At 40.5% G+C, this 57,671-nt stretch carries 53 protein-coding genes and 2 pseudogenes (1 of these 55 only partly in view); 11 read left to right on the top strand and 44 right to left on the bottom strand.

Annotation, left to right across the window (positions count from 1 at the left end):
• Nucleotides 1–74 precede the first annotated feature (74 nt).
• On the top strand, nucleotides 75–1,055 hold the full coding sequence (locus E2R53_RS04245) for an aldo/keto reductase (RefSeq protein ID WP_133310546.1): 981 nt from the start codon (nucleotides 75–77) through the stop codon (nucleotides 1,053–1,055).
• A 115-nt stretch (nucleotides 1,056–1,170) separates the two neighbouring features.
• Here the strand turns inward: E2R53_RS04245 and E2R53_RS04240 are convergent, their stop codons facing one another.
• The 9 genes and pseudogenes from E2R53_RS04240 to E2R53_RS04195 all read right to left on the bottom strand — a co-directional run bounded on the left by E2R53_RS04240 (nucleotide 1,171) and on the right by E2R53_RS04195 (nucleotide 11,476).
• A complete protein-coding gene (locus tag E2R53_RS04240; RefSeq protein WP_133310545.1) occupies nucleotides 1,171–2,934 on the bottom strand; it encodes a Rieske (2Fe-2S) protein in 1,764 nt (587 codons plus the stop codon).
• A 677-nt stretch (nucleotides 2,935–3,611) separates the two neighbouring features.
• A complete protein-coding gene (locus E2R53_RS04230) occupies nucleotides 3,612–4,946 on the bottom strand; it encodes a sensor histidine kinase (protein WP_133310544.1) in 1,335 nt (444 codons plus the stop codon).
• Entirely contained in the window at nucleotides 4,943–5,623 is a 681-nt protein-coding gene (locus tag E2R53_RS04225; RefSeq protein WP_133310543.1) for a response regulator transcription factor, read from the bottom strand. The genes E2R53_RS04230 and E2R53_RS04225 overlap by 4 nt, the downstream gene beginning before the upstream one ends.
• Nucleotides 5,624–5,661: 38 nt before the next feature.
• The gene (locus tag E2R53_RS04220) at nucleotides 5,662–6,075 is read right to left on the bottom strand and encodes a hypothetical protein (protein WP_133310542.1); all 414 of its coding nucleotides are present in this window, start codon (nucleotides 6,073–6,075) and stop codon (nucleotides 5,662–5,664) included.
• 12 nt (nucleotides 6,076–6,087) lie between these two features.
• Nucleotides 6,088–7,260, bottom strand: coding sequence for an ABC transporter permease (locus E2R53_RS04215; RefSeq protein WP_133310541.1), 1,173 nt, complete (start codon nucleotides 7,258–7,260; stop codon nucleotides 6,088–6,090).
• The gene (locus E2R53_RS04210; RefSeq protein WP_133310540.1) at nucleotides 7,257–7,943 is read right to left on the bottom strand and encodes an ABC transporter ATP-binding protein; all 687 of its coding nucleotides are present in this window, start codon (nucleotides 7,941–7,943) and stop codon (nucleotides 7,257–7,259) included. The genes E2R53_RS04215 and E2R53_RS04210 overlap by 4 nt, the downstream gene beginning before the upstream one ends.
• 1 nt (nucleotide 7,944) lies before the next feature.
• Nucleotides 7,945–8,853, bottom strand: a complete 909-nt coding sequence (locus E2R53_RS04205; protein ID WP_133310539.1) for an efflux RND transporter periplasmic adaptor subunit — start codon at nucleotides 8,851–8,853, stop codon at nucleotides 7,945–7,947.
• A gap of 253 nt (nucleotides 8,854–9,106) precedes the next feature.
• Nucleotides 9,107–10,080: pseudogene (locus E2R53_RS04200) on the bottom strand (bile acid:sodium symporter family protein).
• Between the two features lie 4 nt (nucleotides 10,081–10,084).
• Nucleotides 10,085–11,476 carry an FAD-binding oxidoreductase gene (locus E2R53_RS04195; RefSeq protein WP_133310538.1) on the bottom strand — a complete coding sequence of 464 codons (1,392 nt, stop codon included), beginning with the start codon at nucleotides 11,474–11,476 and terminating at the stop codon, nucleotides 10,085–10,087.
• Between the two features lie 156 nt (nucleotides 11,477–11,632).
• Here E2R53_RS04195 and E2R53_RS04190 point away from each other — a divergent pair, with 156 nt between their 5' ends.
• Nucleotides 11,633–12,352 (top strand): FadR/GntR family transcriptional regulator, encoded by a 720-nt coding sequence (locus E2R53_RS04190; protein WP_133310537.1) that lies wholly within the window; start codon nucleotides 11,633–11,635, stop codon nucleotides 12,350–12,352.
• Between the two features lie 172 nt (nucleotides 12,353–12,524).
• Nucleotides 12,525–12,662, top strand: coding sequence for a hypothetical protein (locus E2R53_RS23105; RefSeq protein ID WP_165970885.1), 138 nt, complete (start codon nucleotides 12,525–12,527; stop codon nucleotides 12,660–12,662).
• A gap of 386 nt (nucleotides 12,663–13,048) precedes the next feature.
• On the opposite strand, the gene E2R53_RS04185 is transcribed toward E2R53_RS23105, so the two are convergent.
• Nucleotides 13,049–13,600, bottom strand: a complete 552-nt coding sequence (locus tag E2R53_RS04185) for a GNAT family N-acetyltransferase (RefSeq protein WP_133310536.1) — start codon at nucleotides 13,598–13,600, stop codon at nucleotides 13,049–13,051.
• A gap of 207 nt (nucleotides 13,601–13,807) precedes the next feature.
• On the opposite strand from E2R53_RS04185, the gene E2R53_RS04180 reads away from it, so the two are divergent.
• Nucleotides 13,808–14,734, top strand: coding sequence for an NAD(P)-dependent alcohol dehydrogenase (locus E2R53_RS04180; protein ID WP_133310535.1), 927 nt, complete (start codon nucleotides 13,808–13,810; stop codon nucleotides 14,732–14,734).
• Nucleotides 14,735–14,859: 125 nt separating this feature from the next.
• On the opposite strand, the gene E2R53_RS04175 is transcribed toward E2R53_RS04180, so the two are convergent.
• From E2R53_RS04175 to E2R53_RS04150, 6 genes and pseudogenes are all read right to left on the bottom strand, one after another.
• Entirely contained in the window at nucleotides 14,860–16,332 is a 1,473-nt protein-coding gene (locus tag E2R53_RS04175) for a protein adenylyltransferase SelO (RefSeq protein ID WP_133310534.1), read from the bottom strand.
• 214 nt (nucleotides 16,333–16,546) lie between these two features.
• Nucleotides 16,547–16,687: pseudogene (locus E2R53_RS23490) on the bottom strand (VOC family protein); the annotation flags it as partial.
• A gap of 210 nt (nucleotides 16,688–16,897) precedes the next feature.
• Nucleotides 16,898–17,167, bottom strand: coding sequence for a hypothetical protein (locus E2R53_RS04165; protein ID WP_133310533.1), 270 nt, complete (start codon nucleotides 17,165–17,167; stop codon nucleotides 16,898–16,900).
• A 3-nt stretch (nucleotides 17,168–17,170) separates the two neighbouring features.
• Nucleotides 17,171–17,554, bottom strand: coding sequence for a hypothetical protein (locus E2R53_RS04160; protein ID WP_133310532.1), 384 nt, complete (start codon nucleotides 17,552–17,554; stop codon nucleotides 17,171–17,173).
• Complete coding sequence (locus E2R53_RS04155; protein WP_133310531.1) at nucleotides 17,551–17,925, bottom strand: DUF2089 domain-containing protein; 375 nt, start codon at nucleotides 17,923–17,925, stop codon at nucleotides 17,551–17,553. Before E2R53_RS04155 ends, E2R53_RS04160 begins: the two co-directional genes overlap by 4 nt.
• A 277-nt stretch (nucleotides 17,926–18,202) precedes the next feature.
• Nucleotides 18,203–18,556 (bottom strand): VOC family protein, encoded by a 354-nt coding sequence (locus tag E2R53_RS04150; protein WP_133310530.1) that lies wholly within the window; start codon nucleotides 18,554–18,556, stop codon nucleotides 18,203–18,205.
• A 257-nt stretch (nucleotides 18,557–18,813) separates the two neighbouring features.
• On the opposite strand from E2R53_RS04150, the gene E2R53_RS04145 reads away from it, so the two are divergent.
• The 3 genes from E2R53_RS04145 to E2R53_RS04135 all read left to right on the top strand — a co-directional run bounded on the left by E2R53_RS04145 (nucleotide 18,814) and on the right by E2R53_RS04135 (nucleotide 22,761).
• Nucleotides 18,814–19,941, top strand: a complete 1,128-nt coding sequence (locus tag E2R53_RS04145; protein WP_133310529.1) for a CdaR family transcriptional regulator — start codon at nucleotides 18,814–18,816, stop codon at nucleotides 19,939–19,941.
• Between the two features lie 88 nt (nucleotides 19,942–20,029).
• Nucleotides 20,030–21,442, top strand: a complete 1,413-nt coding sequence (gene glcD / locus E2R53_RS04140; protein WP_133310528.1) for a glycolate oxidase subunit GlcD — start codon at nucleotides 20,030–20,032, stop codon at nucleotides 21,440–21,442.
• Nucleotides 21,439–22,761, top strand: coding sequence for a (Fe-S)-binding protein (locus tag E2R53_RS04135; protein WP_133310527.1), 1,323 nt, complete (start codon nucleotides 21,439–21,441; stop codon nucleotides 22,759–22,761). The genes glcD and E2R53_RS04135 overlap by 4 nt, the downstream gene beginning before the upstream one ends.
• Nucleotides 22,762–22,996: 235 nt before the next feature.
• On the opposite strand, the gene E2R53_RS04130 is transcribed toward E2R53_RS04135, so the two are convergent.
• From E2R53_RS04130 to E2R53_RS04120, 3 genes are all read right to left on the bottom strand, one after another.
• Entirely contained in the window at nucleotides 22,997–24,916 is a 1,920-nt protein-coding gene (locus E2R53_RS04130) for a glucose PTS transporter subunit IIA (RefSeq protein ID WP_133310526.1), read from the bottom strand.
• Nucleotides 24,917–24,945: 29 nt separating this feature from the next.
• Nucleotides 24,946–25,833 (bottom strand): N-acetylmuramic acid 6-phosphate etherase, encoded by an 888-nt coding sequence (gene murQ / locus E2R53_RS04125; RefSeq protein ID WP_133310525.1) that lies wholly within the window; start codon nucleotides 25,831–25,833, stop codon nucleotides 24,946–24,948.
• A gap of 446 nt (nucleotides 25,834–26,279) precedes the next feature.
• Nucleotides 26,280–26,789 (bottom strand): DinB family protein, encoded by a 510-nt coding sequence (locus E2R53_RS04120; protein ID WP_435796775.1) that lies wholly within the window; start codon nucleotides 26,787–26,789, stop codon nucleotides 26,280–26,282.
• Between the two features lie 912 nt (nucleotides 26,790–27,701).
• On the opposite strand from E2R53_RS04120, the gene E2R53_RS04110 reads away from it, so the two are divergent.
• Nucleotides 27,702–29,441, top strand: a complete 1,740-nt coding sequence (locus tag E2R53_RS04110) for an ABC transporter ATP-binding protein (protein ID WP_133310523.1) — start codon at nucleotides 27,702–27,704, stop codon at nucleotides 29,439–29,441.
• A 58-nt stretch (nucleotides 29,442–29,499) separates the two neighbouring features.
• On the opposite strand, the gene E2R53_RS04105 is transcribed toward E2R53_RS04110, so the two are convergent.
• From E2R53_RS04105 to E2R53_RS04080, 6 genes are all read right to left on the bottom strand, one after another.
• Nucleotides 29,500–30,888 carry an amino acid permease gene (locus tag E2R53_RS04105; protein ID WP_133310522.1) on the bottom strand — a complete coding sequence of 463 codons (1,389 nt, stop codon included), beginning with the start codon at nucleotides 30,886–30,888 and terminating at the stop codon, nucleotides 29,500–29,502.
• Nucleotides 30,889–31,623: 735 nt separating this feature from the next.
• The gene (locus tag E2R53_RS04100) at nucleotides 31,624–32,700 is read right to left on the bottom strand and encodes a glycerophosphodiester phosphodiesterase (RefSeq protein WP_133310521.1); all 1,077 of its coding nucleotides are present in this window, start codon (nucleotides 32,698–32,700) and stop codon (nucleotides 31,624–31,626) included.
• 162 nt (nucleotides 32,701–32,862) lie between these two features.
• Nucleotides 32,863–34,119, bottom strand: a complete 1,257-nt coding sequence (locus E2R53_RS04095; RefSeq protein WP_133310520.1) for an efflux RND transporter periplasmic adaptor subunit — start codon at nucleotides 34,117–34,119, stop codon at nucleotides 32,863–32,865.
• Nucleotides 34,120–34,127: 8 nt separating this feature from the next.
• Complete coding sequence (locus E2R53_RS04090) at nucleotides 34,128–34,796, bottom strand: hypothetical protein (RefSeq protein WP_133310519.1); 669 nt, start codon at nucleotides 34,794–34,796, stop codon at nucleotides 34,128–34,130.
• Nucleotides 34,797–35,008: 212 nt separating this feature from the next.
• On the bottom strand, nucleotides 35,009–36,022 hold the full coding sequence (locus tag E2R53_RS04085) for an STAS domain-containing protein (protein WP_133310518.1): 1,014 nt from the start codon (nucleotides 36,020–36,022) through the stop codon (nucleotides 35,009–35,011).
• Between the two features lie 275 nt (nucleotides 36,023–36,297).
• Entirely contained in the window at nucleotides 36,298–36,729 is a 432-nt protein-coding gene (locus tag E2R53_RS04080) for an NUDIX hydrolase (RefSeq protein WP_133310517.1), read from the bottom strand.
• A 209-nt stretch (nucleotides 36,730–36,938) separates the two neighbouring features.
• Here E2R53_RS04080 and ppc point away from each other — a divergent pair, with 209 nt between their 5' ends.
• Entirely contained in the window at nucleotides 36,939–39,704 is a 2,766-nt protein-coding gene (gene ppc, locus E2R53_RS04075) for a phosphoenolpyruvate carboxylase (protein ID WP_133310516.1), read from the top strand.
• Nucleotides 39,705–40,498: 794 nt separating this feature from the next.
• Nucleotides 40,499–40,894 carry an SET domain-containing protein gene (locus tag E2R53_RS04070; protein ID WP_070875690.1) on the top strand — a complete coding sequence of 132 codons (396 nt, stop codon included), beginning with the start codon at nucleotides 40,499–40,501 and terminating at the stop codon, nucleotides 40,892–40,894.
• A 770-nt stretch (nucleotides 40,895–41,664) separates the two neighbouring features.
• On the opposite strand, the gene E2R53_RS04065 is transcribed toward E2R53_RS04070, so the two are convergent.
• The 3 genes from E2R53_RS04065 to E2R53_RS04055 form a co-directional block, all read right to left on the bottom strand.
• Nucleotides 41,665–42,582, bottom strand: a complete 918-nt coding sequence (locus tag E2R53_RS04065) for a nuclease-related domain-containing protein (protein ID WP_286166060.1) — start codon at nucleotides 42,580–42,582, stop codon at nucleotides 41,665–41,667.
• Nucleotides 42,583–42,757: 175 nt separating this feature from the next.
• Nucleotides 42,758–43,669, bottom strand: a complete 912-nt coding sequence (gene spoIIP / locus E2R53_RS04060; protein ID WP_133310515.1) for a stage II sporulation protein P — start codon at nucleotides 43,667–43,669, stop codon at nucleotides 42,758–42,760.
• Nucleotides 43,659–44,198, bottom strand: a complete 540-nt coding sequence (locus E2R53_RS04055) for an RNA polymerase sigma factor (protein WP_133310514.1) — start codon at nucleotides 44,196–44,198, stop codon at nucleotides 43,659–43,661. The genes spoIIP and E2R53_RS04055 overlap by 11 nt, the downstream gene beginning before the upstream one ends.
• Nucleotides 44,199–44,362: 164 nt before the next feature.
• Here E2R53_RS04055 and E2R53_RS23100 point away from each other — a divergent pair, with 164 nt between their 5' ends.
• Nucleotides 44,363–44,515 (top strand): hypothetical protein, encoded by a 153-nt coding sequence (locus E2R53_RS23100; protein WP_165970884.1) that lies wholly within the window; start codon nucleotides 44,363–44,365, stop codon nucleotides 44,513–44,515.
• A 48-nt stretch (nucleotides 44,516–44,563) separates the two neighbouring features.
• Here E2R53_RS23100 and hxlB read toward each other — a convergent pair whose 3' ends face one another.
• The 16 genes from hxlB to E2R53_RS03975 all read right to left on the bottom strand — a co-directional run.
• The gene (gene hxlB, locus E2R53_RS04050) at nucleotides 44,564–45,112 is read right to left on the bottom strand and encodes a 6-phospho-3-hexuloisomerase (RefSeq protein ID WP_133310513.1); all 549 of its coding nucleotides are present in this window, start codon (nucleotides 45,110–45,112) and stop codon (nucleotides 44,564–44,566) included.
• Entirely contained in the window at nucleotides 45,099–45,740 is a 642-nt protein-coding gene (hxlA, locus tag E2R53_RS04045; protein WP_133310512.1) for a 3-hexulose-6-phosphate synthase, read from the bottom strand. The genes hxlB and hxlA overlap by 14 nt, the downstream gene beginning before the upstream one ends.
• A gap of 174 nt (nucleotides 45,741–45,914) precedes the next feature.
• Nucleotides 45,915–46,925, bottom strand: coding sequence for a LacI family DNA-binding transcriptional regulator (locus tag E2R53_RS04040; RefSeq protein ID WP_286166059.1), 1,011 nt, complete (start codon nucleotides 46,923–46,925; stop codon nucleotides 45,915–45,917).
• A gap of 79 nt (nucleotides 46,926–47,004) precedes the next feature.
• Complete coding sequence (locus E2R53_RS04035; protein WP_133310511.1) at nucleotides 47,005–47,664, bottom strand: bifunctional 4-hydroxy-2-oxoglutarate aldolase/2-dehydro-3-deoxy-phosphogluconate aldolase; 660 nt, start codon at nucleotides 47,662–47,664, stop codon at nucleotides 47,005–47,007.
• A gap of 20 nt (nucleotides 47,665–47,684) precedes the next feature.
• Nucleotides 47,685–48,971, bottom strand: coding sequence for an MFS transporter (locus tag E2R53_RS04030; protein ID WP_133310510.1), 1,287 nt, complete (start codon nucleotides 48,969–48,971; stop codon nucleotides 47,685–47,687).
• 13 nt (nucleotides 48,972–48,984) lie between these two features.
• Nucleotides 48,985–49,932 carry a sugar kinase gene (locus E2R53_RS04025; protein ID WP_133310509.1) on the bottom strand — a complete coding sequence of 316 codons (948 nt, stop codon included), beginning with the start codon at nucleotides 49,930–49,932 and terminating at the stop codon, nucleotides 48,985–48,987.
• Nucleotides 49,920–50,699 (bottom strand): sugar phosphate isomerase/epimerase family protein, encoded by a 780-nt coding sequence (locus E2R53_RS04020; protein WP_133310508.1) that lies wholly within the window; start codon nucleotides 50,697–50,699, stop codon nucleotides 49,920–49,922. The genes E2R53_RS04025 and E2R53_RS04020 overlap by 13 nt, the downstream gene beginning before the upstream one ends.
• Before the next feature lie 257 nt (nucleotides 50,700–50,956).
• Entirely contained in the window at nucleotides 50,957–51,709 is a 753-nt protein-coding gene (locus E2R53_RS04015; protein ID WP_133310507.1) for an ankyrin repeat domain-containing protein, read from the bottom strand.
• A gap of 356 nt (nucleotides 51,710–52,065) precedes the next feature.
• Complete coding sequence (locus E2R53_RS04010) at nucleotides 52,066–52,362, bottom strand: putative quinol monooxygenase (RefSeq protein ID WP_133310506.1); 297 nt, start codon at nucleotides 52,360–52,362, stop codon at nucleotides 52,066–52,068.
• 35 nt (nucleotides 52,363–52,397) lie between these two features.
• A complete protein-coding gene (locus tag E2R53_RS04005; protein ID WP_133310505.1) occupies nucleotides 52,398–53,033 on the bottom strand; it encodes a nitroreductase family protein in 636 nt (211 codons plus the stop codon).
• A 45-nt stretch (nucleotides 53,034–53,078) separates the two neighbouring features.
• Nucleotides 53,079–53,510, bottom strand: coding sequence for a MarR family winged helix-turn-helix transcriptional regulator (locus E2R53_RS04000; RefSeq protein WP_206197348.1), 432 nt, complete (start codon nucleotides 53,508–53,510; stop codon nucleotides 53,079–53,081).
• 171 nt (nucleotides 53,511–53,681) lie between these two features.
• Complete coding sequence (locus E2R53_RS03995; RefSeq protein ID WP_133310503.1) at nucleotides 53,682–54,497, bottom strand: lipid II flippase Amj family protein; 816 nt, start codon at nucleotides 54,495–54,497, stop codon at nucleotides 53,682–53,684.
• 51 nt (nucleotides 54,498–54,548) lie between these two features.
• Nucleotides 54,549–55,259 (bottom strand): metallophosphoesterase family protein, encoded by a 711-nt coding sequence (locus E2R53_RS03990; protein WP_165970883.1) that lies wholly within the window; start codon nucleotides 55,257–55,259, stop codon nucleotides 54,549–54,551.
• 160 nt (nucleotides 55,260–55,419) lie between these two features.
• Nucleotides 55,420–55,734 (bottom strand): hypothetical protein, encoded by a 315-nt coding sequence (locus E2R53_RS03985; RefSeq protein ID WP_133310501.1) that lies wholly within the window; start codon nucleotides 55,732–55,734, stop codon nucleotides 55,420–55,422.
• A 199-nt stretch (nucleotides 55,735–55,933) separates the two neighbouring features.
• Nucleotides 55,934–56,596: a C40 family peptidase gene (locus E2R53_RS03980; RefSeq protein ID WP_133310500.1), complete on the bottom strand. Its 663-nt coding sequence runs from the start codon at nucleotides 56,594–56,596 to the stop codon at nucleotides 55,934–55,936.
• A 215-nt stretch (nucleotides 56,597–56,811) separates the two neighbouring features.
• Nucleotides 56,812–57,671: the 3' portion of a phosphoglycerate dehydrogenase gene (locus E2R53_RS03975; RefSeq protein WP_133310499.1), read on the bottom strand. The gene runs 340 nt beyond the window's last position; only the last 860 of its 1,200 coding nucleotides appear in the window; its start codon lies off the right edge, out of view; its stop codon occupies nucleotides 56,812–56,814.

The raw sequence follows: 57,671 nt of genomic DNA, 5'->3' as shown, positions 1-57,671 counted from the left end.
TTATTTATGTCATAATTAATTGTAAATAGGTCACGAAAAACGTGGCAAATATACAAAAAGAGAGGAACAACGAAATGGAGTATGTGAAACTTGGTAATACTGGATTGGACGTATCTCGACTTTGTCTTGGATGTATGGGTTTTGGGGACGCAAACAAATGGCTTCACCAATGGGTACTTAACGAAGAAGACTCTCGCCACGTCATTAAAAAAGCTCTGGCATTAGGGATTAATTTCTTTGATACAGCAAATGTGTACTCACTTGGTACAAGCGAGGAATATCTTGGACGAGCTTTGAAAGATTATTGTAATCGTGATGAAGTTGTAATTGCAACTAAAGTACACGGCCAAATGCATAAAGGTCCAAATGGTTCTGGTCTTTCTAGAAAAGCAATTATGAGTGAAATCGATAAAAGTCTTAAGAGATTGGAAACTGATTATGTAGATCTTTATATCATCCATCGCTGGGATTACAATACCCCTATCGAAGAAACAATGGAAGCATTGCATGACGTGGTGAAGACTGGAAAAGCCAGATATATTGGTGCTTCTGCCATGTACGCTTGGCAGTTCCAAAAGGCATTACATGTAGCAGAAAAAAACGGCTGGACTAAGTTTGTGTCCATGCAGAATCACTTAAACCTAATTTACCGTGAAGAGGAAAGAGAAATGCTGCCTCTTTGCAAGGAAGAGAAAATTGGTGTAACCCCATACAGCCCTCTTGCATCAGGGAGATTAACGCGTGATTGGTCAGTAACAACGCATCGTTCTAAGACAGATCAAATTCAAAAATCAAAATACGATGCGACTTCGGCTGCTGATCAATTAGTTGTTGAGCGAGTATCATCCATCGCAGAAAAACATGGTATCCCTCGTACACACATCGCACTTGCATGGTTACTGCAGAAGGAAACAGTCACAGCTCCTATAATTGGTGCTACAAAAATATCTCATCTTGAAGATGCTGCAGGTGCTTTATCAGTGAAGCTTACCCCTGAAGAAATTGCGTTTCTTGAAGAACCATATGTACCACATCCAATAGTTGGTCACAACTAAGTGTTTTTCTGATAAATAGAAGTAGATAATATAAGAGGAAAATAAATATTTAAAAGAAAATCTCGCTTGAAATGGACCAAGCGAGATTTTACTTCCCCTTTTACATTATTCAAAATCATGCATCTTCAAATAATTTTTCTCCTCTGTGAAGGCGCATGGCAATCCTTGCTGTATGCGGCATTTCTCTGGCAGTTGGGGCATGGCCTGCCAGATAACGTGTTACTGCTATAATTAACGTTTCCTGTGCATAACCAGCAAGCTTCGACTCCTCCTTTTCCCAATGTGCATGCTCAACTATAGCCGCTTCAAACATTTGAAACGTGTGAAACTCTGCATCCTCTCTTAGTAATGCGTGTCCGAGTGTATTGAAGAGTTCACTTTTATTCCCTCCGTGTGCAAGGTAATTTACTACCCATCGTGCTGATTCTGCAACCTGTTGTTGTTGATTCATTAAATCCAATAAATCATTAGGATTATACTGCTCAGCTTCTGCATCTTTCGGCTCCGGTCTTCGTGCAGATGGTAAATTGAGAAAACGATCTTGATAGACACTCATTGCTCCATGGAATACTGCCCGGGTTAATTCAGGTGTGGTCGAGCGACGTAATGATTCATGTACTGCATGGGCGTGAGTAAAAGTATGAAGTACGGTAATCCAATCTCTAAAATCATTTTGTACGTGGAACCGGGAAATTCGTTCCGCAGCAGCCAATGCTACTAGCTGGGCCAATCGGACAGGGGAAACTCCACTTTTAAGGGCATTCACCATCATATTTACCGTTTTTAAAGCATCATCTGATAAAATTTGTTCAACCAATGCTGCATCATCCACTACAGTTTCCTCTATTAATAATGCATTAGCTAGAATATCAGGTAACTCCTTGAATGCCTCCATTAATGGTTTGACCAAGTTCACGGGTGATTGCCAGCTATGAGATTCTTCGCTTCGGGATACATTGCCGAGACCAGGCAGCAATGATGATAATACAAATGGCCGGTGCTCATAACCAATTTGATCAAGAATCTCGAATGCTTTATTATGAAAATCGAGCGTATGCCCTGTATTTATATAAAAATGATCAGTGATGGCTGTCATCATCATGTCAGCAAGCTGCTCGTTGGAGAAGCCCAATTCAATCGCAGTCAACAGAACTCTTTCTGCGCCCTGCGAATCACGAACCTCTGCACAATGGCGATACCATTCTGATAATTGTTCGAAAGATTGGGCATTCATTTTATCTGTGACAGGAAGGGAACCAAGTAAAAAGCGTGTTCCCCTTCCAGAACTTTCGCGTGCAACATGAACGAGACCTTGGAACAATGCTAAAATCTGACCGGTTTTATCTAATTTTGGCAATACGTTTGTCATTGCAGTTAAAATTGTCAATCCAGAGCCCCAGCCGCTTTGATGATGTATCGTTCCAAAAGCGATGCCAATCTTTACAATCTCAGTCCTTGGAAAACCAGCTTCCAGCAAACCGACAACCGATTTAGCGATGACAAGACTTAAATTTTGCTCAAGACCTTCACGTAATCGCTGCCTTAATTTTTCGATTGTTACTTTATTATAAGGAACAGGGTGTACCCAAACCTCATCTTCCTTTATCTCGACAGGATAAGTAGGGACATCATCTGCCCATGGATCCAAGGTTCCGCCGCTTTTTATATCAAATCGAGCATGGTGCCAGTGACATGTTAAAATCCCATCACATAAACTTCCTGTATGGAGGGGAAAGCCCATATGCGGGCAACGGTTATCCACCGCATAAACTTGTTTTTCGTGAACAAATACTGCAATTGCATGACTGCCACCTTTTATTACCTTCGCACCTTCTTCTTCAAGTTCCGTTAATGAACCTGCATAAATGAATTCTGTCATTAGTATCACTCTCCCGGAAAATAGAGTTCAAAGAACAGCTTAGTAAGGAAAAATACAAAAATTGTTATCTATTATTTTATGTTATTTATGGAATTAAGAAATCCTTCATAAGTTGAGATTTTTTTCATCCAAAAGTCTGAAATTTGTGAAGAAAAAATCGGCGAAAAATCTCTAGTATTCTTTGGTACCCATATAACTAACCCTATAATTTAAAGGTAACTATTTTTGTTATATTTCAATGTTTTAATAAAGCACAAAAAAAAAATGTCCCATAAGCTAAGCTTTTGGGACACCTTTTTAATAGGAAAACATATGATTGACGCAACTCACATTGTACTAGTATCGATCACAAATCGATACTTCACATCTGAAGCTAAAACCCGTTCATGTGCTTCGTCAATCCTGGATTCATAGATGTGTATATGAAATAAAGGGGGCTTTCTATTTGCAGAATTTCTCTTCATAAATCTAATTTAAATGAAAATACCAAGTGCAAACCTTCATGTGGCCTATAACCGAAAACAATAAGGGCATCGTTAACTTTTTTCTCTCAAGCTTATATAGTTTCCATTGTGAGTGACAATAATGTGGTCAAGAAGCTGAATGAAACGGTAAGGTAATCATTAAAGAACGACAAGGAACTCCAAGAAAAGAAAGAGTTCCTTATTTTAATTTAATCACTTTTTTTCGACAGGCAGTTCTACGCAGAAAACACTCCCCTTGCCAGGTTCGCTTACCACCGAAATTTTCCCGCCATGAATTTCGATGATTTTTTTGACAATGGATAATCCAAGGCCTGTGCCCGGCATTGTGCGTGATTTTTCCGCTTTAAAAAATCGTTCAAAGATTCTTTCCTGGTCTCTTTCTGAAATCCCGATTCCGTTGTCGGTTATGGAGAAATAAACCCGGTCATCCCCAGTTTCCAGCATAAGTTTAATCGTCCCTTTTTCAGGAGTGAATTTTAAGGCATTTACCATGAGATTTAGCCAAATTTGCTGCAGGAGTTCTTCATCTCCTGTAAATGATACCTTTTCAAGCTCCACACGCAACTGAATTTTCTTATTTTCCCACAGATCCTGCAGCAGTAAAATGACTCTGCGGATCTGTTCATCAAGCTCAAAAGTGTCCCTTCTATGAGCAACTGCCTGATGATCAAGCTTGGAGAGCCTCAGCAGATTGGAGGACAGGTTTGACAGCCGTTCGCTCTCTTCAATAATGATGTCTGTATACTCTTCCCTCTCTTTTATTGATAAGTCCTTCTTTTTCAGCAATTTCCCGAATCCATGAATAGAGGAAAGCGGGGTTTTGAATTCATGGGAGACAGAGGATACAAACTCTTTGTGAAGATATTCATTTGATTTTAGTTCCTGCACCATAATATTGAAGTTCTTAACAAGGTCGCTGATTTCATCTTTCCCCTTTTGATGGATGTGTATATTAAAATTCCCTTTTGCAACTTCTACTGAAGCTTTAGAAATAGCTTTAATGGGCTTAACCACCATAGAAACCGAGAGCAGTATCAGTAGTGATCCCATAATAATTGCAGTAAGGAGCACCGTTTGTGCTGTTTTTTGAAACCTGACAATCTGATTATTGTGTATGTCAGGAAATATAATGACATACTGTCCTTCGAGAAAAGCAGCAGAAACGGGCAGAGGATGCCGGCTTTTTAATTCTTTTGTTACAATCATCCCCTGCTGCAGCTGCCCAAGCTCACTCTTGAAAGCAGAAAATTGTCCGGCCTTTGACAACTCTTCCCGGTTCTTAAACACCTTAATTGTAAGGTCCTGCCCATTGAAATACTGGATAGCTTCCTGAAGAGGAATTTTCTTTTCACTGACGAGTGAATCAATAGCAGTCAATTTGTCTTCCAGCTGTTCTTTGACCATTCCCTTTAAATCTTCCAGCTGAAAAGCCGTTACGGCGCCCAATGACAGCAGGGCTGATACTATGAGAATGCTGATGAAAATAAGGACAAACCTGACATAAATGGAGGACATCAAACCTTTCACACATTGCCTCTTTTCTCTGCTTTATACCCTAATCCCCACACAGTAACGATTTCAAAGTCTTTTATGGCCGAAAGTTTTTCACGGAGACGTTTAATATGGACATCGACAGTCCGTTCACTGCTTTGAACATCATATCCCCATATTTCATCCATTAGCTGCTGCCGGGTAAATATTTTTCTGGGATTTGACAACAACTTGTGAAGAAGCTGAAATTCTTTGGATGGCAATTCAATAACCATTTCACCAGACGTGATCGTCATCTGTTCCTGGTTCAATACAGTGCTTCCTATTTCAAGAATTTTCGAAGCGGAAATTTTTGCTCTCCGCAAAAGAGCTGCAATCCTTAAAAGCATTTCTTCCATATCGACCGGTTTGACCATATAGTCATCACCGCCTGAGGAGAATCCGTTTTTCTTATCTTCAAATGTTTCAAGTGCAGTAATCATCAAAATGGGAAATTCAAATCCGGATTTCCTCAAATCACTTGTCAGCTCTAAACCGTCCATAGCTGGCATCATGACATCCGTAATTAATAGATCAATATGGTGGCTTTCCATGACTTTCAGTGCATCTTCACCGTCAGATGATTCCAGTACACGATACCCTGTATTAACAAGGTGATCTCTTATGAGCCGCCTTATATTTGCATCGTCCTCAGTAACCAATATGGTTGCCATTCTTCCACCGCCTGTAAAGTACCTGTTTTTTTCCTATTCTATCTGTGCTTTTTCAGTTTATAAAGTCGGAATGAGCTGAATCCAATGACAATAGTACCCATAATCATAGCGCCTGAAAGCACAATGTTCAACCCTTTGGGAGGTGCAGCAGTTCCCGCCATTTCAAGCATTTGATCTGGTATTCCCATTTCTTTTGCCTGTTTTTCAAGCTCTGGAGTTAATCCCCCATTCTTCTGTACTTCTTCCATAAATTGCTGAACCTCGACCCTTTCAGTGGTTTCAGGCACAGGAGGGAGTCCTCCTGCAGGCATCTTAGCCATAGGAGGGATACCAGCAGGGCTTTCAGTTCCCGCTTCACCTGCAGGACTCATTATGACGGGCAAGACAGAGAGAACAATCACTATCCCAGAAAGGACAATTAAACAAATGTAAAACCATTTCGATTTAAACATACCATACCTCCATCAGTTGCTTCTCAGCGCATCTATAGGATGCAGCCTGGAAGCCTTCCTTGCCGGAGCAAATCCGAACAAAATTCCTATCCCCGCTGAGAAACCTACTGCAAGAAGGACCGTAGAAGCGGACAGGGAAAAACTTGTTCCCATTATGCTGCAGACTAAAAAGGCTATCACAACTCCTGCCAAAAGTCCGATAAGGCCTCCGAAAAGAGAAAGAAAAACAGATTCAAATAAGAACTGCTGCTGAATTCTTTTCGGTTCTGCTCCAAGCGCTTTTCTAAGACCAATTTCAGCGGTCCTTTCCGTTACAGAAACAAGCATCATGTTCATAATTCCTATTCCACCAACAACAAGTGAAATAGAAGCAATACCGCCAAGCATAAGAGTCATCATGCTGGTAATTTCATTAATGGAAGAAATCATATCACCCATATTCATGATCGAATATCCTTCATCTTTATAGTTGAAGGCTTGATGCACGACCCTTTCCACACCGCTCGTTACCGCTTCTGAATACTTGGAGTCATCCATATAGATATCTGCATTAGAAATAGATTTAGTTTCAAGAAATCTCATGGCTGTTGTATATGGCATGATCACTGTTTCATTGGTGGATTCATTGGAGTAGCTGTCCGATTCCTGAAGAGTCCCGATAATCTGAAAGTTCACACCGCCAATCTGCATCTTTTCACCGATTGGATCCTTGCCCCAAAAGAGCTCTTTCACAATCCCTGCTCCAATTAAAACAACTTTATTCTTGTTTTCAATATCCAGCTTATTAATCGCTCTGCCTGCTTCAACCAAATCTTCGGTTTTACGGAAATGGACCTGATTTTTCCCCTGGATAGAAATTTCCTCCATTACATTTTTAGAGTAGACGATAGAACTTTTTCCGCTAAGTGTAGGAGAAACGCCTGAAACATGATTTAATCCCTCAAGTTCTTTTATATCACTGTTAAGCAATCCCTGCTTGAAGGCGGTTCCCTGCACCTGCACGGTGACTTTATCGGCACCAAGAGAGGACATCTGTTCGGTCACTTCCCCTGTTGCTCCTTTGACAATGGTAATGAGGGCAATAATGGACGCTACCCCGATTACGATGCCTAATATCGTGAGAAACGAACGCATTTTATGGTGGATAATATTCATCCAGGACATCTTAAGATTCTCAAAAATCATGATGGTTTCACCTCGCTGAGCTCTCCATCTAAAATATGGAGGATTCTGCTGCTATTTTTGGCCACTTCCATATCATGTGTAATCATGATAATCGTTTTACCTTCTTCATGCAGCTCACGAAAGAGCATCATAATTTGCTGGCCGGTCTTTTGATCAAGCGCTCCGGTTGGTTCATCAGCAAGAAGAATGGAGGGTTCTGTCACCAAAGCCCTTGCAATGGCTACCCGCTGCTGTTGACCTCCCGACAACTGATTGGGCAGATTCCTTAATTTCTCTTCCAGTCCTACACGGATCAGCATTTCCTCAGCACGCTTTCTCCGCTCCTTTGCAGCTATTCCAGTATAAATAAGAGGAAGCTCTACATTTTGAAGAGCATTCAGCCTGTGAAGAAGCTGAAATTGCTGGAAAATAAACCCGATTTCTTTATTCCGGATGCCTGCGAGTTCACTTTCATCGAGATGGTCAACCTTTTTGCCGGATAAAAAGTACTGGCCGGCTGTTGGCTCATCAAGCAGTCCAACAATATTCATAAGCGTTGATTTCCCTGAACCAGATGGACCAAGCACAGATATGAATTCACCTTTTTTAATTTCCAGATTAATCGCTTTTAATACAGCCTGTTCGTCTTCCCCAACCTGATAGGATTTTGAAAGATTCTCTAAACTAAGAATGGATTCACTCATCTTATTGCCCTCCCTGAATGCCGCCGGGAGCCATGCCTTCAGGTCTTGGCGGCATAAATCCGCCTGAGGCCGATGCCTGTCCATCTGAAGGGATCGCAACTGTTTCTCCTATATTTAAACCTTCTGTAATTTCAACATGATCACCGTCATTTATCCCAGTTTTGATAGATTTTATCTTAGGAGGACCATCTTTCACTGGAATAAGGACATACGGGTTATCATTTCCGTCAAACTGAACGGCTTCCATCGGCAATGTTGGAACATCAGATGCGCGTTCATTCAGAATTTTGGCTTCTGCACTCATCCCGACACGAATGTCTTCTTTTTCTTCAAGATCAGTTATAGCGGTGAAAAATGCCACTCCGTTTTCATTTGCTGCTTCTTTCGAAATGGAAGAAATAACGCCTTTCACTTCCATATCCAGGGCAGAAATGATGACATTTACTTCTTTGTCCACAGCAACACTTTTTAAATCATACTCATCCACCTTCATACTCATCTGCAAATTGGCATAATCGACAATCTCTATTAACTCCGCTCCAGACATAACCTGGCCGTTCTCCTCTGCAAAAACGGCAGATATTTCTCCATCTATAGGAGCTTTTATCTCCTCGCCGTTTGAAGTTTCAAGAAGGACATCCTCTTTCTTAACAACATCCCCAGTTTCCACTTTCATTTCCCCAATTTGTAAGGCTGTTTTACTTCTGACAGTCTCGCGTTTCTCTGCTGCAACTGTTCCTGAGAAAGTGTAGTATGAAGAAAGATTGCCAGTTTCTACAGCAACCTCTTTGTAAACTTCCTGGCCCCCCCTCATAATGAACGGAGCTGCTGCGATTCCTGCTACAAACAATCCAATGATCGTTCCTATAACTATTTTGGTTCTCTTTTTTTTCTTTTTAATACTCATCATTTATCCCTCCATTATGTGATGAGATAAAATTACATCAGAAATATGAACTGATTATGAATTTTCCAGTAAAAAATTGATAACGTTAATGATAAGATAGCCTGTTTTAACTGTGTTACACACTCAGTTTAAAAGAATGAGCTGTTTCTGGTTGAAAAATTAAGGACACTATTCTAACTAAGAATATATTTATTTATAATTAATTTAAAAAAGCCATCTAATTCATAAACGAATTAGATGGCTCCTTTCCTCTTTTTCACATTTTCACATCTGCCGGCTGCTCAGACCACTCTTTATTGTCCTCTACAACTGGTTTCTTTGACCAAAAGGTCGCAAGAATCGGGCCGGAAATGTTATGCCAAACGGCTCCAAGTACACTGGCAGTGCAGCAAGCGGACCTAGATGTGCAGTGGCGAGCGCAACCCCAAGCCCAGAATTCTGCATGCCGACTTCGATTGAAATCGCTCTTCTTGTTCCTTCATCAAGTCCTAGTAATCTTGCAGTCAGATATCCCAGCAACAACCCAAATGAGTTATGAAGTATGACTGCTGTGAAAATAAGAAGTCCTGATGAAGCAATGCTGTCTACATTCGCAGAAACGACTGCGGAAACAATAATAATAATGGCAAGCACTGAGATCAGCGGAATCACGGTAATGCTTTTATCGACAGCTGCCGGGAAAAATTTACGGATCGTAATCCCTAAAATAATCGGAATGATAATGACTTGAATGATCGACAAGAACATGGATATGGGATTAATCGGCATCCATTGTCCTGCAAGCATCAGTAAGATTAATGGTGTTGCAATAGGTGCAATTAACGTTGATAATGACGTCATCGCAATGGATAATGGAAGATTTCCTTTTGCTAAATATACCATTACGTTAGATGCCGTGCCTCCAGGAACAGATCCTAATAGAACCAATCCAGCTGCTAATTCAGGCGGCAGATTTAACGCATAGGCCAGCAAAAATGCGACTGACGGCATGATCACAAATTGGGCGCAAACCCCGATGATGACCGGAATCGGCTTTGTTGCGACTACTTTAAAATCTACTGCTTTGAGTGTTAATCCCATTCCAAACATGACAATGCCGAGTAAAATTGTAATGTACCCGTTCAGCCAAAGGAATGGATCGGGAATCAAAAAGGCGATAAGCGCGGCGCAAATGACCCAAACGGCAAAATACTTTCCTGCTATGGTGCTGATGGCTTCCAGTACTTTCATGAGATTACCCCTCCCCTTTTATACGGACAATTTTATTTGGGTTCAGGATATTTTGAGGATCTAGCGCCTGCTTGATTTTTTCCATGACACGCAGCGCTTCCCCATGCTCTTTTTCCTGATATTTCATTTTCCCTACGCCAACTCCATGCTCGCCTGTACATGTTCCTCCGCGTTCAAGCGCATAGAGGACGATCGTCTCATTTAATTGATCTGCTTTGCTGACTTCAAGAGGATCAGCAGTGTCTAACATTAAAAGAACATGAAAGTTTCCGTCGCCGACGTGTCCTACGATCCCGCCGTCAAGGCCGAGCTCATCAATGGTTTTCCTAGCCTTGCGTATTGCACCTGCAAGCTCAGAAATAGGCAGGCACACATCTGTCACCATCAGCTTTTTCCCGGGAAATCCATGAACATACGCATAGGCCAGATGGTGTCTTGCTTCCCATAACTTATTTCTTGCTGCATTATCCGTTTCAAATTCAATGAGTTCACAATGCAAATCGGCTACAAGTTCTTTCGTGAACTCAACGTCCTGCCTAAGTCCAGCTTCATTACCATGGAATTCCAGGAAGAGAGTCGGTTTTTCCAGATAGTCTGTTTCACTGTACAGATTAGCCTGCTTCATGGATGGCTCATCAACTAGCTCTACTCTTGCGATCGGGATCCCAGCCTGCAGGATGGAGACCACTGCCTGAACAGCATCATTGACCGTGGGAAAAGAGGCTCGTGCCGCCATAACGTGCTCAGGAATGCCGTAAACCTTCAGTGTAAGCTCCGTAAAGCAGCCAAGCGTTCCCTCTGAACCTACGAAAATTCCATTCAAATGATAGCCGGAAGAAGATTTTTCAGCCAAGTTTCCTGTGTGAATGATTGTTCCGTCTGCAAGAACCGTTTCCAGATCTCTCACTTGATCACGCATGACACCATAGCGGACTGAGGTTGTCCCGCTCGCATTCGTCGCAGCCATCCCTCCAAGAGTTGCATCCGCACCTGGATCAACTGAGAAAAACAGTCCATATTTTTTCAATTCCTTATTTAATTGTGAACGCGTAACCCCAGGCTGGACTCTAACCAGGAAATCCTGCTCTCTTACTTCAAGAATTTTATTCATAAGAGAAAAATCAATCGTAATCCCCAAATCATACGGAATTACATGTCCCTCCAAACTTGAGCCAAGCCCAAACGGCACAACGGGCACTTGATATGCATTCGCTAGTTTAATAATCTCGCTTACCTGCTCAGTCGTTTCAGGAAAAACGACCAGATCAGGGAGACTTGGTGTGTGATACGATTCATCTTTGCTGTGCTGTTCCCTCACTGTCGGATTAATCGAAACCTGACTTTCAGGAAGGATTTGTTTTAAGGCTTCTGCCAGATTCGCCATCTCTACATTCATTTCGCTCTCTCCCTCAAAAAAATAAGTATGTAATCGGTTGCAAAAAATCGTTTATAATGATGAAATAGGTACTACCAATACTATATTGGTCTAACCACTTTCCATTATACTCAATTATCTGAAAAATACAACAACTCTTTAAGGAGTGAAGGTTCATTGAAACCAACTAAACGAACATACGAAATCATCGTGGAGCAGCTCAGAGATTTTTTTCAAAAAGATGATTTAAAACCCGGCGATAAGCTGCCATCTGAGCGTGAACTGGCAAGCAGGTTCAACGTAAGCCGGACATCTATCAGAGAAGCTCTGCGGATGCTTGAGCTCAGGGGAGCAATCGACATTCGCAGAGGCGGCGGAAGCTATATCAAATCAACAGAATTTCCCCTTTCGACAGAAGAATTATCTTCTGTCATCACGAAAGCTGAAAGCCATCTGATCTATGAAATGCTTGAGCTCCGCCGCGCCCTCGAAGCAGAGTCAGCTTATTTGGCTGCGCAAAGAGCCACCTCTCTGGACCTAGAAAAAATCCGTAAAGCGCTCGAACAAATGGCGGCTTCAAAAAATGATGTGGAAGCAGGATTGGAAGCAGACCTTCACTTTCACCTGGCTATTGTAAATGCTACTCATAATTCCTTATTTATTAAACTGATTCACACAATGACCGAGCACATGGAAGATACCATCCGCACTACCCGCCGCCACCGTCTCGCCGATCCAGCCCGAGCTCAAGATACACTAGATGAGCACAAAGAAATCTATTTGGCCATCGCTTCGGGAAATGCGGCTCAGGCCAAAACCCTTGTCGAACAGCATATTACACGGATCAGAAGTGAATTGAGTGAAACATTTTTAGCTGATTTAGGTGAGTCGATTTGAAGGAGATGTGGTATTTATCATAGCAATTGGTGTTGGCTTCCTTCTTTTTTGGAGAGTTGCTTCCGTACTAAAGCGGACAAATAAAAGTTACTTCTTATTAAATGTATTTTCTTCACACGCACGGGAATCTTACATAAAGATTGGTCATTCTAATCGAAAGGAGCAAATCATCTTGAAAAAAGAAGGAAAGCAAGATAAGCACCATACGGAAGAACCGCAAGAGGAACTTGAAACAGTGAAAGACATCACGAAAATCGAAAATGGCCAGCCAGTACCTCAGCCAAAAGATTACGATGAAATCGAATATTAATCACTTTTACTGGGGCTGATTAGAAGTGAAAAACGCACCTGCCAGTTAAAAGGTTTGATTGCAGGGTGCAAACCTATTAATTAACAGTCTTAACAGCACATAAATCAGCATACCAATTAACATTGATTAAGGTGTGCTTTTTTATTGGTTTATAAGATTTTTATAGGGAAACAATACGGTTTTCAAAAAGGAATTTAGCATATGATTAAGGAAGCTTACTTTGTTTTGGGTAAGCCCCCGTTTATTGAATATAAGATTTTAAGATATCACCTTGTCTACTTTTAAAAATCCTCTAAAATTTCTACAACTTCTATTTTCCCATTGACTCGGCCCATTTCCTGCCAGTCCGCTATTTATTTTATCAAGCCATTTTAGACCAATTAAAATTAAATAAGATTCAGATCTTTTTTAAGCACCGAGTACATATATAAATCATCAAATTTGCCGCAAGTATATTCATAATGCCTCAGCAAACCCTCTCTTCTAAAGCCTAGCTTTTCTACTAATTTTTGTGATGGGAGATTAGCCGGTTCAATTAAAGCTTCAATTCTTTCTAATTGTAAGTGCTTATAGCCATACTTCACGACAGCTTCCAGTGCTTCACTGGCTATCCCTTTTCCCCAGTAATCCTTGCTTAATTCAAATCCGGCTTCAGCCCGATAATGTTTGGCAGCCATATTAAGAAAACCGCAGCTCCCTATCATTTTGTCAGAATCTTTTAGAGTGATTCCCCATCTAATTCCTATACCTTCTTCATATATAGATTGATACCACTTAATTTCATTCCAGGCGTCTTCAACTGTTTGGCATGGATCCAATCCCATATGTTTAACAACATCTTGATCAGATAGATAACTATATATATCCTCAGCATCATCTAATGTTACTTCTCTTAAGATTAATCTCTTTGTTTCTATTATAGGAAAATCTCTTTTCATAGAATTGCCCTCCAATTAAGTCTTAACAGATCGATAGGAAATAACATCTCTCACTGCAAAAAGTTGCAAATCTTCACCTTCATCAATTTTATAACTTCTGTCATTTGAAGGCTAGTTCGTTAAAGATGCTTACCAGTACTATGACATGTTTATGTGCCGCATCTCATAAGCTTAAATTGTTCAGATCAAGGATGATGGAGGAAACTTATGAAAGCAATAGTATGTACACAATACGGATCACCCGAAGTTCTTGAGCTGCGGGATGTAACAAAACCTGATCCCAAGGATAATGAGATACTGGTGAAGGTTCATGCGACAACTGTCACGTCGGGAGACTGCAGAGTGCGAAAATTCGAAAGTCCTATTTTATACTGGATCCCCATGCGATTATTTTTAGGCATCAGAAAACCAAGAAAACCTATTTTAGGGGTGGAATTAGCTGGAGAAATCACTGCAATCGGAAGGAATGTTAAACGATTTAAAGAAGGGGACCAGGTTTTTGCCATGACTGGGATGAATTTCGGCGGTTATGCCGAATACACATGTCTGCCGGAAGACGGATTGGTGGAAATAAAGCCACTAAATTTAAGCTTTGAGGAAGCCGCCGGAGTTCTTTTTGGAGGAACTTCCGCATTGCATTTTCTTAGAAAAGGAAAAATTCAATCCGGCCACAACGTACTCATCTTTGGAGCTTCTGGCGCAGTAGGAACTTCCGCAGTTCAGCTTGCCAAGTCCTTTGGCGCAAAAGTAACCGGAGTATGCAGTACCGCAAATTTAGAACTGGTGAAATCTCTTGGAGCCGATAAGGTGATTGATTACACTAAAGAGGATTTTACAGAGCGAGAAGAGCTTTATGATATTATCTTTGATGCAGTCGGGAAAAATTCAAAATCAAATTGCAAGAAAGCACTCACACCGAATGGAACATACGTCTCTGTAGCAGGGCAAGGGATAGCTAAGGAACGTATTGAAGATTTACTTTTCCTAAAAGAGCTAATTGAGTCAGGGAAGATAAAATCCGTCATTGACCGGCACTATCCTCTTGAACAAGTTCCTGAAGCTCACAGATATGTAGAAAATGGCCATAAGAAGGGGAATGTAGTTATTACTTTGAATCATACTAGTGATACTTAACTAAGTTCTAATCCCTAATAAAGCTGCTTTACTAAAATAAAACTGGACGCACACCTAATTGAAGTTGTGCGTCCTATTTTTCCAAATCGAAATGTGCTTTTGAATAAGGGGACAGAATCATTCAATCATGTCCCGCAGAAAGTTTGGTAAGGAAGCCCTGATTCTTCAGGCTGTGTGCAGTATTCTTCCTGTTCAGGAGAGTGCGCATATGGATTTGAAAGGACACCAAGCAGCCGCTCCATCACGCTGAAGTCGCCTTGTTTCACTGCAGCTTCCAGTGCTTCTTCTACCCGATGATTGCGGGGAATTACTGCTGGATTGCTGCTCTTCATTAATTGCTTAGAAGATGATTCATCTTCATCCTGCCTGCCAAGTCTCGCCTGCCACAGTTCGTTCCACTGGGCAAATTCTTCAGTCTTAAACAGCTTATGATCTTCAAGGTTATTAAAAGTTAAAGCACGGAATGTATTAGTATAGTCCGCACGATACTCTTTCATCACACTCAGCAGGTTTTCTATAAGAGATTCATCCTGTGTCTCTTCATTAAATAATCCCAGTTTGGCTCTCATTCCCGAGAGCCAATTGCGGCGATACAGTTCAATAAATTCCGATATGGCATCTTGTGCCAGCTGGATAGCCTGTTTCTCATCGTCATGCAGGAGCGGCAAAAGGGTTTCAGCAAATCTCGCAAGGTTCCATCCAGCGATGTAAGGCTGATTGCCATAAGCATAGCGGCCTTGAACGTCAATGGAACTGAACACTGTTTCCGGGTCATAAGTATCCATGAAAGCGCATGGACCATAGTCAATGGTTTCCCCGCTAATGGTCATGTTATCCGTGTTCATCACCCCGTGAATAAAGCCAGCCAGCTGCCATTTTGCAATCAGCATCGCATGACGCTTGATCACTTCTTTAAGAAGGGAAAGATATCGGTTCTCATCCTCTTCAACATCTGGATAATGACGCTTAAGTGCATAGTCTGCCAAGGACCGAAGTTCTTCGTCAGTGGCCCATTTTGCAGCATATTGAAACGTGCCGAATCGCAGGTGACTTGCTGCCACACGCGTCAGAATCGCACCAGGCAAGGCAGCTTCACGGATGACTTGCTCACCGGTTGACACTACAGCCAAGCTGCGGGTGGTAGGAATCCCAAGAGCATGCATGGCTTCACTGATGATGTATTCGCGCAGCATCGGTCCAAGTGCCGCCCGGCCATCTCCCCCGCGGGAATATGGCGTTCTGCCTGAACCCTTAAACTGAATATCCACCCGCTTTTCTTCGGGAGTAATCTGCTCACCAAGCAGCATCGCACGTCCGTCCCCAAGCATAGTAAAGTGACCAAACTGATGCCCGGCATAAGCTTGAGCAAGAGGAAATGCACCTTCAGGAACCTGATTTCCTGCAAGATACGCTGCTCCGTCTTCACTTTGAAGAGCCTGAATATTTAACCCAAGTTCAGCTGCCAGCGGGGCATTAAGAATAATCAATTTCGGTGAACTTACAGGGTTAGGATTGACACTGGCAAAAAAAGTGCTGGGCAAATTGGCGTAACTGTTGTCGAAGTTCCATCCTGTATTTCGATCGTTTTTATTTGTCATCGTATCTCCTTCTCTTCTATTTGTCTTTTCATTACGAATAAGAGTGATTCATCACGGATAACAATTGGATTTATGTTGTGTAAGCTCTATTTACTCCATAGTATCCTATCCAGTCATTATTTTCACTCACCATGATGAAAAAACATTGCATAGTGCTATTGACACCATTTTCTCCGGTGCTATCTTACTGAAATATCCCTTCATACAACTATGATTACTTGATAGTTTCCCATTCACTTAGATACATAACATCTTTTTCCACATTCTTCTTTTCCGGAAGTAAGCAAAGAAATTCCAATGACTTCCCGTAAGGATCATTAAAATAATGATTAGTTGATGGCATCCAAGTATGAACTGGGTACGCCTATTAATGTGATTCCGTTTTAAGGGAGCAAACAACAAGATGCAGTAGATAATGGATACTAAATTGTACAGCAATTTGTATCCATTTTTTATTGATTCTTTAGCGGAAAATAGGTGCGATAATCATTATTAGTACTGAACAGAAAATCAGAAGAACACTGTTAGCTGTTTTCATTTAAAAAATACGATCAAGAAGATTTATTTAAAGCTTTACTTCTATCTCAGTTCCATCCTTCAATTTCGTTTCAAAAAGGATAACTCCACTGTGCTTTGAAAATCCCTGCAGCAACCGCTTCAAATCTTTTCTTTCAATTTCCGGGAAGATGAATTTGCTGCCATCCTTTTCAATTGCTCTATTTAATAGGCGAATAATCCTTTTTGATGTAATAATCAAACTAGCCAAATTTAAAACCGCATAGGGAACGAGAATGGAGAATCGTTTATCCTTTACTTTCACCCTGACTTTTAACATAATCTACTCAATTACCACAAAAACTTTATCACCATTGGCCGAGGTGATGTCAACAATCTGACCGTCCAATTCGTTTTCAATTGCTTCGATGAGCAGGTCAACGTTAATATCTTTTACATATTTTTCTGCCTCAGGTATTTTTTCAGCAATATTTGTACCTACTTTTAAAACAGCCTTTACCAGATTAATTGGTAAATTCACATTTACATGATCACCTTCATCGGAGGTCACACGAACCTTTAACATTTTATTTCCATATGGGACTTCTTTTTTCACTAGATTCGGCTCATCTTTACCTTGTAAAATAGTAATTAATTCACTTGCTTTTTCCTTATCAATCTTACCTTCCTCCATCAGCGTTAAGACTCTCGAAATTTCGTCCTTCATGATTCTTCCCCCTCTTTTAATAACTGAATGGCTTTCTCTGCCGTAATTTCGCCTTTTTCCAATAACGATACAATTTTTTTCTTATCAACTTCCGGTTTTTTCTGAGAGGAATAACCCAAAGCAGAGATAATTTCATCTAATTTTCCTCTGACAGTCGGATAGGAAATTCCGAGCTCCTTCTCGACCTCTTTGATATTTCCACGGCATTTAAGAAAAATCTCAATAAAATGCAGCTGTTCCTGACCGAGAGCCGCCAGTCTTGAAACTTCAAATTCATTTTCTACCGTTGTCTGGCAATGGTTACATTGCAGCTTAGTAATTTTAAGCGTCTTCCTGCAAACAGGACAATTAGTGAGTAAAGGATATGCCATACTGTTCTCCTTTCTTTCGTTTAATCATATCTTACACCACGCCTTTCAATTTTTAAATAATCATTTAAAATTATTCATTAAAATTTATATTTTTATTCAATAAATTAAATTACACATTAAATAATTTAATTTATTAATCATTTAAATTAAAGTAAAAAACAGACTCACTGGAGAGTCTGTCTGATTATCGAGAAAGAGTTAAGAGACTATTTGACACTTAAGAAAAGTTCTTCGAAAAGCTGGTACTTCAATTGAATGGCCCGATTGTTGATATCAATTAACACTTACAAATCATCAAATGATTTCCATCTGGATCTCTGAAATTAAAATAATGATGATGTTCAATTTCAGAGATCACATCAACCTTCTTTTTCTTCATATAGGAATAGGCTTCCTCAATATTTTCTGTATTGAAATGAAATAAGGGAGTTTTTATTATGTTTTGTTCTGAATAAATCTTGCTGTCTAAAACGATCCCAGTACTCTTCATAGGCATAACGTAAATATGGCCGAACTGTATTTCTCCATCAGCTTCTAAACCTAAAAGATCACAATACCAATCTCGTGCTTTCTCGATGCTGCTAACTGGAATAAAGACCGTTCCGATTTGATTTAAAATAGGGCTGTTCACATAAGACACCTCCATAATTATTTTCAATATGCACTAATCTATTACATTCGCTATTTTATTCAACTAGCCTGCTAATAACTTTGAAAAAAAGGAATAACCATACAACCCTTGAATAGTTGAACTTCTATGTATACATTTTTAAAGGCATACCCCGTTGCACAGAGGTACGCCTTCATCCTTTCAAAATTCCTTTCATACTCATGAAACACTTTAAACATGCTAAAATATACACACCACTTAATACTGGAGGAAGCACTTTGATCAGACCTTCGTTAGCTAAAAGCATCATTTCAGAAATGAACCACCTTATAGATGAAGAGTTAATTGTGGCAGATACAAGCGGGACGATCATCGCAAGTACAGATGAAAGCAGAGTAGGCACGTTTCATGAAGGAGCGCTTATTTGCTGCCGCGAGCAGCGGAAGCTCATTATTACAGAGAAAGATCATAACGTGCTGGCCGGGGTCAAATCAGGTATTAATTTGCCAGTTTTCTACCAGAATCAAATTGCAGGAGTCATCGGGATTACCGGAGATCCGGACAATGTTTCCCCATTTGGAGAAATTCTGAAAAAGATGACCGAGCTTCTTATGAATGAACGGTACTATTCTGAGCAGCTTGAATGGCGAACCAGGGCTCTTGAAGCTTTCGTTTTTGACTGGGTTCAAAAGTCCGAATGGTCTGAGGCATTTTTGAATCAGGCAGAACTCCTTGGAATTGACCTGTCTGCGGACAGGCAGGTCATAATTGGCCACTGTACAGGACGCGAAGATGCGCTGATTAGCCAGGAAGTTTTGAATGACATTATGCAGACATTCATGAGCGGGAGTACAGATGTTTTTGTCCGTTGGGGCAATGACCGCTTTGTAATCCTGCAGGCGGCAAAGGAGAACAAAGAGCGCACCCGGCAATTTGCCATCCAAATCAGCCGTTATCTAAGTGAAAGATATCAGCTTAAGATCTCCATGGGGGTTGGGCAGCACTCTGCAGCAGCAGAAGTTTATCGTTCATTTGAACAGGCTGACCGTGCTTTAACAGTAGCCAAGAACACGAATTCAATTGTTTTTGATGAGGAATTGCGTCTGGAAATGCTCCTGAAGGACATCAAAAAAGATACCAGAGAAGAGTTTGTGAGCCGGACAATCGCACCGATCATACTAGATCAGGAATTAGTGGATACTTTAAAGACATTTCTAAAGCATAACCAATCCTTCAAACAAACGGCAGATCATCTTCATATTCATATCAACACCCTTCACTACCGTTTAAAGCGTATTGAGCAGCTTACAGGATTAAACCCGAGACATTCTGAAGACCTGACTGCTTTGTTTCTAGCCTTTTTCTTTTTAGATGATTATCCAAAAAATGAACCAAATTCCCTTTAAACCTTGTAGGATTATCCATAGTTTATCCTTCGACTTTTATTTATGATAAAAGGAAGTACTTTTTACATGAATAGGGAGGTAGAACTGAATGATACCCGCAGAAATAAAAGCAAAGCTCCAATCCATTGTAGGAGCAGAAAACTATGATGATTCAAAAGCAGGGAGACTCGTGTATTCCTTTGATGCAACACCGCAGTTTCAATCACTTCCTGACGCAGTTATTGCTCCAAGAAATACAGCAGAAGTCTCAAAAGTCGTAAAAATATGCAATGAGCAGCAAATTCCGCTTGTTCCTAGAGGGTCCGGCACCAATCTATGCGCCGGCACTTGCCCGACTGAAGGCGGAATTGTCCTTTTGTTTAAACATTTGAATGCCATTCTAGAAATTGATGAGGAAAACCTTACTGCAACTGTTCAGCCTGGAGTCGTCACCCTTGACCTCATTCATGCTGTCGAGGAAAAAGGCCTGTTCTACCCGCCTGATCCAAGCTCAATGAAAATCTCTACTATTGGCGGAAACATCAATGAAAACTCAGGCGGTCTCCGCGGTCTGAAATATGGTGTAACACGCGACTATGTCATGGGACTGGAAGTGGTTCTGGCAAACGGAGACATTATCCAAACCGGCGGAAAACTCGCAAAAGACGTAGCAGGATATGATTTAACCCGTCTTTTCGTAGGATCAGAAGGAACTCTTGGAATCGTAACAAAGGCCATTCTTAAACTGATTCCTGTGCCGGAGGATAAAATGACGATGCTTGCTCTCTATCAGGATTTAGAAGCTGCAGCAAAATCCGTTTCAAAAATCATTGCAAATAAAATCATTCCGACAACACTTGAATTCCTCGATCAGCCTACCTTAAAAGTAGTTGAGGATTTTGCTCAAATCGGTTTGCCGACCGATGTTAAAGCAGTTCTTTTAATTGAGCAGGACGGACCTGCTGACGTTGTCAAAAGAGATATGATAAAAATGGCTGCCATTTGCGAACAGGAAAAAGCCGTTTCGGTTAAGGTAGCAGAATCCGAAGCAGAAGCAGATGGTCTCCGGACGGCACGCCGCTCCGCCCTTTCTGCATTAGCCAGACTAAAACCGACAACGATACTGGAAGATGCAACTGTGCCCCGGTCAGAAATCGCAAAAATGGTGCTGGCCACAAATGAAATAGCGGAAAAATACAGCCTTACGATTTGCACATTTGGACATGCAGGAGATGGGAACCTCCATCCAACCTGTTTGACTGATGTGAGAAATCATGAAGAAATAGAGCGCGTTGAAAAAGCGTTCGAAGAAATATTCGTAAAAGCAATCGAGCTTGGCGGGACCATTACAGGCGAACACGGAGTCGGCGTTATGAAAGCTCCGTACCTTGAGCTGAAGGCAGGCAAGGAAGGGATTGCCGCCATGAAAGCCATAAAGCATTCTCTTGACCCGAATAACATCATGAACCCAGGCAAAATGTTTGCCAAAGACTCGAGAAAACGGGTGGTGGTCTCAAGATGACAACTGTAAAGGAACGTGAAATCATTCAAGAGCAATTTAAAGATCGGATGAACGAGGATGAGCTTCTTAACTGTATGCGCTGCGGATTTTGCCTGCCAACCTGTCCGACCTATATTGAGTCAGGATTTCAGGAATCTCATTCTCCAAGAGGCAGAATCGCACTGATGAAAGCAGTTGCAGAAGGACTTGTAGAACCTGATGAAGACGTAGAAAAGTCTCTCAATATGTGTTTGGGCTGCAGAGCCTGTGAACCTGTCTGCCCTTCTGGAGTAAATTATGGCCACTTGCTTGAAGAGGCGCGCGATATTATTAATCAGAACAAAAAGCATTCACTGCCTGTACGAACGGTCCGTAAAGCCGTTTTTGAAGGATTGTTCCCTCATCAGGAACGCATGCGTACATTAACAGGATTAATTGGATTCTACCAGCGTTCTGGTCTGCAGCGCGCCGTGCGTTCTTCAGGCATGATGAAGCTTTTGCCTGACAGTTTATCCTCTATGGAAAAAGTACTTCCGGTAATCCCGACATTAAAGGAAATGAAAAACCGGCCGACCTATCTGCCTGCTAAACCGGAAAAACGCAAACGTGTTGCCTTCTTCTCCGGCTGCCTGATGGACACGATGTTTATGAAAACAAATGACGCAACTATGAAGCTGCTTCAGCTTTCAGGCTGTGAAATTGTCATACCTGAAAACCAGGCATGCTGTGGAGCCTTGCATGGGCACAGTGGTGAAAAAGACGCTGCTAAAGACCTTGCCAAACGCAACATTACAGCATTCGAAAACCTTCAGGTTGATTACATTATTACAAACGCAGGAGGCTGCGGAGCCTTTTTAATTGATTACGATCATCTTCTTAAAGACGAGGCAAAATGGTCAGAGCGGGCTAAAGCATTCTCAAGCAAGCTCAAAGACCTATCAAGCATTCTGGTTGAACTTGAGTTCTTTAAGATGAAGCTAAAACTGCCTGAACAGGCAGTCACTTATCAGGACTCATGTCATTTAAGAAATGTCATGAAAACATCCGCAGAACCCCGCAAGCTATTAAAAGCAATCGGAAACATTGAATACCGTGAAATGAAAAACGCCGACAGCTGCTGCGGTTCAGCCGGAATCTATAACATCGTCGAATCAGAAATGTCAATGCAGATTCTAGATACCAAAATGAAAAACGCAAAAGCCACTCATGCCGCAACCATCGTCACAGCAAACCCCGGGTGCCTGCTGCAAATGAAACTTGGTATTGAGCGGGAAGGCTTGTCAGACAAGGTGCGTGCTGTTCATATTGCTGACTTGCTGCTAGAAGCCGTTCAAAACTAAGGAGAATAGAAAAAGAGGCTGAGTTTATTCTCAGCCTCTTTTTCATTATGGTTCCATACAGCACTGTCATCTCACGGATGAACATCCAAATGTTAAATATCACCATCTCTTTGGATCATAAAGTTCTATCATATTTTGGTAAACACAAAAAACACCATCTAGTCTCCTAAATGGTGCTTTTTTTACATTCAAATCGTTTATTTACTTCAATCAGCTTCTTAAAAACCGAACTCCTTTAAGGAAGCTCTAAGGCAATCACACCCGCACTGCCTTGTTCCTGATAGCCCGTTTTCAGCAGCTTTACACTAGTTCCCTCTGCCAAATTTGTAAAGATAACCGGTGTAATTGTTGACACTGCATTCTTTTTAATATAATCCAGATCAATCTTGAGAAGAGGCGTTCCCTTTTTTACTTCTTGACCCTCTTTAGCAAGAGACGTAAAGCCTTCTCCTTTTAGGGAAACCGTTTCAAGACCTACATGAATTAATAGCTCCAAGCCATCCTTTGACTTTAATCCAATTGCATGCTTTGTAGGAAAAACGCTCACAACTTCTCCGTCAATAGGTGAAACCAGTGTATCATTAACCGGCTCAATGGCAAATCCGTCTCCCATCAACTTTGATGAAAATACAGCATCCGGCACTTCTTCAAGAGGTTTTACTTCACCTTCAAAAGGCATAACCACTGCACCTTTATCAGAGATTGAGAAACCTTTCTCTGCTTCTATTTCAACTTCCTTTTCAGCAGAATCTGCCGTATTAACCATCGCTTCTTTCGGAACACCGAAGAAATAAGTGAGAATGAATCCTCCTGAATAACCAGCTAATAGCCCGAGAATATATTTAAACCACATTCCGTCAGCAATCAGCGGAATCAATGCCATACCTGAAGGACCAATAGCAATTGCACCAATATTTCCGAAAATACCTACGACCGCTCCACCGATTCCTCCGCCAATACATGCTGTAATAAATGGACGCCCCAGAGGCAGGATAACCCCGTAAATCAGCGGTTCTCCAATGCCAAGCACGCCTACAGGCAGAGCACCTTTAATCAAATTCGTTAATTGAGTGTTTTTGCGGCACTTGATCCAAAGTGCCAGAGTGGCACCGACTTGTCCGGCACCTGACATCGCAAGGATCGGCAGCAGTACTGTCATGCCTGAGATGTTAATCATCTCAATATGAATGGGAATTAATACTTGATGGAGACCCAGCATGACGAGCGGAAGAAAAGTTGTTCCAAGGACAAATCCCGCAAACGCGCCTCCACGATCAAGTGTCCAATTGATTGCTCCAATCAGGTTGTCTGAAATCAGGCCGGCAAAAGGCATGATGATAAAGATTGTTAACAATCCAATGAGTAAGAGAACAATAGTTGGCGTGACAATAATGTCAATGGCATCTGGAATCCATCTGCGCAGGAACTTCTCAACCATAGCAAGAAGGTACACCGCGATTAAAACCCCAATAATTCCACCCTGTCCTGCGGATAATGCTTCACCGGTAAAGATATTGGTGATAGGCATTTCAGGCGTAGCGCCAGTTAAGAGTGTAACGCCTCCAATGACACCTCCCAGTGCAGGTGTTGCCCCAAATTCTTTTGCTGCATTAATCCCAACGTAAATGACCAAATAACTGAAGATCGCATTTTTAATAACATTTAAAATCGTGACATATTGCTGCCAAGTTTCTTCTGATAAGTTTCCAGCTGTTATATTGTTTGCAAGAATTGATGCAATACCGGCAATCAGGCCAGCTCCAACAAATGCCGGGATCAGCGGAATGAAAATACTTCCGATTTTACGCAGGAACGTTTTAAACGGAGTGCTGTTTTTCTTTTTTAACTCCTGCTTAATGTCAGCACCTTTTGCTTCATAGTCAGATGCACTTCCTTGTCCTTTTGTTTCCTCGATCGCTGCGCCGAACTGGTCTGCTACTTTTGTGACAACTCCCGGGCCAAGGATAATTTGATAGGTCTCATCATCGACCGTTCCTACTACACCATCGATTTCTTTAATTTTTTGTTCGTTAATGTTCCCACGGTTCACCGGCGTTACGCGAAGGCGTGTCATACAGTTTGTATAAGAAGCAATATTTGAACTGCCTCCAAGAGCCGTCAAAATCTCATCGGCCATTTTACGGTACTTACTCATGGTAGCTCCCCTCTCAGTTGAAAAATTATTTATTTCATGGCTTCTCTGATAAATCCCTGTGAATCATTCAGTTTGTCTAAGGCATCTTCATAAGAAAGGCTGGTTAGGATCATAAGAATCGCAAGTTTGGAATTATCCTTTGCTATGACCAAATATTCCTCAGCTGTTTCGTACGAGCAAGATGTCGCTTCCATTACAATGCGTTTTGCCCGCTCTTCAAGTTTCTGATTTGTCTGCTGAACATCCACCATCAAGTTTCCATACACTTTTCCAATACCAACCATTGAAGCAGTTGAAAGCATATTGCAGACCAGTTTTTGTGAAGTGCCCGCTTTTAAACGTGTTGAACCTGTCAGAACTTCAGGTCCATTCACTACTTCAATTGCAATCTCAGCTCTTTTTCCGACTTCTGAACCTTTATTGCAGCAGACCGCTACCGTTTTTGCACCGATTGAGTTTGCATACTCAAGACCGCCAATAACATATGGAGTTCGGCCGCTTGCTGCAATTCCCACTACAATGTCACTGCTTGTTAGCTGAATTTCCTTTAAGTCGCCGACTCCAAGGTCTTTACTGTCTTCGGCTCCTTCAACGGCTTTTATAAACGCTTGCTCTCCGCCTGCAATCAGCCCGATTACTTCACCCGGGTCCGTTCCAAACGTGGGAGGGCACTCAACCGCATCCAGCAGCCCTATTCGTCCGCTTGTTCCTGCACCCATGTAAATCAGGCGGCCACCCTGTTTTTTTGCATGAATGATGGCATCCACCGCTTTTGCAATGGACGGAAGCTCCGCCTTCACAGCTCTAGCCACTTTCTCATCTTCTTCGTTCATTACTGTTAAAAGTTCAATTGTAGACATTTCATCTAAATTCATTGTTTTCTCATTACGAGTTTCGGTTGTTAAATGTTCAAGCATGATGATCACCCTTATCTATGAATTGAAATCGGTTCCTGAAATCGTTCTCAGGAAGAGAATAACACATATTGAAACATAATTTCAACATATATATTAATTTTATGAAATTATATATCAATGTTTTTCATTAAACCAAAGAAGCAGTGTTATCAACGCTGAGCACCTATTTTTATTATGGGTTTAATCGTAAAACGGCAATATTGGGAACATTTTCTATCATTTTTTTTTGATTATATTCCGTTATAGTTCACAAAAATGCCCATTCAATTTAACAAAATGAATGGGCGTTATCGTTTTTATCTCATATCGGGAGGTTCTGCAGCCTGTCCTTGAATCTTTTCCCCGCTTTATCAATCTTCTAAATCTGAAATTCTCCCGAATGCTTTAGAAAGCTTTCCTTCTTTCAGCCTTCTTCTCACTTATCCATTTCGCATTCCTCTCAGTATTCAAAACCCTACCTTTTCTTCTAATTCTGTCTTTTGACGGAGGTGATGACGAAAATGCATGTCGACCAACTCGAACCATTCCCTTGCATTGAGCCAGCCAAATCCCCCATGTTTTACTTTGAAGTTTGGGTTAATCGCATCTACTTTCTCTTCCCACTCTCCCATTTTCTCTTCTACCAAAATGAGTCCTTGCATTAGTTCATCTTTCCTTTTGCTATTGCTTGGCGTGTTTTCAGCATCATCAGGCAATTTGATCTTAATGGGTGGAAAACCGCCTCGTTCGAACAAATTCTCACCGGCTTCGGTCTTCCCCAGTTTTTGCACTTCAGTTGCTTCTGCACATTTTTCAACATTCTCAAGATACTCAAACGCAACCTCAATCAAATGGAGATACATTTGACCGATAGACCAAGTCCCTTCTTCAGAAATATGCCTTAACTGCACCTCCGAATAATGCTGAAGGCGACCTTTGTAGATTTCAATTGCTTGATCATTATTCAAAATGAACACCTCTTTTAAATCATGCATTTTTAGATCTTATTGACGATTTTTATCGGAAATTTCCTTCAAAACCAGTTTTAAAAAATTGTCTTTTCTCAGGTTTAAATATGAACTCTTCTCTATTACCTTTCAATAATCCTTTTATTATCATAAAACTTCGATAAATCTTTCCATTTTCTATTTCTATAAATCCCCAATTATACAATGTAAATAAAACACAAAAAACACCATCAAGTCCCCTGATGATGCTTTTTGAAAATCTCTGTTTTTAATTAATCATGTTGAACAGATAAAATTTCTGATTTCTGAATAATTATAACGGGCTCTTTGACTGAGGCCGCCTTGCCATGTGTATCCTGAAACACTATTTTGCCTAATCTCTGTAGGGAAAAACCATAAATCTCTTCCAAAAGGACTTTGAAACCTTAACCCGAGCAAGCCCCATCTTCCTATACACTGACACATCACTGACCGGATTTGATTAGTAGGCAGGAAACTCGAAAAAAAGGCTTGAGGAACTTGCTGAGCAAATTGCTGCGGCGGCGGAAAGGTTGGCGCCTGTCTTTCGTCACCATAAACATTCATATAATCTGCGCTAAAATAATTGTAAGGATAAGGTGTGTTATGAAAATACATTGAACGATTTACCTCCTTGAATATTAAAAGGGAATAACATGGAAGCAGTGTATTCTTAAAAAAGGGAATGGGTGAATGTCATTGTATTGTTACAATTAAACGATTTCTTGTTCATTTTTTAAAAAAATCGCTTACAATAATAGTACTAATATACAAGGAGGCCATTTAAATGAAAAACATGACAAATCAAACAGCACAAGCATATGAGGGTGAAACACTTTCTTAATGTAAACGGTGTTCCCTCCCCTTATATGTGTATTTAAATAACACAAAAAGGGGTAAATCATGCGTTTTCCAGTAAAAAAATTTTTCTCCTATTATAAACCTTATTTAAAACTGTTTCTTTCAGTATTGGCATGCGCCTTTATCGTATCAGCTGTGACTTTGGTGTTTCCGCTGCTTGTCAGGTATATTACGAAGGATGTTCTAGAAGGCAACTTGTCCACAGCGCTGAATAAAGTGTATTTGATTGGCGGGCTGATGCTTGTGTTAACCGCCATTCAGAATATCGGAAACTATTTTGTGGACTACAAAGGTCATGAAATAGGCGCGCGGATGGAGAGTGATTTGAGAAGTGAGCTGTTTACCCACATGCAGAAGCTTTCCTTTAGCTTTTACGATAAAGAAAAGACAGGACAGCTCATGACTCGAATAACGAATGACCTTCTAATGCTTTCCGAACTGTACCATCATGGTCCTGAAGACTACGTCAAATATCTCGTACGTTTTATTGGAGCATTTGTCATATTGTTCTTTATTAATGCACCGTTAACGTTCATCGTATTCTGTTTTTTACCAATCTTAGGCGTATTTTCTTTTTATTTTAATAAGTTCGAGAACAGTGCATTAAGTAGAATCAAAGAGCGAATTGGGGACGTAAACGCACAGGTAGAAGATAGTCTATCAGGAATCCGCGAAGTAAAATCTTTTGCCAATGAGCAAGTAGAGATTGAAAAGTTTGACCAAGAAAATAATCGTTTCCTCGAAAGCAGAAAAAAATTCTACAAGATAGAAGCGTACTTTTACAATGTAATACAAACATTTATCCAACTAATTACAATCGCAGTGATTATATTTGGTAGTGCCAGTATCGTCAACAACACATTAGACTTAGCAGATTTAATCACTTTTTTACTGTATATCAACTTTTTGATTGAGCCAATTCAAAAACTACCTCATATGAGCACGCAATTTCAAGAAGGAATCACTGGCTTCCAGCGCTTTATGGAAATCATGAATCTTAAGCCGGAAATTGAAAACAAACCGAATGCTGTGACACTACAAGAGGTACGCGGTGAAATTGAGTTTAAGCAAGTTTCCTTCCGTTACGAAGACAATTTGGGCAATGTCTTGGTAAACTTGTCACTTCGTATACATCCGGGAGAGTACGTAGCTTTAGTTGGTCCGTCTGGTGCGGGGAAAACGACCTTATGCTCGCTAATCCCTCACTTTTATGATTTGACAGATGGGTATGTATTAGTAGACGGAATCGATGTCCGGGATATCGATCTGCAGTCATTAAGAAAGAACATTGGTATTGTACAGCAGGATGCTTACCTTTTTTCAGGAACAGTAATGGATAATATCAGGTACGGAGATCCGGCAGCGAGCGACACTGAAATTATTGAGGCAGCAATGCTTGCCAATGCACATGACTTTATCATGAGCTTGCCAAATGGCTACCATTCAGAAATCGGACAACGGGGTGTCAAACTCTCTGGCGGCCAAAAGCAGCGGCTAAGTATTGCTCGTGTATTTTTAAAGAATCCTCCCATTCTCATTTTGGATGAGGCAACGAGCGCTCTTGATAATGAGAGTGAAAGCATCGTAAAGGAATCACTGGAGTGGTTAGCAAGAGGACGTACAACGATTGTGATTGCCCATCGCCTTTCAACGATCCGGAATGCGAAGCGGATTATCGTTTTAACAGAAGACGGAATTGTTGAACAGGGTACACACAACTCGCTGCTTGCAAGGGATGGGTCGTATGCAAGACTTTATTCTAAACAGTTTGAGTTACTATAATAGCTTAAAAAAGCTCACTTCTTATCGATAGAAGTGAGCTTTTTATATGCAGGGATCGTCAAATAGGCAATTCATCATCTGATTGAGTATCTGCTGGAACACGCTTGCTTATTCCCAGGGCATAATAACTGATTATCACAATGCCCAGGAAGACAATCCCTACTATTAGCGATATACGTGTTTCATCATTAAACCACATTCCGATTAATACCATTATTAAGAAGGCAATCGTCAAATAGTTTGTGAAAGGAGCAAAAGGCATTTTGAAAGGGTGTTTGGCCATTTCAGCTCCTTTTTCTCTTCTGAATCGTATTTGACTGATGAGGATGACAAACCATGGAATCATACCCGGCAGCACACTTGCACTGTATACATACACAAATATCTTCGGAGGTGCAATATAGTTTAAAACAACACCAATTGCTAAACCTATTAGTACTGCGATTGTTCCATATAAAGGCACACCATTACGGGAAATAATCGTAAAGAATTTTGGAGCCTGTCCATTGACTCCCAATGTATAAAGCATGCGGCCTGCACTGAAAATACCGCTATTGCAGCCGGACATTGCTGCTGTAATGACGACAAAGTTAATAATACCTGCTGCTGCTGTAATCCCAATTTTGGCAAAAGTTGATACAAACGGGCTTCCAAGTGAATCAAGCTGATCCCATGGGAAAACAGTTACAATAACAAAAATCGCACCAATATAGAAGATTAAGATGCGCCAAATAATACTTTGAATCGCGCTTGTTAACGTTTTTTGCGGATTTTTCGCTTCTCCAGCAGTAATTCCGATGAGTTCGACACCTTGATAAGCTGCAATAACAAGAGAGAGTGCAAAGAAAAATCCTGACCAGCCTCCTGTAAAGAAGCCTCCATGCACCCATAGATTTGATAATCCGATAGCGTCTCCTCCGTTGCCAAACCCGAAGAAAATAAGACCGATACCTGCAATAATCATCAAAACAATTGTAACGATTTTTATCATCGCAAACCAAAATTCAAATTCACCAAATGATTTTACAGAAACTAAGTTCGCTGCACCCAGAATGAGCATTGCAATGATACCTGGTATCCAGGCAGGCAAATCCGGGAACCAGTATTTCATGTATGCACCAACTGCAATAATTTCTGACATCCCGACGACAATCCATTGGAACCAGTTACTCCATGCAGTCAAATAACCTGCGAGTGGGTGGATATACTTATGGCCGAATGTTGCAAATGAACCTGTACTCGGCTCTAAATACAGCATTTCTCCCATTGCACGCATAATAAAAAAGATAAATATTCCGCAGATTGCATAAGCCAGCAGTACAGACGGACCTGTCCATTGAATGGTGCTGGCTGACCCCATAAATAAACCAACACCAATCGTGCCTCCCAAAGCAATCATCTGAATATGACGCGACTCCAAGCCTCTATTCAGTTCCTTGTTTGCCATTTTCCTTTTCTCCCCTTACAGAACTTAAATTTCTGGCGATAAAACTCCCATTATTCGGTATTAAAATGATGACGAAGACGTCACATTTTTTCAATCTATTTTAAAAGCTGATCTTATAAAGTGATTCTTTTCTTCCAAAAACAACATTCCTGATAGTTTGAAAGATTCTTTATCTTGATTAAGTGATAAAATTGCCAAATTACTTATTTTATAATAATAAATTCCCCTGAAAAACACAAATGTTTTTTTCAGGGGAACACTTTCCCGTCAGTAAATATATCCATTTAATACAAGCTATAAAAATTAAAATTTTTTTATTTTAATACAATTAATATTAAATGGGATTTGTTAACAATATATTTCTAATAATAAATGACAAATAGCCGAGGATGAATATTCCCTCGGCTTGGTTCATTTTAGAAGGACCACAGCTTCCTTTATTTGATCTAAGCTGTATCCCACTAACATTAAAATAGATAATCCTATAGCTAAGATAGTTGAAAGACAATCATCTTCTCAGCCTTATCTCCCTCTCCCCGATCCTTTTAAGTACCGTAAAAACCTTTTAATTGCATTCATACGAATTCTCCCCACATTTTTTCACTTTAGAATATCCTTTTATTTCCTCCTCAACCATACCATATCGACTATATAAAAAGGCTGATTTTTTAACAGAATCTAACAAAAAATGCAATCCCATTAATTAGGATTGCATTTTTCAAATCAAAATTCCAGTTATTTATTTGGCGCTTTATACCCTTTAGGCATCTTAAATCCATTCTGTGACATTACTTCCCGCAATCGGTCGGGATAATCAGTGATCATTCCGTCAACACCATCTTCTACCAGCTTGTTCATAGTCTCGATGTCATTTACTGTCCAGGGAATCACTTTCATTCCTGCTGCTTGTGAATTTTCCACCATTTGTTTTGTTACATACGGTTCGTAGTTTTCATCGGTGATTTTGCCGTTTTGAGGAAATCCGTGTACGGGCGAGATGGCATCTGCACCAAATGACTGGGCTGCCGCCACTAAGTCCCCGTCAAAATCATCAATGTCTATTCCCCCTAGCCATGGAGATGCTCCAGGCTGGCCTGGCTGCAAAAATTGCGGACCATTAGTCAGTGCTACGATAGGAAGACTTGGTTCAACTTCACGCATACGCATCAGTGAACCCCAATCGAAGCTTTGAATAGTAACTCTATCAAGCATCCCTGCCTCGCGGACTTCTCTTGCAACAATTTGGACAAATTCTTCACGCGGAGCGGTTTCATGAGGAGCACCCGCTTCTACCTTTGTTTCAATATTCATTTGAACTTTCTTAGCATTGTAGTGTTTAACCAGATCGAAAACTTCGGTGAGCATCGGCATTTTAGCACCTGGACTGGTCTCTTGTCCCGGATACTGCGGCTTCGTATTCGAACCGCAGTCAAGAGTGCGGATTTGCTCAAGCGTAAGGTTTTTTATGTATTTCCCAACGTATGGATACTCAGGATCATCAGCGAATGCAGGAGCGGTATCCTGACAGTTCCCTCCAGATATCTGGCGGTCATGTGTCACAACAGCCTGGTGATCTTCCGTAATCTGCACATCCAGCTCAAGAGTGTTCACCCCTAGTTCAAGAGCTTTAGAGAATGATGCAATCGTAGATTCCACTGTAAGTCCCATTCCGCCGCGATGTGCCTGAAGATCAAATTCATTTGATTCATTGACATTCTCAGCCGCTGAAACGGTTTGTCCATTTCCAGCTGAAATGGCACTTCCCATCAATAGGGCTGCCATTGCTGCACAAAAAATCTTCTTCCTTTTCATTTGCCCATCTCCTTAATCCTTTTTCTGCTTCTCCCTAAAAAGTATAAAGAGAGTTTATTAATTCAAGTTAAATGGAATAATAAGAATTTATGAAGATATGCCATAAGAAAAGAGACGGAAATGACATTTTGCCCTCAATGTCATTTCCGTCTCTTATTCTTTTTATTTATGAACGATCCCTCTTAAAAGCAGCCGGATGATCTGTTCACCAGTAAATGCTTTCAGCGTTTTCTCTTCAACATAACGATGATGAATTGGCATGAATATCTCCATCTTATCTCTTAAATTACCCGATGGAAAACGGACGATTCTCTCACCCTGTGCTACTCCTTGCAGAACTTCGTTGCGGTTGTTTACCTCAAGTCCAAGATTTATTTCTCTTTTTTCAAGTCTTCCATTTTTAATAACGTAAACATACGTTTTACCTGCCTTTTTTTGAATAGCAGAATCAGGTATGACGACAACGCCATTCCGTTCTTCAAGGACGATATCTAAATTGACGTGGTATCCATGATGCCATGTCTCAGCAGCTTCAATCAATTCAGCTTTAAATGGATAGAAACTTTCTTTCTCATCAACTGATGGAACACCGATAGGCTCCATTTTCAGTTCTTTTACCGTACCTTCTTTTTTCAACTCAGGTAAAACTTCTGCGGCTGCTATGACTTTTTGTCCTTCTTTCACTTTAACCGCATGTTTTTCTGAAAGCTTTCCTTCAATCAGGAAAGGCTGATTTGAATTAATGGAGACTACAGCGTCATTTTCAGTTTGTGCATATGGATTGATTTCAGTGACTGTTCCATCCATCTTGCTGGTAACCGTATATTTCGCTTTCTCCCCCTGCAGCTGGGCGATTTTCTGATTCACTCCGTCCTTCTGCAAATTGAGATCCTCAATTTGATCCTGCTTGTCGCCAATTTGATTGCTTATTATTTCTTCACTATTATCGTTTTGTTTAGTCGTATCTGCAGCAAAAGGATCAGTATCAAATGAATCCGCTGAGGAATCAAATTGCGCATCGCTCAGCTGCTGCTCAAGCGATGACAATTCAGATTCAGCAGAGCTGATCCGTGCTGTCAATCTGCTGATCTGCTGTTCTAGTTCCTCAATTTCAGCATCGATGTGTCCAGTTTGATAGTCAAAGAGGATGTCGCCTGCCAAAACTGCATCTCCCTCAGTAACCAGTACTTCATTAATCGCACCCAACGATTTATTATATTTAATGAAGTAATTTGAAGATGGAATCACGACTCCTTTAGTAGAAAGCAGTTTTTTTAAGTCCCCGTTTTCAACATTGGAGTATGAATGTAATGCTTTAGAACGTTCTATCCGATCTGAGCTCAATATGATAGTTAAATTAATGATGACGAATACTAGACTTATAGCAGTAATAATTCCGATCAACGTTTGCTTTTTCATATGTCCCCCTACAGCAAAATTCCCAAGTTTTGCGTCAATAAAACGAATGCAGCAGTGACCAATATAAAGATAAAATGAGCAAAAATCACAATGCCTATGATCGATTTCATCGTTTTATCCGACATCTTTTTCAAAGCTGCCATTTGGATCCACGCACTCCATATTAAAAAAATCGTAACTTGACTTAGTGCATTCACAAGGAAAGCCTGGTCTGTCACTAACTGAATCAGTACTCCAAAACCGAATGGCGAGGATTCAGAATTGATTCCTAAAAAATAGAAGAGCGGGAAGTTCAGCGCTTTTTGGAAAAATAATAGAATGGCAGGAAAAAGTCCTATCGTAAAAAGCTTGCTCCACCCAATCTCATAAAAAAACACTCTAAAAACAAATGTGAAAAATAGAATCGTAAACACAGGAGATAGTAACCCGGATAAAAGCCCGCCAATTCCGAAAAGAAGTTTAGCAGATTCCAGCTTCTCCCTGCCAACCGTATCCATGAGCTTCATGATTTCTTCCGTATGTATGCCTAAATAAGCGCTGCCCGCAGCAAGCAGCAGACTTAATCCTATAAGTGCAGCTATTCTAAGTAAGAGACCTTTTTCTTTTTCTGATTCATGAAGCTTTTCAAAATAGGCAAAAGGGTTCAGTAAGCCTTCGAGTATTCGAACTTGGTGCATGATCGTCCTCCTGTCAAAAATAAAAAACGTTACTAGAAATTTATAGCATATTTTCACACTTAATAACAGTTACTTCCGGAATATATCTTGAGAAAAATAAAAAATATTCTTATTTAGATATATATAAAATTGAATTTATATGAGAAGGATCTGCAAATAAAAAAAGATATGCGAGCCTTCTTTTTTCGAAGTCTTGCATATCTTTTTTATAGTTAAAAAACCTGACGTCCTATTTGCCCTAAAGCATAAAGAATTCCGTGCTGCAGGGTTTGAAAAGCATCAAATTTAGAGAAATCTATTTCTGAATGAGTAATTTGCATACTTAGTTCAGGAGATATTCCCACAAGAACTGTTTTTGTACCGGAAAGATTTGCTGCATATCCAATTTTTGAGATAAAACTGGTTGTATGCTGACTAAGATCGTTATCAATGCCTGTCAAGTCAAGAATCAGATAGGTAGCTTTATGTGATGGAAGATTCATTAATGTTTTTTCTGTAAGTTCTTCCGCACGTTCTTCATCGTATTTTCCAATTAACGGCACCACGACTATTCCCTCCAGAACGGGGATGATAGGAGAAGAAAGCTGTTTAACAAGTGCCTTCAATTCCCTTGTTTGATCTTCCACTAAAGCTTCTAACTGCATAATTTGTTCCGTTTCTTTTTTTCGGGCTAATTGGTGAATGTTATTTGTTATCGAAATGTCTGATGGAAAGTATTTTATGACACTGAGTTCGTGCCCCTCTAGTTGATAATGAAGGACTTTATACCAAATATTTACACCGAAAAGTCCTGTAAATATTCCAGCATAGTGGGCAGGAAGAAAATTGCCTCCCTTGGTCTTTCCTTGCGCAATGTTAATTTTATGTTCCCAGCTGTCTTTAAGCTCGACTGTCAGTGTTTGCATATCTAAATTAAAATCTTTCACTTCGGTCCGGCCCCAGCCAGCTGAAGCATAAGTATTTGTAATTAACTCTGTCGCCTCTAAAATACTGACATTTTTCAATTTAGAAAAGTATCCTCCCACCACTAATCCCTGTCTGAATCCTGTCGTCTCAAAAACTAGATTTGATGCTTCCTCTCCAGAAATTTCTTCAATTGTATCAAAGAACGTTTTCATCGCACTTGAAATCCAGAATAGCACAGCATCTTGTTCCTCAAATAAAAATTGACCGTTTTCCAAGTCCCATTTGAAATCAAGACCGCCTACATTAATAGAAGAGTTCATCGTTTTCTCCTTTTAAAAAAGTCCCATATATATATATTTAATCAATATAATAGCATACAATTATTAAATTAGTGCAAAGATGATTCTTTATTGCAAAACCCTGCTATCTTAATACTATATACAATATTTTTAATGAATAAAGCATTCATTCTGAATAAATCATCAAAATGGATGCTTTGTTTACGGCAACTGCAAAAGCATTTCTCTCACATATTTAATAAAATGTAAAAACTGCATATAAGAAAGGAAGGCTCATACTTGCAATGAGGCTTTCTCTACAGATTTCTTATGAACGTATATGGTATGGCAGGACTCTGATTTGTGAGTTCACCCTGTTCTGCTGCGAAATGAAGATAGTTTGACGCCTGTTCAGCATCCATCCAAGTGATTTCTTCTATTTCTCCGGGCATGACGATTTCCTGTTTTCCGCCGGTTATGCTGCCGCGAAAAGTAAAGAAAATAGCATGATGTCCCCTTTCTTCAAGGAAGGCTTCACTGATATGAATCAATCCTTGAACAGAAACCTCTAACCCCGTTTCTTCTTTAACCTCTCGAATGGCAGCGTGATCAAGTGTTTCACCATCCTCCACTGCGCCGCCCTGCAATGTATAATAAGAGGAAGAACGTTTGTCTATATTTTTAACCATTAAAATCTTATTAGTTGTATCATCATATAAAAGAACGTAAACTACATTTACTCTTTTCATTACGTTTCATCACCTTAAACCAGTAATCCCGTCCATATATATGTGGGCAGTATGACCATATTTTAACATGAACATTCTAAAAATTAGAACAATATAAAAGCGAATACTATGCATTTTTATACGATTCATGGTAAACTTATCATTATTTTAATTTTCAAAAAACACATATTAAAAAGATGGAATCCATTCCAGTAAAAGAGGTGCATAAAATGACGGTAAAAACAGAAACCATACAAGATCGTGATCATAACGCGGCACTGCGCCGTGATGTTAAGTTCCTTGGAAATATGCTTGGAGATGTGCTAGTCCATCAGGGCGGCCACCCCCTGTTAGATAAGGTTGAAAAAATCCGGGAGATGACAAAATCGCTCCGCAGCAATGCGGATGAATCTATTTATGCCGATTTAAAAAGTGAAATAAGCACGCTTGAGCCTCCGCTGAGAAAGCAGGTTATCAGAGCATTTGCGGTTTATTTTCATCTAGTTAATATTGCAGAGCAAAATCATCGCATCAGACGAAAACGCGATTATCAATTTCAGGAAGAGTCTGTGAAGCAGCCAGGTTCATTGGAAAATGCCGTTGCCTCTTTAAAAGAGAATGGCATTGCTGCAGATGTCATCCAAAATCTGCTCAAAACTCTTTCACTTGAGCTTATTATTACCGCTCATCCGACAGAAGCGACAAGACGAAGCGTGCTAGAAATCCATAAGCGGATCGCCACACTCCTTAATAGTCTGGATCAGCCGATTCATACTAAGCGTGAACGCGCCGAACTTGAGGATCGTCTTTTCAATGAAGTCGTTATTTTGTGGCAGACAGATGAGCTTCGTGACCGTAAACCTACTGTTATGGATGAAGTGGCAAATGGATTGTATTATTTTGATGAAACGCTATTTGAAGTGCTCCCTCAAATTCATCAGGAATTAGAAGATTGTCTGCAGTCTAACTATCCGGAGAGCGAATGGCAGGTTCCGAATTTCCTCCGCTTCGGCTCTTGGATCGGCGGAGACCGTGACGGCAACCCAAATGTAACCGCAGATATCACTTGGAAAACACTGATTAAACACAGAACGCTTGCTGTCCGCAAATATAAAGAGTCTCTAAAATACTTGCGTAAACGTCTGAGCCAGTCCACAAAAAGAGTGACTGTCAGTGATGAACTGCTTGAATCGGTGCGCGATGAAGTGTCTCTTTTAAGTAAAAAAGAAAGATGGCAAGTTGAGCATGAAGTGTATCGCTGCAAATTAACAATTATGCTCAAAAAGCTGGACCCGCAGAGTCCGTTTGGCTACAATTCGTCCCAGCAATTTTCGGATGATCTGAAGCTGATTCAGCAAAGCGTCAAGCTTCATCACCCTGAAGGCCATGAGCTGAAAAGCCTCCAGAAGCTGATCCGCCAGGTTGAACTGTTCGGTTTTCATCTTGCAACCCTGGATATCCGCAATCACAGCGGCGAGCATGAGGCTGCAATTAAAGAGATTTTCCATTCCGTAAAGCTTGCTGATGACTATTCCAGCCTGCCAGAGGAAGAAAAAATGAAGCTTCTAGGAGATGTGCTGCAGGATCCAAGACCTCTTGTTTCGTTTAAAGAAGATTACTCAAAGGAAACACAGAATGTTTTAGATGTATTCCATATGATCAGGAGCGCACACAAGGAGTTTGGCGAGCGGTCCATTGAAGTGTACTTGGTTAGCATGACGCAATCAGCAAGTGATCTTCTTGAAGTGATGGTTCTTGCCAAGGAAGCAGGTCTTTACCGTCTGCACCCTGATGGACGGATGGAAAGCAAGCTGAATGTCGCTCCCCTCCTTGAGACGATCGATGATTTGATTGCAGGCCCAAAAATTATGGAGCAGTTGTTCCAATTGGATTTCTACCGCAAGCATCTGGAGGAGCAAAACAACCTTCAGGAAATCATGCTTGGCTATTCGGATGGAAGCAAGGACGGCGGCACGCTGACAGCTAACTGGAAGCTCTACAAAGCTCAGCAGGAAATTCATGATATGGCCAAGCAATACAGCATCCGCCTGAAATTTTTCCATGGACGCGGCGGTTCACTTGGACGCGGCGGCGGTCCTCTAAACCGCAGTCTTCTTTCTCAGCCGGCTGAAACACTTGGAGACGGAGTGAAAATTACCGAGCAGGGCGAGGTGCTCTCTTCCCGCTATGGTTTATATGACATTGCTTACCGCAGTTTAGAACAGGCAGCATCTACACTCCTTACAGCTGCCACACACGTTTCAAACGAAGCGGAACAGTCAGATATCCGCACGAATGACTGGGAAGAAGCGATGGATCAAATATCGGCTGTCTCTCTAAAGAAATATCAGGAGCTAGTCTTTAAAGATGCGGACTTCTTGAATTATTTTAAACAAGCAACTCCCCTGCCTGAACTTGGGGCGCTAAATATAGGATCGCGTCCGATGAGCCGTAAAGGAAGCGAGCGGTTTGAAGATTTGCGCGCCATCCCTTGGGTGTTCGCATGGACACAAAGCCGTCAGCTCCTCCCTGCCTGGTATGCAGCGGGAACTGGATTACAAAGCGGGACAAAGGATTCGGCAAACCTTGAACGTCTCCAGCAGATGTACAAAAGCTGGCCGTTTTTCCGTTCCACCATCGACAACCTGCAAATGGCTTTATTAAAGGCCGATTTAATGGCGGCAAAAGAATACCTTGCGATGGTTGACGATCAGCAGGCAGCCGAACGGATCTTTAACGATATCAAGGCAGAATACAACAGAACGAAAGAAATCCTGCTTCACATTACCGGGCAGACAGAGTTAATGGATCACCTTCCAAACATCCAGGAATCCGTAAGACTCCGCAACCCTTATGTGGATCCATTAAGCTTTTTCCAAGTTGAAGTGATTTCCAAACTTCGTGAAGCCGGAGATGACCTCCCTAATGAAGAGCTCTTAAGTGAAGTACTGCTGACGATTAATGGAATTGCTGCAGGACTTCGCAACACAGGATGATGTAAAAAAATCGGACATGTTAGGTGTCCGATTTTTTTTTTGCGTGCTTTTACATAGACGGCAATGTTTATCAATAACCCAAGAAACAGCAAGCCAAAGCTTGCATAAATCAGACTCCACTTTACAAACGAAAAAATGGGAGCAAGTTCTGCAATCACAGGTGTTTTCTCTGGATATCTGGCCATCACAGCGGAAGATGCTGCATTCTCCAGATAGTCAAAGACCGCTCCGCCGAATGGGATGAGATTAACTAACCCGAAAAGATTTGCTGCTGGCAGTACACGATATAGCACCGTCAAAGCCGCGGCCAGAAAAGACAAATACGCAAGCGGCCAGACTACATCAAACGTAAATCTTGACTGAATGTAATACGCTCTGCCCTTCTCCCCATACTCATCAGCTATTTTATACAAATCTGCAGAAGAATAAAGATAAAATCCATCCGGGGATTCACTTGTACCAGTCATTTCTTTCGCCGTTTCAGCGACGTTTGGCAGCACATACAGCATGAACAAGAAAAAGATGACGATTGAAGCTAATAGTGTCTTCCATCCAGCCCGCGAATAAAGCCATTCTGAAAAGCTCTTGATTCTGTTCATTTTCATCCCCCAAGTTCGTTTTTTTCATTTAATGTACCATTCTATGCTTTGCAGCAGTACTTTAAATGTATTTACCTTAAGGATTTACAACTAAAAAAATGAGAACAATCCGTGAAAACAGTTGCTTTTATCAGAGCGACCTGTCAAGCTTAAGTAGGTAAAAAACTTAACAGGAAAGAACATACAGGTGACGAAATGATTGAAATCAAAACTTCATCCCTCAGCGACGGGGAATTTAATAGAGGCGTGTTCGCTACCCGGGACATCGCAAAAGGCGAAATTATCCACGAAGCTCCCGTGATTCCTTATCCAAATGCCGAACACGAACATATCGAAAAAACAACACTTGCTGATTACGCATTTGAATATGGCCAGAACCACACAGCCATCCTGCTGGGCTACGGCATGCTGTTCAACCATTCCTACACACCAAATGCCACTTATGAAATCAGCTTCGAAAACCATACCTTTATCTTCAGCGCATACAAAGACATAAAAGCTGGAGAAGAAATTCTCATCAACTACAACGGCGACGAAGAAGATCAAGAGCTGCTTTGGTTTGACCGGGAAGATGAAGAAGAAGGTAAATAAGGGCAAACTGACTCGTGTGGGTCAGTTTTTTTGTTGTTATTTTAGATTGTGGAATCTGAGCAGGCGAATGATTCCTCTTTTTAGCTTCATTTTATAGATTGTAAAATCGTTGCACGCGGTTGATTCCTCTTTGCAGCCTCATTTTATAGATTGTGGAATCATCGCACGCGTTTGATTCCACTTTGCAGCCTCTTTTCAAAGATTGTGGAATTATAGTACCGGTTGATTCCTTTTTTCGCGCTCACTCCATAAATTGTGGAATCATCGCACGCTTTTGATTCCATTTTGCAGCCTCTTTTCATAGATTGTGGAATCATAGTACCCGCTTGATTCCACTTTGCAGCCTCTTTTCATAGATTGTGGAATCATAGTACCCGCTTGATTCCACTTTGCAGCCTCTTTTCATAGATTGTGGAATCATTGCACGCGGTTGATTCCACTTTGCAGCCTCATTTCATAGATTGTGGAATCATTGCACGCGGTTGATTCCACTTTTCATGCTCACTCCATAAATTGAGGAATCATACCACCCTTTTGATTCCACTTTCAACGCTTATTACATAAATTGTGGAATCATACCACCCTTTTGATTCCACTTTGCAGCCTCATTCCATAAATTGTGGAATCATACCATCCTTTTGATTCCACTTTGCAGCCTCTTTTCATAGATTGTGGAACCATACCACCCTTTTGATTCCACTTTCAACGCTCATACATAAATTATGGAACCACACCACCCTCTGCCTCATCTCCATATTAAATTAAGATAGTCAAAGAAGTTCGCCGTAATTAGCTGCTTTTCCATGCCCTTCTTTATTAAATTTCTGCGAAAGTATTCTCCAAATGCTTTTCTTAGAATCTATGACGCTGCACCAATCATAGATTTGGTTTGTAGTAATGCTGGATTTTGGAAAGAGTATCTTGAATTCTTCTATGCTGCGTAAGACAGCGCTTTGCTGCCCCTCTAGCCCCTTGCAGTTTTTGCATATCAAGCGCATTTTGGTCAAAGAGGTATAAAATGAATAACACTTTGGACAGAGTATTCCTTTATTAAGTTGATCATAGCTATAGTTCGGTAAGCGGCTATATGGTGAATCATCTTGATGGAGAGATAACAATTTATGTGCGAGGGCAGAATGACTTTCTTTTAGTGGATTTGATTTCTTTTCCAATGTATCTGCAAAACGGTTTAATTGAGACGGGAAAATAATCGGAAGGTTAAGTGGAGTTTGATAGAGTTGAAATTCGGGGTTAATAAAAACAAGATATGCTGCAACTGAAAAGCTGAAATGATGTTCATGCAGCAATCGCCGAAATAACAATTCACTTCTTTTTAATTGATGAATGGGATTTTTAATTTCTAATTTTGAAGATGAAAACCATTGATCCCCTTCCATGACATAGTCACCTTCATAGTTTTTAACTTCAAGAAGAAAAATCTTGTTTGATGATATATATAAAGAATCTATTTGATATAAGGAACGATTTGTCTCCAATAACAAATCATTTAAAATAAGCCCATTATGAGCTTTGTCCGTCATCCATTCGTCAAACATCAGCTCTCCCTCAAACCCATTTTTTAGATAGTCAAAGTGATTTTTATCTTTTGCAGGCAAATTCATTCTAGCATTTAAACTCCTCAAGATTCGCAATTCTATTGATTCACTGCGGGACTTCATGATCAACATACCTATCTCCTTTCACTTTTTCTTTATAATAATGCGTATATAAACTATCAGCAAATCAACAAAATTAAATTTTCCCATCAAAATAGACCAACTCGAGGTTATTAGTACTTCTGTTAACCCCAAATTGGCTACTTCATAGATTTATATATTCATAGTTTTATTCACCTTACCTAATTCACTTATCATCATTTTTAATGACATCACTTATCACTTCTGAAAGGGCTTCAGCTGTTCGATATTCTTCTTCCAGTGTATTTTCAGCTCCGCCTATTTCCAGCAGCAAGGATTGGTTATGGAGATCCTGATTATATGAATAGGTAGAATAGGCCGTTTGCGATTTAAGAAATATCCCTCTTGATATTCCTGGGTACCTCGCTTCCAACCTATCGTTTAAGAGCTCTGCAAATTTTTTATTTTGCTCATAATTCTTATTGTCAGAAGAAATGGTAAAAGCGATTTTTGCGTATTCCATGCCGTCGATATTTAGTGTAGTAACATCCCGTTTCTGTGCATCTCTATGAATATCAAATACCATTTGTATACGGTTATTTTTACTCAGAACATTTTCAACACTCTCTCTTGAAACCAGATAACTTTTTTGAAACGTTAAATTTCTTTTTTTCATCTCTCCCATAAAATCCGTATCATCTATAATCGTATTAATGTTTTCATTTTCCAGTAATTGAGTAAGTTTCTTTCCAACTTTTAAAACATTAATATCTTCGTGATATGCCTCATTTATATTTTCTGCATCTATTTCCGGAATAAATGATTCATGGTTATGTGTGCTATAAATTAATATAGTAGACTCTTGTTGATAATCTGGGATTGTTACTTGTTGATCTTTTGTAGAGGAAACTGGTTTCAAAATAACTTCATTCCCGCTAAATAAAAAGAACCATGTCAGTATCATTGCTCCCAATACTACTCCAGCAGAGGCCATTGAAAATTGCCCAATTCTTTTATTTCTGCTCATCTTTTTAGCTTTGTGTTTAAGCTTCATTTCTGTATTTGAAATAAATGCTGAGCTTGGTTCCAAAGGGTATGATTCTTTTAATAAATTTATTAGTTCTTTATCACTTTGCATTTTTCATAACCTCCGATGCATCAACATGTAATTTTGTTTTCAATTCCTTCAAGGCACGATGGTAATCCACTTTGACCTTAGATTCACTGCACCCAAGAATATCCGATGTTTCCTTTATTGAAAACTCGTTTATCCCTCTCATGATGACCACCGCTCTGAATGTTGGTTTTAATTTAGAAATAGCCATATGAACAGTTTTCTTCAGTTCATTTTCTTCAACAATCTCATTTGAAGGCTTTTGATTCGATCGCATTTGATGAAAAAATCCCTCTTTAAAAATAGAAGTGAACTTATTTCTGCGGTAGTGATCAATGGCGATGTGCTTAGCTATAGAAAAAATCCACGTTTTCATATTGCTAGTATGATTAAAGTTTGTTAATTGGTTTAATACTCGGATAAAAACTTCCTGGGTCATATCTTCTGCATCATGCTGATTACCTGTAAAACAAATAAGGAATTTGTAGACATCTAAGTAATGCTGATTATAAATATCACTTATGTTTTTCTCTAACTGCTCTGATTCAAACAAATGTCTCCCCCCTCGAATAGGCATTCAGTTATTATTCGTTTGAACCATAGGAAAAGTTACAATTTTTTAATGTCTAAGAGTGGTTCTTTTATATAAATTTTAACAAATAAATGTAAAAATAAGTTATTGTTGTTAATCTATCTTTCTTACAGGAGTGTATGTAAATGATTGATATATTTTTCTTAACTTACGGAAAAATCATGTGTATCAAGAAAAATCAGCTTAAAATCAGAGATACATCTGGTTCCACAAAAGCATCGTCACTAACAATTGATTCCACTTTTTTTGATAAGCGCGGTGTCATGCTTACTTTATAAAGAGAAAAGAACTTGGGTCAGTGTGGACCCAAGCTCTTCATTATCTTCCTACTCCATATTACTGTGCTTCTTAAACGCCTTTTCATTGCTGATTTTTTTCTTTTCTGCATATTGCAGGCAGATGCTGTCAAAAAGAATATGTACACATTGATCAAATAATGATCCTAATGGCTGGATTGTCGGCTGTTCGCCTTCTTTGCGATATTTGGTTGCTGCCGGTACGTGAAGGATATGGGAGGCAAATCCTGCGAGCTGTGCTTTAGCATCAGCGGTTACAGCGATAATCGTACACCCGAGTGAATTTGCTTTTTCCGCTGTCCAGACAACATTTTTTGTCGTGCCGGACCCTGAGACAGCTACTAAAATATCATTCTCTGATATACTTGGGGTAATCGTTTCTCCTACCACATAGACTTCTGCTCCTAAATGCATCAGACGCATGGCAAAGGATTTTGCCATTAACCCCGAACGGCCCTCGCCAATAACAAAAATCCGCTGATCTTTTATAAGCTCGCTTACAATCAGCTCAATCTGCTGTAAGCTGCTTCTTTTCATGACTGTTTCTATTTCAGATAAAATGGTTTCAAGCTGGTTCATGTGATTTCGCCTTCTTTCTTTCTATCATTTCGCGCAATGCTTCAGCTGCTTTTTCAGGCTGTGCGGATTTTGTAATCGCTGATCCGATTATGACGATATCAGGAAGCAGTCCTGCCATATTTTGAATCGATTCTCCTGTAATACCCCCTGCTATTGCCCACTCCAATGTAGGATCAAAAGCAGCTGAAGCTGTGTTTTTCAATCCAGATTTTTCCTGTACATCTTTGCTGACATGATCACAAAAAATAGCCTCGGTATAAGAGAAAAGAGCTGCTTTTTGTTCTGCCGTTGTGTTTAATAAATCAATCATTGTTTTTTTCTGATGCTGTGCGGCAGCATCGAGACAAGTTTCAATTGTCTGAATCGGGCTTACTCCCATGACGGTTGCGATGTCTGCGCCAGCTTCAAAGCATAAGCTGAATTCATACTGGGCATTATCAATCGTTTTCATATCCGCTAAAATCAGTTTATCTGGAAAAGCTTCTTTCAGCTTGGATATGCTGATAACCCCGAATTCTTTTATCAGAGAAGTTCCTGCTTCAATGATGTCTATGTATCGTTCTGCCTGGCCGGCTATCTTAATGGCTTCATCAATCGATAAACGGTCAAGCGCCAGTTGAATTTTCATCAAACCACTCCCTAAACCGGTTTAGTAAATGTTTAAAAAAGTCTGTTTTCGCATAGATTGTTGTTTTTCATTACACATGTTGCCCGTTCCTTTCCGCTCCAGGAACTTAGAGTTAAAAGAATTTAGTCTTTAGCAACAATAGTTACGAAAAGAGCCTTTAAAAAAGAGAATCGCTTACGATGATTCTCTTATAATGAGTTCACATGGAAAAACATGCTCGTGAACATCGTTCTGTTCTTTGTTAATTTGCTTCAGCAGGATTTCAGCCGCTTTTTGTCCCATTTCATACCCTGGCTGGGCAATGGTGGTCACTTGTGTTTCAGCTAAATGAGCGAGCGGAATATTATCAAATACAATTAATGCGGCATCTTTCCCGATTTTCATCTGTTTGTCTTTAAAAAATTCAAGGATCTCGATGAAAACTAAATCGTTTCCGGCAAAAAGGGCTGTTGGCGGCTCTTTAAGGGCAAAGAGCTTTTCCAATTCATGGTTTATCTGCTCCCGTTCAGCATGAATCATATACTCTTTTATGAGCGGGATACCCGCTTCACTCAGCGCCTGCTTATAACCCTTCAGCCTGTCAATCCTCGGACTGATCATCAGCGGCTGTGTCGCAATGGCAATTTTAGTATGTCCTCGGGAAATCAGGTGCTTAATGGATTCTACCGTTGCATCACAGTTCGCTGCCACGACATAATTGGCTTTTAATCCTTCAATTTTACGGTCCATGAAAACGACCGGATAGTCTTCATCGATCAGCTTCTGGTACAGATCCAGGTTCTGTCCGGTCGGAAAAATAATCAGCCCGTCCACCTGCTTCGCATGAAGAACTTCAATATATTTGCGCTCTTTTTCAGGGTTGTCATCAGCATTGCAGAGAATGGCATGGATGTCATGCTTATGACAATAATCCTCTATTGAACGGCTTACCTCTGTCGATAGTCTGTGCATGATGTTTCCCACAATAATGCCGATCATCGATGTCCGTTTCTGCTTTAAGCTTCTTGCCAGGTAGTTGGGCTGATAACCGAGAAATTTGATCGCTTCATCAATTTTTTTCTTGGTGTCTTCGCCCATATATTCATAGCGTTTATTTATAAATTGAGAGACCGTGCTTTTAGAAACTCCTGCTTCTTTAGCCACGTCAGCCATCGTCACTCTTGCCATCTTATCAACTCTTTCCAATCTGTTCGTCCCAATTATTTTATCGGATAAACAGACATTAATCCACTCTCCTCTTCATCAGCTAAAAATGCGGGGCCGCTCATACTCGAGCGGCCATTTGAATTTCTTCTCTTGCTTTCTTTACTTCGTTTATAAAATCTGCAGCTTTTTCTTTCATATTAAATAGGGCTTCTTCCGTTAATGGTTTTTTTGTATTCACTAGAGTACTCCCTGCCCCAACTGCAACAGCGCCTGCTTTAATATAGTCAGCTGTATTATGAAGATCAACGCCGCCAGTCGGCATCAGCGGGATGTGCGGCAGCGGGCCGGCAATATTTTTCAAATACGCAGGTCCGAAAGCATCAGCCGGGAACACTTTAATCAAGTCTGCTCCATATTCATAGGCTGTAAGAATTTCTGTCGGTGTAAATGCCCCTGGAACACTAATAACGCCATATCGTTTAGCCATAGTGATCGTTTCTTTTCGCACCGTTGGTGAAAAGATGAATTTAGCGCCTGAAAGAATGGCCATCCGGGCCGTTTCCGGATCAAGGACGGTCCCTGCACCAACAAGCACATCGTCTCCAAAGTATGACGCTGCAGCCTCAATAACAGACGCTGCCCGTGGCGTTTCCATCGTGATTTCAAGAGCCGTAACCCCTCCGTCTTTTAGAGCATTTCCGATTGAAATGATGGATTCAGGCGAAGCCCCTCTTATGACAGCTACAACCCCGCGGTTTTTAATTTCAGTTACTCCCATTTTCTCCACTCCACTTTCTATTATGAAATATTGGTATTAACGTTCGGCTGTTTGATATGCTTTTCCTTTGCCTGTTTCGTCGCAACAATAGTTAAGATCGCTGACAGCAGCAATGAACCGGCCATAAAGATGTATGATGCCGCAAAACCTCCAGTTGAACCGTTTAAATACCCAACTACATATGACCCGACAAATGAACCAAGTGCACCCATTGAATTGATTAAGGCCATTGCTCCTCCTGCTACATTTCGAGGCAGAATCTCCGGGATAATGGCGAAAAACGGTCCATATGGCGCGTACATTGCGCCTCCAGCTATAATAAGCAGGACGAAACTGATCCAGAAATGATCCGGTCCAATCAAGTACGATGCATAAAAGGCGATCGCACCGATAAACAGGAACGGCCAGACAAATTCTTTCCGTTTTTGCAGCTTATCTGAGAAATGGGAAGCGGTAAGCATAAGAATGACAGCTAAAACATAAGGGACGGCGGATAACCATCCTGTTTGAACAATGCTCATATTCGGTGCTGCTTTTATAATAGAAGGAAGCCACATTACGAATCCGTAAAGTCCGACACTCCAAAGAGCATATTGCGCTGCGAGTAAAATAACGACTTTCGATTTAAACGCTTCACGGTAGTTCTTAACAGGCTTGATTCCTTCCTGTTCTTTTTCAAGGGCACCCTGGAGGTCCGCTTTTTCTTTTGCGCTGAGCCATTTTGCATCTTTAGGATGATCGAACACAAGCTTCCACCATAAAAATGCCCAAATTACCGCTGGAAGTCCTTCAATAATAAACATCCATCTCCAGCCGTACGCTTCCAATAAATAACCTGAAACGATTGACATCCATAAAACCGTTACCGGATTACCAAGGATAAGAAATGTGTTGGCACGTGATCGTTCTGCTTTAGTGAACCAGTGGCTTAAAAAGACAAGCATTGCCGGCATGACGGCACTTTCTACAACACCAAGCATAAATCTGATGATAAATAAGAAATTTACATTTGAAACCATTCCTGTTGCCGTCGCAAGAGCTCCCCAAGCGATCAGCGACCAGAAAATCAGGACTTTGGCACTTTTCTTTTCGGCATAATGTGCTCCGGGAACCTGGAAAAAGAAATACCCTAAAAAGAATAGAGATCCAAGCAGCGAGGATATAGCAGGTGTAATCTGCAAATCCTGCGCCATTCCCCCTGCAGCGCCGAACGCATAGTTCGCCCGGTCCAGGTAGGCAAGGCTGTATGTGATAAAAACAACGGGTATTAACCGGAGCCATCTTTGTTTTGCTAATGGTTGCTTCATCGTAAAATCCTCCTTAAATAGGTAAATTCATATAATCGATTAATGTCTTGCGATCTGGATATCCATCATTGTCACCAGGTGATTGAACGGCCAAAGAACCAATGGCGTTTCCTCTTAGTACAGCTTCATTAAGCGGCAGATTCTCAAGCAGGCCGCTGATCAGTCCAACCGCAAATCCATCCCCCGCTCCGACTGTGTCAACCACTTTTTTAACTTCAAATGGCTTTACGGTTCCTTCTTCTGCATGATTTTTATAAAATGCGCCTTGATCGCCAAGCTTAATGACAACAAGGCTGACTCCTTTTTCTAAATAAAAGGATGCAATATCACCCGGGCTGCTGTATCCAGTAAGAAGTTCCCCTTCTGAAATGCCGGGAAGGACATAGTCCGCTTTAAAAGCAAACTCATTTACTACTTCAATCATTTCCTGCTGCGAAGCCCACAATGTCGGCCTCAGATTAGGATCAAAACTGACCGTGCGTCCTGTTTCTTTCATATGAGTCAGCGCTTTTTCGGCAAACGAGCGAGTATGACTTGAAATGGCTAAAGGAATACCTGTCATGTGAAGATGACCGGCCCCGCTGAAATAGTCTTTTTGAAAATCATCAGCACTCATAAAGCTTGCAGCAGAGCCTTTGCGGAAATACTGAACCGCAGGATCTCCCTTTAATGCTTTTTCTTTGAGCTGAAATCCCGTTGGATAGCGGTCATCTTTGAAAACATGATCTACATTCACGTTATCTTCTGCAAGCCTTTTCATAATAAAAGTTCCAAAAGCGTCTGCTCCAACCTTGCTTGCCCAGCCTGATTTCAGTCCGAGTCTTGCGAGCCCAATTGCAACATTGGTTTCAGCACCTGCAAGCTCCCTTGTAAAGTGCCTGATCTCATCTAGCGGTCCTGGAGTTTCTGCCATGAACAGTGCCATTGCTTCCCCGAACGTAACTACATCTAACTTTTGCATACAGCCTCACCTTTCCTTATTGTTTTAGCGGAATGGACCATTCCTATAAATTCTTTCAAACGGCTGACAGGATGAATGGGAAATTCCAGTGCTATTGGGAGATTTTCCGGCAGCTGCTCTGCTATCTTTCTCCAATCAGCTTTTTCACTGTTTGTTAGTTCAGTGGTAATAAATCCATTGCCGGATGGCACCACATTCTTTAGATGCAGATATGCAACAAACTCTTTCAGCATCCCAAATGCTGCAATCGGGTTTTCATTCGTATAGAGCCAATTTCCTGTATCGAATGTCATTTTAACTGGAACTCCCCTAATCGAAGCGCTTTCATAAAAAGAACGAAGAATTTCAGCATTTCCGCCATGTAAGGTTTGATCGTTTTCGATCAGCAGTTCCATCGAATCAAATTGATTCAGTAATTGATTCAGTTTTTCTAAGTCTGATACACCTTTTATGTAATGTCCTAGCGATACCTTCACCCACCTCGCACCAAGCAAAAGGGCTTCTTCTCTGATTTTCAGAATCTCCTCTTCATTAAGAAATCCGTCCGTTTTCCAGAGTTCAACAGGAGCCGAATAGACAATAAACAATGAACTTGCTATCTCATCACGCAACTGCTTCAAGGGCAATTCTTGTTCAGTAAACAATTCTCTTCTGATTTCTGCGCCGTAAGCTCCTGATTCTTTAATCATGCTGATAAATGAAAACTGCCCATTCTCTAAAACTTCTTTTCTATCAAAAGCATTAAGCGGAATGATTACATGATTCAAAAAAACGCTCCTTTCTTTTACTAAATCGGTTTAGTAAATCGGTTTATTTGAATTATAATGCGTGTGAAAGCGTTTTACAACCCTTTTATTTAAAAAAAATGAACTGCCGAAACAGTCCATTGTTTTTCTAGTTTACCAGTTAAATTCAACATTTTACTTTATTCATCAAAAAAAAACGCTTTTCTTGCTCTCGAAAAACGCTCCATCATAAGATAAGCTTTGCCATATTGTTTTACTTTTATTGATAACCCTTGAGATCATCCTAGCTCACTGGCAGACTTGGCGCCCCGGCTACCAAGCCAGTGGACCAGTTCATCAGCGCTGCTGCGGTGTGCAGTATCTAGTGGTGTAAGTTCATCATAGCCGATCCAATTGAGATTAGCCCCCTGCTCCAAGAGGTACTCAGCTGCCATTAGCTGTCCGCCATGACACGCTAGCCAGAAAGCTTCTGTGATTTCGTCGGGAGCGGGTAATTTGCTGCCTTCACAGCGTTCTTTGACGAGATCCATCAGCCCGAGTGCAGAAGCGTGCCAGAGCTTGGTTTGTGCCCCTCGTTCGACAAGCCGTCGCGCTGCATGCCACTGCGCGAATGCCACCGCATCGTCCAGCGGAGTGCCGCCTGCGATGACAGCTCCGGGAGCCTCAATGTCTGCACCTGCATCAAGAAGAGCGTCAAGCACTTCAATGTCATCACAGCTCGCAGCCCAATGAAGCGGCGTCTCGGTGTGCGGGCCGGTGAATCGGGCGTTTACATCAGCGCCGGCATCGATCAGAAGCCTCACTGTCGCTGCACCATTAAGGAAGTGACCTGGCCAGTCGGTCACAACGTGCAGCAATGTACGCGACATTCCCAAGCGATTACACTTTTCATCATAGTCTCTTCCGACTATTCTCGCCGTGACCAAACCTGGATTTTCAACAAGCAGCCGCTTCAGCGATCGGACATCGCCAGTATGGATTGCCTTGACCGCTTCCACGGCCAGTGCCTCATCTTCGAAAATAATGTCCACACCTATCTCTCCTCAAGATTTATCTTTTATGTAACAATTCTGACCAAAACAGATCGATTACCCTGCACTGTAATCGCCGCTTAAAACTTAGAACAAAATCGATTATCTCTTCCTAAACTCATCCATCTTATTATTTAGACAATCCTATCATAACATAAATATTCAATATTCTGATTTCCTCTATTTAAGAACACAAAAAATGGCACACCATTTTAACTGTTAAAATGATGTGCCATGCATGATCATTCTGACCGTTGCGACTTTATTAAATTTAGGGTCATTAAAAGATAAGTTTTAATTCAATAAAAAAATCCCCATACGAAGGTTGCTTCGAATGGGGATTTTTCAATAAGCGCTTATCTCTCAACCGGTTTACCATCATACACATTCGCTTGAAGCGGAGCTGCCAGAAATTGCGGAGCTTTGCCTACAAATGAAGTAAAGTGCTCACTTGAGTTGTGTGCTGCAACGGCTTCAGCACTTTCCCAAACCTCCACCATTGTATAAGCGCCATCCTGCTCTGTATCTTTCATTAAATCATATGAGATATTGCCGCTTTCAGCTCTTGAGGCTGCAACTAAAGTGCGGATTTCGTTTAAAAAATCAGTTTCCTTTTCGGCATTTACTTTTAATCCAGCATGAATAATAATCATTCTATGTTCCCCATTTCAATCATTGATTTTTGAACTTACTTCCACTCTGCAATTGCCTCAATCGGCAGGCGCACAGATTTGTACCCAGCATCAGCAGCTTTTCCGATTGAGAGAAGCATAACAGGATAATAACGGTTCTTGTCCAAGTCAAAGGCTTCAGCAATTTGATCTTTTTCAAAACCGCCGATTGGGTTCGTGTCATAGCCATGTGCGCGGGCCACCAGCATCAGCTGCATCGATACTAGACCTGCATCAATCAAATTCATTTCTTTTGTTTGTTCAAATGTCATTGCTTCAAAGAAACCTTTTATTGCAGGCACTTGCTGATCTCTTACTTCCGCAGGCATGTGCCCTTCTTCCACTGCTTTATTATAAATTTCATCAAGGTATAAATCACTTTGCATATCTGCAAACACAGCGATGACGGCCGAAGAAGTCTCAACTTGTCTTTGATTGAATCTGGCAAGAGGAGCAAGCGTTTCTTTTCCTTCTTTCGAGTCAATTACAACAAAACGCCATGGCTGCAAGTTAACAGATGATGGTGCAAGTGCAGCTTCCGTTAAAATTTCCGTCATTTCCTCTTTGCTGATTTTTACACTTGGATCATAATTGCGAATGGAACGGCGTCCCGTTACAATTTCCTTAAAATCGTTTACTAATGTTTTATTCATGGTTCATTCTCCTTTTTTGTCTTTTCATGATGCGTTCGTTTTTTGCTATTGAATCTTTTCCACATTTCCTTGAATACGGCTCAGCATATTTAACAGAGAGGAACGTTCTTCTTCTGAAAAATCTTTTAAAACATTTGAAATGAATCGCTGCTTTTCTTCTTTATAAGCAATGATCTTCATTCGGCCTTCTTCTGTCAGCTTCACAAAAGTAATGCGGTTATCAGCAGGATTTTTCCTGCGCACAACCATTCCTTTTTCCTCAAGCTGTTTTAAATGTCTCGTTACTGCAGCATTATCAATGTTCACTTTCTTTTGCAGGGCAGTCTGACTGATTTCATCTGCCTCATAAAGCTCATGCAAAAGCTCAAGCCTTGATTGGCTGATTCCTGTGCACCGCTCAAACTTGGGCATCGTCAGCTTATTTATCTCATATAATCGATAGACTATTTTTTCATCCAGATTGCACGAGTTGGACAAACGCATCCTCCTCCTTTTTCTAATTACTTGACGGGTCAATAATTGACCTATCAACTAATATAATGGAATTGCTTTTTAAAGTCAAACAAATTGAATTGAATGTAAATCCATTAAAGATATTTCATTAGAAAAAGCGTCCCTTTTAATAAGAAACGCCAGAATCATCAGTATCTAAACAATAAATTTCGTTAACCACGCTACATAATGAGCCCCGGGTATAAACAGCAGCTGTGCTAAAAGCGTTCCAAATAGCCTTGAGGTGATCATCATGATGGAAATGCTTTTTAACCTGGTGTAACTTCCTTTATTATTAACAACATCATCCGCCAGTACTGAAATCTTAGGGTCTATCAGGATAACAAGCAAGATGGTGGCTATTCCATTTATTAGTCCTGATGCCATGATCGCAGTAGATGACCGATCTGGCACTAATAGCGCTGCGTATAAAGCAGATAAAACGCCAATAGTATAAATAGACGTAATGATCATATTAATAAAAAATAGTTTAATCGGAATCTGTTTCAAATTAATTGTCATAAAATAACTCTTTTTCGGCAGCTGAATGTGTTTTATTCCTCTTTTTAAATACTCAAAAGAGAAACCTTTTTTTAATAAAAGAGGAATCGATCCTCTGGCATCGGACAAATGGATAATAGCTCTTGAAAATAGCGCAATGAAAGTCGGCAATAATAAAATACCTAAAACGGTTCCAAGCGTAGATGATGCAATAAGGATGCGATATTGATTTTCAACATAGAGCAGCGTATTTTCCTTGGGTGCAAGGTCAACAAGACTTCCTGTAAATGGCTGCTGCATCATATTTGCCATTCTTGAAACGATCACCATTAAATTAAACAGTGAAAGAGCTGAGGCAATCATTTTCACTCTCGCTCCAGAAAGCCTTACAGCGTATGCCAGCGTTTCAATACAGTGTATGATTAATATAAATAAAGAGATAAATAAGACTCTGTCTGTAATAAATTCCACCTGATCTACCTGCTTTTATGTGAGATAAGTTTAGATTCATATACATAATCTTCAACTCTTGCAGCTCTTAACACTATATTGCTTCACAGAATCCCCCATTATCTCCAAACAATTTAACTGACCTCCATATGCACATGAACCATCGATGGCTATCTTCTTATTTCCAAAATAAATATCGTTGGAAGGGTGCAGAAGTGAAGCAGGCGTATGCCCATGGACTATTGTATGAGCATGATGATGATCATTCTTTAGGAAGTGATCTCTGATCCACATAAAATCCGTGTCTTCAGTGCTTTTCCAATCTCTAAGAGAAGGATTGATGCCTGCATGTACAAAAAGATAATCTTCTGTTTCATAATAGTATGGAAGCTTGTCCAGAAAATCTAAATGGGCTTGATAGTGGTTCTGAATATGCTGTTTCGCTTTTTTCACTAACTGATCCTCATAGCCCCTTTCTTTAAACCATCCTGGGCCTGCGTAGCTTGAAATGGTTGCATAACCCCCGTTTCTGAAAAAATGCAGATCGTTTCGATCATTATCTATCTTGATCCAGTCAAGAAACATTTGATCATGATTTCCACGCAGAGCAATGGCCCCTTCTTCAGCCAGACTCATAACTTTGGACAGCGTTTCCCTGCTGTTTGGCCCCCTATCTAAGTAATCACCCAGCAGGATTAACTGGTCGCTTTCGGGATTGTATTTAATCAATTCTATTAATTTCATTAATTCATCGAAACATCCGTGAAGATCACTGATTGCCAAAATTCTTTTAATGCGAATCGACTCCTTGTAAAACTTTATTCATGATGTCTTTCCACTCTTAGCTGTCTAATTCCTTCTTTTTCTTAAACAAGCAGGTCATTTCCTTCTATCAAAAAAAGCGTTCCTTCTATAATGAAGAAAACGCAAAATTCATTTTAAATCAAGTCATAAAGTAAGACAGCCCAAAATAAACAACCATACACAGTATCGAGCCAATTAAGAATGGACTGATTCTGAATGTAACTTTATCATACTTGGGTTCATACCTTCCTGCCGTGGCAATATACGCTGCATACTCTGAGTTTTTTGAAAGCAAATCCCCAGTAGATCCTGTTAAAAAAGCAAAAAAGATAAAGAATGCTGAGCCAAAAAACATGGCCGTTAATAAATCGGTTTGAATGAAAAAGGAAATTCCCCAAATGAATGCGACTTCAACGATTAACGTGATGAACACAAAAAGTGCATATCTAAGCATATTACACTCCTCCAATCCAATCCAATCCTATCCTTAAGTAAATATACGGTTGGAGAGTTAGTAAGTTTCAGAAAAATCAAATATTTTATCGTTAATTCTAAAAAGTTAATTTAGATAGACACAAAAAATGCTAACCATCAAATAGATGATTAGCATTTTTCTGGAGCTAGCAATATATAAATCTATTGCGATAATACTTTTAATATTTTTTAGCCCCTAAGTATCTGTCAGACCAATAGGAATTGTTCATTGAAGTAATCGTGACACCTTTAGAGGAAGAACTATGAATGAATTGATTATTCCCTATATATATACCTGCATGAGAAGCGCCTTTCTTATACGTTTCAAAGAATACTAAATCTCCTGCCTTTGGCGATGAAACTTTCACTCCCTGCTTATAAATATCCGCTACTGTTCTAGGAAGCTTTTTACCTGCACTTTCATTTAATACATAATTTAAGTATCCGCTGCAATCAAACCCTTTTGGAGACATTCCGCCCCATTTATAAGGTACGTTTACATATTTTTTTGCAGTAGTAACGATACTGGACTTTTTCTGAACAGCCGGCTGACTTGTTTGCTTCCCTAAAGCTTTATATGTATTTTTACCTGCAATTCCATCTGCTTTCAATCCTTTAGCTTTTTGGAACTTAATAACAGCGTTTTTTGTGATAGGACCAAAATATGTAGTAGTTGATTTATTAGTAAAGTAACCCTTTTTTTTCAATGATTCTTGTAATTGTTTTACATCCGAATGGTACATCCCGCTTTTTAACGTCTGATCTCCCAGAGCAGCACTGCCAACTATTGGACTGCTTAATAACGCGCCTGTTAAGACAAACGATGCAATTAATTTTTTCATTCTTTACCCCCGTATTACTAAATTACTATTTTCTTAATACTATCATTGTTATGTAACAACAATATTTGTTTTATATTACAGTTATTTTACAAAATAGTACAAAATATGTTCAGATTATACATCATTCGCTATTTTTGGAACTATAATTAACGTAAAAAGAACTCTCCGGATATCTGGAGAGTTCTTTTTAACTATTGTCTTTTGTAATACAGCCTTTAGATAAAACGTGCTGTGATCATGCCTTCAATCAAGTTGATTTTTTCCTCCAAAAGGGGAATGATATTGCTCGTTACATTCGTATCAATGTCGATCATTGTATAGGCATATTCACCGCGGCTTCTGTTCACCATATCTGCGATGTTTAAATCATAGCTTGAGATGGCAGAGGTAAGCTTTCCAACCATGCCGGGAACGTTTTGATGGAAAGCTGCTACACGCTGCTTACCTGTATATGGAAGGCAGGCATTTGGAAAATTCACAGAGTTTTTAATGTTTCCTGTCTGCAGGAAATCTCTTATCTGGCGCCCAGCCATAATCGCACAATTTTCCTCAGATTCTTTTGTTGAGGCCCCAATATGTGGTGTACACACAGTATTTTTCATTTTTAATACATTTTCATTTGGAAAGTCTGTAATATATTGACCCACTATGCCGGATTCAAGTGCAGTTTCCATATCTGTTTCATTGACAAGTTCCCCGCGTGAGAAATTCAAAATATGTACACCTGGTTTCATCATGCTGAATGTTGCTTGGTTAAACATTCCCCTTGTGTCATCAGTTAATGGCGTGTGTACTGTAATATAATCAGCGCTTGCAAACAGCTCCTCAATGGTTAAAGCACGTTGAACATTACGTGATAGATTCCAGGCTGTATCAACAGAGATAAATGGATCAAAGCCAATCACATCCATGTCTAAGGCAATCGCATCGTTCGCTACAAGTGCACCAATTGCACCTAATCCAATGACACCTAGAGTCTTACCCTTAATTTCTTTACCCGCAAATTGTTTTTTTCCTGCTTCCACAAGCTGTGGAACTTGTTCCCCTTCGCCTTCTAAGGTCTTTGTCCATGAAA

Origin of the sequence: Peribacillus frigoritolerans (assembly GCF_004358755.1) — a bacterium.
Taxonomy (GTDB): Bacteria; Bacillota; Bacilli; order Bacillales; family Bacillaceae; genus Bacillus_P.
This window is presented reverse-complemented; position numbering and strand designations above follow the sequence as displayed.

Bases quoted from the DNA above. Each gene is read 5' to 3' on its own strand.
- E2R53_RS04245 (WP_133310546.1), top strand. From the start codon at position 75: ATGGAGTATGTGAAACTTGGTAATACTGGATTGGACGTATCTCGACTT.
- E2R53_RS04240 (WP_133310545.1), bottom strand. From the start codon at position 2,934: ATGACAGAATTCATTTATGCAGGTTCATTAACGGAACTTGAAGAAGAA.
- E2R53_RS04225 (WP_133310543.1), bottom strand. From the start codon at position 5,623: ATGGCAACCATATTGGTTACTGAGGACGATGCAAATATAAGGCGGCTC.
- E2R53_RS04220 (WP_133310542.1), bottom strand. From the start codon at position 6,075: ATGTTTAAATCGAAATGGTTTTACATTTGTTTAATTGTCCTTTCTGGG.
- E2R53_RS04215 (WP_133310541.1), bottom strand. From the start codon at position 7,260: ATGATTTTTGAGAATCTTAAGATGTCCTGGATGAATATTATCCACCAT.
- E2R53_RS04210 (WP_133310540.1), bottom strand. From the start codon at position 7,943: ATGAGTGAATCCATTCTTAGTTTAGAGAATCTTTCAAAATCCTATCAG.
- E2R53_RS04205 (WP_133310539.1), bottom strand. From the start codon at position 8,853: ATGATGAGTATTAAAAAGAAAAAAAAGAGAACCAAAATAGTTATAGGA.
- E2R53_RS04195 (WP_133310538.1), bottom strand. From the start codon at position 11,476: ATGAATGTAGAGATGGCGAATCTGGCAGAAGCCTTAAAACAAATCCTT.
- E2R53_RS04185 (WP_133310536.1), bottom strand. From the start codon at position 13,600: ATGAAAAGAGATTTTCCTATAATAGAAACAAAGAGATTAATCTTAAGA.
- E2R53_RS04180 (WP_133310535.1), top strand. From the start codon at position 13,808: ATGAAAGCAATAGTATGTACACAATACGGATCACCCGAAGTTCTTGAG.
- E2R53_RS04175 (WP_133310534.1), bottom strand. From the start codon at position 16,332: ATGACAAATAAAAACGATCGAAATACAGGATGGAACTTCGACAACAGT.
- E2R53_RS04165 (WP_133310533.1), bottom strand. From the start codon at position 17,167: ATGTTAAAAGTCAGGGTGAAAGTAAAGGATAAACGATTCTCCATTCTC.
- E2R53_RS04160 (WP_133310532.1), bottom strand. From the start codon at position 17,554: ATGAAGGACGAAATTTCGAGAGTCTTAACGCTGATGGAGGAAGGTAAG.
- E2R53_RS04155 (WP_133310531.1), bottom strand. From the start codon at position 17,925: ATGGCATATCCTTTACTCACTAATTGTCCTGTTTGCAGGAAGACGCTT.
- glcD (WP_133310528.1), top strand. From the start codon at position 20,030: ATGATACCCGCAGAAATAAAAGCAAAGCTCCAATCCATTGTAGGAGCA.
- E2R53_RS04135 (WP_133310527.1), top strand. From the start codon at position 21,439: ATGACAACTGTAAAGGAACGTGAAATCATTCAAGAGCAATTTAAAGAT.
- E2R53_RS04130 (WP_133310526.1), bottom strand. From the start codon at position 24,916: ATGAGTAAGTACCGTAAAATGGCCGATGAGATTTTGACGGCTCTTGGA.
- murQ (WP_133310525.1), bottom strand. From the start codon at position 25,833: ATGCTTGAACATTTAACAACCGAAACTCGTAATGAGAAAACAATGAAT.
- E2R53_RS04110 (WP_133310523.1), top strand. From the start codon at position 27,702: ATGCGTTTTCCAGTAAAAAAATTTTTCTCCTATTATAAACCTTATTTA.
- E2R53_RS04105 (WP_133310522.1), bottom strand. From the start codon at position 30,888: ATGGCAAACAAGGAACTGAATAGAGGCTTGGAGTCGCGTCATATTCAG.
- E2R53_RS04100 (WP_133310521.1), bottom strand. From the start codon at position 32,700: ATGAAAAGGAAGAAGATTTTTTGTGCAGCAATGGCAGCCCTATTGATG.
- E2R53_RS04095 (WP_133310520.1), bottom strand. From the start codon at position 34,119: ATGAAAAAGCAAACGTTGATCGGAATTATTACTGCTATAAGTCTAGTA.
- E2R53_RS04090 (WP_133310519.1), bottom strand. From the start codon at position 34,796: ATGCACCAAGTTCGAATACTCGAAGGCTTACTGAACCCTTTTGCCTAT.
- E2R53_RS04085 (WP_133310518.1), bottom strand. From the start codon at position 36,022: ATGAACTCTTCTATTAATGTAGGCGGTCTTGATTTCAAATGGGACTTG.
- E2R53_RS04080 (WP_133310517.1), bottom strand. From the start codon at position 36,729: ATGAAAAGAGTAAATGTAGTTTACGTTCTTTTATATGATGATACAACT.
- ppc (WP_133310516.1), top strand. From the start codon at position 36,939: ATGACGGTAAAAACAGAAACCATACAAGATCGTGATCATAACGCGGCA.
- E2R53_RS04070 (WP_070875690.1), top strand. From the start codon at position 40,499: ATGATTGAAATCAAAACTTCATCCCTCAGCGACGGGGAATTTAATAGA.
- E2R53_RS04065 (WP_286166060.1), bottom strand. From the start codon at position 42,582: ATGTTGATCATGAAGTCCCGCAGTGAATCAATAGAATTGCGAATCTTG.
- spoIIP (WP_133310515.1), bottom strand. From the start codon at position 43,669: ATGCAAAGTGATAAAGAACTAATAAATTTATTAAAAGAATCATACCCT.
- E2R53_RS23100 (WP_165970884.1), top strand. From the start codon at position 44,363: ATGATTGATATATTTTTCTTAACTTACGGAAAAATCATGTGTATCAAG.
- hxlB (WP_133310513.1), bottom strand. From the start codon at position 45,112: ATGAACCAGCTTGAAACCATTTTATCTGAAATAGAAACAGTCATGAAA.
- hxlA (WP_133310512.1), bottom strand. From the start codon at position 45,740: ATGAAAATTCAACTGGCGCTTGACCGTTTATCGATTGATGAAGCCATT.
- E2R53_RS04035 (WP_133310511.1), bottom strand. From the start codon at position 47,664: ATGGGAGTAACTGAAATTAAAAACCGCGGGGTTGTAGCTGTCATAAGA.
- E2R53_RS04030 (WP_133310510.1), bottom strand. From the start codon at position 48,971: ATGAAGCAACCATTAGCAAAACAAAGATGGCTCCGGTTAATACCCGTT.
- E2R53_RS04025 (WP_133310509.1), bottom strand. From the start codon at position 49,932: ATGCAAAAGTTAGATGTAGTTACGTTCGGGGAAGCAATGGCACTGTTC.
- E2R53_RS04010 (WP_133310506.1), bottom strand. From the start codon at position 52,362: ATGATTATTATTCATGCTGGATTAAAAGTAAATGCCGAAAAGGAAACT.
- E2R53_RS04005 (WP_133310505.1), bottom strand. From the start codon at position 53,033: ATGAATAAAACATTAGTAAACGATTTTAAGGAAATTGTAACGGGACGC.
- E2R53_RS03985 (WP_133310501.1), bottom strand. From the start codon at position 55,734: ATGCTTAGATATGCACTTTTTGTGTTCATCACGTTAATCGTTGAAGTC.
- E2R53_RS03980 (WP_133310500.1), bottom strand. From the start codon at position 56,596: ATGAAAAAATTAATTGCATCGTTTGTCTTAACAGGCGCGTTATTAAGC.